The sequence below is a fragment of the Thermogemmatispora onikobensis genome, from assembly GCF_001748285.1.
Taxonomy (GTDB): domain Bacteria; phylum Chloroflexota; class Ktedonobacteria; order Ktedonobacterales; family Ktedonobacteraceae; genus Thermogemmatispora; species Thermogemmatispora onikobensis.
Genome location: NZ_BDGT01000003.1, coordinates 115343 through 165341 on the forward strand (window position 1 = coordinate 115343; position 49999 = coordinate 165341).

Genomic DNA, 49999 nt, shown 5'->3' on the forward strand with positions numbered 1-49999 from the left:
GCCAGGCGGCTCAACGCCGTCAGATAGGCCCGGCTCAGAGCCGCCTCTTCCATCTGCAACCACTCATCGAAGAGCGGGGCTCCATTGAGCGTAAAGCCCTGCAAGAGTCGCCCGCGGTACAGCTGTACTGCCTCCACCAGAGCCTGTCTGCTGCCCTCCAGCAAGAGCTGCCGGAAACGCCGCACGTCACAGACCAGCAGTGGCTCGGCCAGAGAGACATAAGGGCCATCAACCACCAGCGCCCCGGCCATGCCATACGATTGGAGGGTCCGACGAATGACATACAGATTGGAGCGCAGCGAATGGCGGGCATTATCTTCGGGCACCTCGCTCCATAACAAGGCTGCCAGGTGCTCGCGCGGCTGAGGGCCTTCAGAGGCCGCCAGATAGTAGAGGAGCGCCTGCGCCTTCTGATGATGCAACACCAACGGTAGACCGGCGATACGTACCTCGGGAACACCCAAAAGACGGAACACCAGCCGCTCGGAAGACATGCTCATAGCTGTGCACTGCTGCTTTTGGCTTGCAATGATCCCCTCGCAGCGTTGAGGAAAGTGATTATTTTTTTACTCTATCCCCATCCCCTCGCATTTGCAAGAGCATTCTTACGGTCCCTGCCTTCCTCCCTCCAGGTCCCGCAAGTACTTCTTCGTCTCCAGCTCAGCCGCTGTTCATCCTCACCAGCCCTGCTCCCTGTCACCTCCGAAACAACGGAGTCTTTACACAACTGGAAGAGACAACACCATATCTTTTTCCAAATCAACATCTCATCAGCACAACAGCAAACTACACTTGGAGTGAAAATGCAGGAACTCGCTACCGCGTTCGTCGTTTACCGAGAAGCTTCGTAACAGGATGCCTCTGGCATGTATAGCCCAGCCGCCAGGCATAATCAGCATAGCCACACAAGTCGGGAGGAGGTCACGCAGCAGAGACAAGAGGAGCACATAGCCAGGCAATCGGCTAGCGACACTCCATTATGCGAAAAAGAGAGCGTTGCCAGCATGGGGACACTGAAAGAGATGGCCTATCTCGTTCGCCAGGGACCTCTCCCACGCCTCTCTTCGCTGAGGTATATCCCTCTGCGCTACCGCGGCTGGCTGCCCCTGCCAGTGGCCAGACGCTACCAGTGTCTGGTGATCGGCCTCGCTCAGGGCGTGGTCACCGTGGCCCTGGCTCGCCCGGGCGATGCCGCTTTTTATGCCCTGCTCGAGGAGATCACCTCTTGTACCGTCTTCCCAGTGCTTGTTCCTCCTTCCTCACTGCGCCTGGCGATCAGGCGCCTTGAGCGCGATCAACGACGCCCGAGCCTTTCGCTACATCCCGCTTATTTTCTCCATCCTCGTCAGTTCAGCACTTTGTCGCTCCTTCCACTTCACTTTTAACGCCAGGCGATAGCCGGTGCGGCCTCTCGGCATCACCGCATTTCAACCCGCATAAGCATCAGGCAAAAACCGGTGGGTGCTATTGTGCTTCTTGAAAAGAGCTGGGCAGCCACCTCTCCTGGCGGCGGCAAGCACCCCACTTTTCAGCGCGCTCGCTATGGTAGCTGCCACCACGGCTCTTGCAGGAGGCTGGCTTTCTATGCGCATACCACTCGTGGACCTGCAGGCACAGTATCAGACAATCAAAGAGGAGGTCCGGGCTGCTCTGGATGAGGTCCTGGCCGACATGGAGCTATTCATTGGGCCGCGTACTCGCGCCTTCGAGGAGGCTTTTGCCGCTTACTGCGGCTGCCGCTATGGCATCGGCGTCTCATCGGGCACTGATGCCTTGACGCTGGCTCTGCGCGCCTGTGGCATTGGCCCCGGTGATGAGGTGATCACTGTGGCCAATACGTTTATCGCTACCATCGAGGCGATCGCACAGGTCGGGGCCAGGCCGGTCTTTGTGGACATCGACCCCCAAACGTACACGCTCGATCCCGCGCAGGTCAGTGCTGCGTTGACGCCTCGCACGCGCGCGCTGCTGCCCGTGCACCTCTATGGTCATCCCGCTGAAATGGAGCCGCTGCTGGCTATCGCGCGCCGCGCCGGGCTGCGAGTCATCGAGGATGCTTCACAGGCCCACGGGGCAACTTACCAGGGTCGCCGCGTCGGCAGCCTGGGCGATATTGGCTGTTTCAGTCTCTACTACAGTAAAAACCTGGGCGCCTATGGCGAGGCCGGTATCTGTGTCACCAACGACGCCGCACTGGCGGAGCGCCTGCGCATGCTGCGCGATCACGGCTCGCGCGTTCGCTATCACCATGAACTGGTGGGCTGGAATGCCCGCCTCGATGAGCTGCAGGCCGCCGTGCTGCTCACCAAGCTGCGCTATCTGGAACGTTGGAACGCAGCTCGCCAGTCTCACGCTCGCTTCTACAGCGAGCAGCTGCGCATGGCAGCGGCAGTCTTGCCGGTGACGAGGGCTTGGGCTACCCATGTCTATTGCTACTATGTGATCCAGGTTGAACAGCGCGATCAATTCCGTCACCTGCTGGAGCAGGCTGGCATCAGTACCGGCATCCACTATCCGATTCCTTTGCATCTGCAGCCGGCCTGCGCCTATCTCGGCTATCAACGTGGGGCCCTCCCCCAAACCGAGGCCTGCGCTGCTCGTATTGTCTCGCTGCCAATGTATCCCGAGCTCACGGAACAGCAGCTGACTTATGTGGTGGAGACAATCAACAAAAGCCTGACGCTGTGCACGCCTGTATCTGACCGCTAGGCACTAGGCTGTTTGGGCGGCCCCTGGCTAGGCTCAGAGGCGGTGAGCAGGTCAACCGCCCTCGGTCGGTCGCTCTGCCGGCCTCTGCCGGGCCTCCCTGCTATGTGGTGACCCAGGACGTTATGGGCCGCCAGATCGGGGAGTCAGACCGTTGCTTATCTGGGCCGCGAGCTGGTCCAGGCTGCCAGCTCGCGGACAGTCTCACCATCGTGCTGGCAAAGGTAATCCTGCCTGGCCCACCTGTCGACTGATCGTCATTGGCCAGAGCTATGGCTTATGGAATGGAAGAGGTAGACTGTTATGGAAACACTGCGCTTCGCCATCATCGGCTGGGGCTATTGGGGTCCCAGGCTGGCACGCAACCTTGAATCGCTTCCGTACGCAAGCGTTACCTTGATTGCCGATAGCAATCCCGCGTGCCAGTTCTCGCCCGCTCTGCGCCATCACCCTCGGGCCCGTTTTACCACCTCCGTTGAGGAGATCTATCGTTCCGACGTGGACGCCGTCGTCGTTGCTACTCCGGTGAGCACCCACTACGCTTTTGCCCGCGCCGCCCTCCAACACGACAAACATGTGCTGGTCGAGAAGCCGCTGACCGCGAGCGTGGCCGAGGCCGAGGAGCTGGTCAACCTGGCCCGGGAGCGACAGCGCATCTTGATGGTCGGCCATACCTTTGAGTACAGCCCAGCAGTCAACGAGCTGCGCAAGCTGATCCGCAATAATGACCTGGGTAGGATCTATTGCTTCGAGGCGATCCGTGTGAATCTGGGCCTCTTCCGCCAGGATACAAACGTCATCTGGGATCTCGCTCCTCACGATATCTCTATTTTGCTCTACCTGCTCAGTGAGAAGCCGGCGGAGGTGCGTGTGCAAGCCCATGCCCATATCCAACCGCGTATTCCAGATATTGCTCACCTCGATCTGACTTTCGCCAGCGGCATGACGGCCCATATTCATGTGAGCTGGCTCCATCCCTGCAAGATCCGCCGGGTCACTGTCATCGGCGACCAGCGCATGGCAGTCTATGACGATACAAACCCCGCTGAGATGCTGAAGATCTATAACAAAGGGGCCGATGTACACGCCGATCCAATCGTTTCCTACCGCAATGGCGAAATTACCATCCCTCACATCGACTGGGTCGAGCCGCTGCGCCTGGAGTGCGAGGACTTCGCCGAGGCAATCCGCACAGGGAAGCAACCGCGAGCGAATGGCCAGGTCGGACTAGAGGTCGTTCGCATTCTGGCAGCAGCTCAGCAGGAACTGGAACGCGAACACCAAACGCACCAGCCCCTGACAGCGGTCAGCCCGGCCAGCTAGGTCAGAGCAGTAGGGCAGAGCACTTGCCAGACTCTTTTGAACCAAGCGCACTGAATCAGGGAAGGAAGCACAGCTGCCATGAATCTGGTCGCCTTTTCTCTGCGCACGAAGGGCCCGCATAATTTTTTGCGCCGCCTATGGACGGTCTTCGCTCGCTTTGGCCTGACAGAACAGCGCACCGCCCACGCCTTGCAAGCCCTGGTGGCAACCCTGCGTCTGTACGGGGCGTATCCTACCTTCTTTATCCCTGCTGTGGTGCTGCGTCGCCACGTTCCCTTGCTGCGTCGGATCGCCGCCAGTGGCGCCGAAATCGGGATTCACGGCTACGTTCACAACGATTATCGCACCTTGACCCGCCAGGAGCAGGAGCGTCAGACCCAGCTGGCCATCACCATCTTCAGCCATAGCCAGATCTCCTTTGCCGGCTTTCGCAACCCTTACCTTGGCTGGACAGAAGAGGCACTGGAGATCTTCGCCTCGCTGGGCTTCACCTATGAAAGCAACGAGGCGGTCATTCACGATGTCATCGACCTGAAAACCCTCTCGCCCCTGCTGCGCAGTGGCTACGAGAAATCTCTGCACTTGTTTCAGGCCGTGCCCCCGAGCATCTATGACCTGCGCCCACACTGCGAGGGTGCACTGGTGCGCCTGCCCACCAGTATCCCCGATGATGAAATGCTCTTCGACCGCCTGCGCATCACTGATCCACAACGCATCGCCGCTCTCTGGTCCGAGATCATGGCACGCATCTACGCCCTGGGTGGTCTGTACGTACTCAATCTTCACCCAGAGCGTGGTTTGCTCTGCCAGGCCGCGCTCCGTGGCCTGCTCGACTACGCCACCAGCCAGCCGGAACCAGTCTGGATCGCCCGCCTGGAGGAGATTGCTCGCTGGTGGCGCGAGCGCTGCCACTTCCGCTTTGACTTCAATGCCGCCGGCCCCCAACGCTGGCAGGTCCGCCTGCTCAGTTCTCCACGTGCCCATGTCAAGACCCGGCAGCTCACAGTGCTCGCTCGCTCCAGCGCAGACACCAGCGAGCAACGGACCCCAGGAGGACTACAACAACAAGAGTGGCTTGTTGAGGCCGAACGCTGCCCCGCCATCGCCCTCTCGCCAGTGACTCCACCAGCGGTCATGGCCTTTCTCCAGGAGCAAGGCTACGCTGTGACTCGCGCCAGCCCCGAGGAGGGCACCAACTACAGCCTTTTTCTGGATTTGCCCGCCGGCCTGGGTGCATCCCCCAGGGAGCAGCGGGAGCAGCGCCGCCAGCTCGTCGCCCAGATCGAAGGGCTGTCGGCCCCTTTGCTCTCTTTTGCTCCCTGGCCCGCCCACTATCGCGCCGCCCTGGCCATCAGCAGCGATATCGATTCGGTTACAATCCAGGACTTCTTCCTCCGCATCGTCGAGGTCGCCCGCGCCAGCCGTCTCTCGCCAAATTAGGCCCGAGGCCCAGCCCACACCACAGGATAGCGCTGTGAAGGCCCCTGAAGCAGATTGAAGCAAAGGAGAAAGGGAGGAGAGAACAGAAGAGAACCAGGACCAGCGAGTCCGTTCAAAGACGCGCCAGAGCACAACAGGCGCGTCTTTCCTGGCCAGCGTTTCAGATGATCATTTGCCTAAACCCCCAGCCAACACTTTAGAAAGTGCTACATGCTGGTATCATCTGGTACTTCCGGTTCTTAAGTCAGCAAGAGTACTCACTAGCTACTTCATCTGTAAAAAATTTCGATCTACTACGTCCATACTTAGGGGGTTAACGAAATGGCACAAGCTAGAGCCACGAGGAAAAGGATGAGCGTATGCCGTCTCAAGATAGACAGCAGTTGCCTGCTTACAGGAGGACTCAGCGCGTAGTCATCGCTCATGAAGCTGATATCTTCTGCCGCGGGCTACACAGCCTGCTGGCAACCAGCGAGGGGTTCGAAGTGCTGGCGGAGGTGAATTCTTGCGCCGCTCTGCTAGCAACAGTAGCGACGACCGCCGTGGATACGGTTCTCATCGATTGCACGTTGGCCGATGGCGATTGCATCGAACTGACACGCCGCCTGAATGAAATGCCTTCCCCCCCTCATGTGGTTTTGCTCGCCTCCAACATCAACGAAGAATTGCTCCTGCGCGCCTTGCTCAACGGTGCCAGTGGCTACCTGACCAAGGATACCCCGGGCCACCAGGTGCTCGCCTGCCTGGAAGGACTGCGCAAGGGAGAGCTGGCCCTGGCCCCCCAGGTAGCTAGCGCGGCTATCCGCCTGCTGGTCTGGGAGTGCTACCGCCTGGCCGCTACCCTGTCTACGACAACCACCTCCACAGGCCCAGCCCTCACCTCAGAGCAGACTCAGGCCGACCAGCCTCATGGCCGCTTCGAGCAAGCTTCCACAGAATTCCACAGGCCAGCAGCCCGGCCTCATCTCACCGAGCAGGAGCAGAAGATTCTCCGCCTCCTGCGACTCGGCCTGAGCAATAAGCAGATCGCTGCCCGCCTCTCGATCTCTCCTTACACAGTAGGGAAGCATGTCCAGCATATTCTGCGGAAGCTTGGAGCCAGCAATCGCACTCAGGCTGCCTCTCATACTTCATTTGAGGGACCTCAAGTAAGGGATGAGCAGTAATTATTGACAAGTTCATGCTTTTCAGAATACTTCAATTGAGGAGTTGTAAACCTGCAGGTCATTGTGTTTTAATACTAGAGAGTTGAGCGTTCCCGAGAAGGCAAAATCTTCTACTATACGAAATCCGGTAGAGTATCGGCAGCTATGAGAATGGGGTATTTTGATGAAATTGCTTATTGTTGATGAAGACCGTGATCTTGTTGAAATGTTGACAGGCTGGTTAAAGACACTGGGGCATGAGGTGCGACGCGCGTACTCCGGTGAGCAGGCGCGTCGTGAGTGGGAAGAGCACAAACCAGACCTGGTGATTCTGGATACGGCACTCAAAGACACCGATGCTCTCGCCATGTGCCGCGAGATGCGTACGCGGCACGATGCCCTTGTGCTAGTCATCTCTCAAGAGCGGGACGTACACGATGAGGTTCAGTGTTTGGAGGGAGGTGCGGATGATTATCTGCGCAAGCCTTTCTTCCCGGCCCAGCTGCTGGCGCGCATCCGAGCTGTCAGTCGGCGAGGGCGTTCAACGCTACTCTTACGTCCTCCTGCTGTCATCACCGTTGGCCCTCTCTCCATCGACTCTCTCCACAACGAAGCCCGCATCTTTGGCAAAACGGTGCATCTCACACCCACCGAGAGTAAGCTACTGCATCTGCTAGGAGTCAATGCCAATAACGTCTGTACAGCGGGCCAGATTGTGGCCCATATCTGGGGTTTTGGGAACGACGGCGATGCCAGCCTGATCAAGGCCCATATCCACCATCTCCGGCAGAAAATCGAACCGGACCCGGCTAATCCGCGCTACATACTCACCGTACCGGGGGTGGGCTATACGCTGGTACGCCACCCTGAGAAGGCCGAGGCCACGGCTAGCACATCAGAGCATGCCCAGCGAGCCTCTGGCTGAGTGCCAGGCTCGTCTGACATGGGATGCTCGTCACTGCTGCCTCGCCCCGCCTTTCTTCCGGTCTCTCACCAGGCGGTCGAGCGTGCGATGACCCTCTGGGCCAACGAGCTCCGCGGCTCGTCGATCACAAACGCCGGGAGAGCACTCGCGTCATGACCACAAAGCCAGTCGGGAACGCTCAACACTAGTCGGGCAAATAGAGGAGCAGGACGGCGCAATGCCTCGCTCAATCTGTCTCCTGGCACCTCTGTTTGCCCTTCCCACCTGTCTTCACTTAGATCGCGGGTGACCGGCGCGCTGCGCCGCCGATGGATCAGCCTGCACTGAGTTGGCTATTGCGTCGCTTCCTGCTCGCCTATCCCAGATAACGATAGAGCAGCCCTCCGAGGGGACCGCTCACCTGGAGAGGCAGTAATCGCCAGCAGCTTGTCACGAGACGATAGCCACGGCTCTCCTCGGAGGTGCTGACCGGACCGGCCCGGTGCGGATAATAATAATAGGGCAGCGGCACTTTCTCCGCTCCCCAGCGGCGCTTAAACTCCATCAAACCCTGATTCGCACAGGCCGTGCGCCCAAGATCCAAGACCCTGAAGCCCTCTTTGCATGCCTGCTCAATCGCCTGCCACATCAACAGGTTATTGGGTGCCAGCTGCAGGTAGCGTTCGTGTGAAGCTCCATAGGCATAGCGCAGCGTTCCACTCGCCGCCAGGAAGATCATCCCAGCGATCGGCTGCCCCTCATACTCCGCCAACCATAGCTGTAACCGTCCGCTGGGCGCGAAAGTCTCCCACAGCTCCAGAAAGAAGCGTCGTGGCTGAGCGGGCAACCCGTGTTTCTTACAGCGTGTGCGCAGATGGAGCTGATAATAGCTCAGCATCTCGTCGCGGCGCTCTGCCAGCCGTACCTGGACTCCTAACTGGGCCGCTTTGCGCACTTGCCGCTGTACTGGCTTCCGCAACTGGGTCCACATCATTTGAGCATCCTGCGCGAGCGGGAGTAGCCAGCGCACGTAGAGATCGCTGGCCACAAAGCGGCTATCCGCCTGCAGCAACTCATTGGGGCCACAGCGCAGCTCCAGGCAGTCTGCTTTCTGCTCCGCGGCCAGCGCCAGAGCCTGATCGAGCAGGATCTGAGCATGCTCAGCACTGTCAGCCAGCAGCGGGCAGTAATCCGAAAAAGGGAAGGCCACTAACCGCCGACTCCCTGGACGGTTCTGCACGAGACAGAGTGGCAAAAAGCCGCAGAGTTGGCCAGCCTCATTGCGCAGTCCCAGCGGCAGCAGTTTATAACCATAGAGACGGCTGATCAACTCTAACCACTCTGGCATGAGATAGAAGGTCTCGCTGGCTTCCTGCGCCAGGGCTGGCGACCACGTCTGCGAAAGAGAGAGCGTTGCCTGCGTCATCATCACTGCTCCTAGCCCGTGCTAGCCTGGTAGCTATCTTTACCACCGCCCCTACTGCCACCAGTCAGTAAGAGGGCGAGCGTCCTGGCGCCAAGCATCCAGCCAGCAGCAGCAAGCCTGCGCGATGTATGAAGGTCATCGCCAGGCCTTGCTATCTGGCTAGAGACAGGAGCCAGGGGAGAGCGGCGTCCTTCCCAGAAGCTCCTCCTCGGAGAGGAGGGCCGCCAGACGCTCTTGGCAGCTCTCCCACGAATAGGCTTGCTCCACCAAGCACCTACCAGCCTCAGCCAGGGCCCGCCGGCGCCTGGTATCCTCGAAGAGCAAGACGACAGCGCTTACGAAGTCTTCAGGGGTGTCAGCGAGCAACAAATGGCGACCAGAGGCCACAGCCAGGCCCTCAGCTCCTAACGTCGTTGAGACGACTGCCTTACGCATTGCCAGCGCTTCTAGAATTTTGAGGCGCGTCCCGCTCCCGATGAGCAAGGGAACCACCACAACGCTGGCCCTGGCCAGATAAGGGCGTACATCGGGCACTGTACCAGTGACCGTTACCCCGGGCAGTCTGGCCAGGCGCTGTACCGAGCGAGGCGGATTGCGCCCTACAATCCACCACTCAGCCCCTGGCACTCGCTCGCGGATGAGCGGCCAACACTGGCGCGCAAAGGAGAGCACAGCCTGCTCATTGGGATAATAGTCCAGCGAGCCGGTGAAGACGATCCGTCGCCCTTCCTCCTCCTCACCCATACGGGCAGGGGCAAAGAACGAGAGATCCACGCCATTGGGGACAACTCCAACACGAGCCTGTGGGAGCAGCTCCTGTAAGAGCTGGCGCTCGCGCTCGCTCGCCACTAAGACAGTAGCCGCCCGCTTACAGCACGCCAGCTCGCGCGGTTTGACCAGGCGATACTCACGCCTGTTATACCACCTGCGCAACCAGCCCTTCTCAGCGAGATAGGTGCGATAGAGCAGCTCGTACTCAAGGTTGTGCTGCAGAATAAGCAGAGGCAGAGAGACAGGAAGATGCAGACCAGCAGCAGTAAGGGCGCCATCGACATAGATCGCCTGATAGTTATCCTTGGCCAGAGCGCGATCAAGCGCGGCCTGCAAACCAGGCGGGCAACGCTCAGCGATGGCGCTTGACTCTCCCCGCACCACGTTAAGCGCCTGCCTCCAGCGTCTCCAGCGTGAGGCCGGGGAGGGGACCAGGTCGACGCTCCACAACCGCTCTAATAGCGGCCCCAGGCTTGCCGCCTCTGGCGACTCCTCTCCACGGCTCAGCGCGATCAGCGAAACAGAATACTTGCTCGCCAGAGCCTCTAAGACATAGAAACTGCGCGCTCCCCCCCCCCAGGTTGGAGCGGGCATGTAAGGGATCACCGCCAATAGCTTCATCAAGGCACCTCTCTCGCTCGGCGTCGTCTACCAGCCCCATGGACAGAGACACTAGCTCCTCCGAGCAGATACTTCCTCCGGCCCGGTCGCCATTGCAGCCAAACGTCCGGAGAGCAGGCGCTCTGCATAGGACTCTCCGCAACCCCTTCATTGTTGTTGCTGCTTCACTAAAGGACCTGCCCAGTCAGTAAGCATAGCGCTTGCTGATCGCGGAACGGTTGACCTTCAGGTCAAGAATGTGTTCCTGTAGAGGCCAGCCAGTGCATATTCGCAATCGGGAGAGGGCCAGTGGCGACCTCTACCAATTCGCATAACCCTCCCCGCCACCACGACATTTTCTTTACCAGAAGAAACATCGCTTCCCAACGCACGAGCAGTACGCTGTTAGAGACACTAAGATCGCACTCGCCAGCGGGTCACCCATCAGGGCGACCTGCAACGATCAGCCGCGAGAGAGGGAGGGTGCTTGCGTGAGCAACGACACCACAGTCGTCATCGGCGCCGGACCATATGGGCTTTCGATCGGCGCTTACCTCAGGGGGCGCGACCAGCCCACCCTGGTCTTTGGCCGCACCATGGAGTTTTGGCAGCAAATGCCCACTGGCTTTCACCTGAAGTCGGTCTGGAGCGCTTCGACACTCTTCGACCCGGATGGCCGCTATAGCCTGGATGGCTATTGCGCCGCTACTGGCACGCCACGTCAGGAGCCGCTGCCGATCACGCTCTTTCTAAACTATTGCTGCTGGTTTCAGCGCCAGGCAGTTCCCGATGTAGACCCGACGTATATCACCAGGCTGGCCCGCGAGGGCGAAACATTCGCGATTGAGCTGGCAGATGGCCGCTCTCTGAAGGCGAGGCGCGTTGTGGTCGCCAGCGGGATCGCCCCATTCTGCTACGTGCCTGAGTTCGCTCGTCACCTGCCGCCCGAGCTAGCTTCCCATACGCAGGCCCATCGCGATTTCTCCAACTTTGCGAACCGCGAGGTAGTTGTGGTTGGACGCGGCCAGAGCGCCCTGGAGTGCGCTGCCCTGCTCCACGAGGCCGGCGCCAGCGTGGAGCTGATCGCTCGCGGCCCAGTGATTTGGATTAACCGCGCGCTTTACCACCGCACCGGTCCCGCCCGCCGCATCTTCTATCCCCCCAGCGATGTCGGACCCCCGGGTCTCAACTGGCTGGTCGCCTCGCCGTTGCTCTTCCGCCTCTTCCCGGAGAAGACACGCTATGCCCTCGACCGTCGCGCGGTCCGACCAGCTGGGGCAGAGTGGCTGCGCCCACGGGTAGAGGGCCATGTCCGTATCACAGATACGGCGGAGGTCGTGAAGGCCACTCCTCGCGGTGAGCGCCTGGAGCTGGCACTCAGTGACGGGAGTACACGCCTGGTCGACCACCTGTTCCTGGGGACTGGCTATCGCCCGAATATTCATAAGCTGACGTACCTTGATGAGGCCCTGCGGACGCAGATTCTGGCACGGGATGGCTATCCGGTGCTCAATGAGTGGTTTGAGTCGTCGGTCCCCCGCCTCCACTTCGCTGGTGCGCTGGCTAACCACAGCTTCGGGCCGATTTGCCGCTTCGTGGCCGGGGCGAAAATCCCCGCCCGCCAGATCTTGCGCTGCGTCCAGCGCGACCGCCGCTTCGTCTAGCCTCGGTTCAGTGTCTGTTCCTGAAGCTGGCCGGCGCGCTATTCTAGGTCGGTAGATACGCTGATGCCTGATAGAGCTGCTGAGAGGGGGGAGAAGAGGCTCCCCCCCGCCCTGATCCTGGGAAGCGATTTCAAAGCTCTGGGAGTTGCTCGCCGCTTGGGCCGCCGGGGCATCGCTTGCACGGTGCTCGATGCCGTACCGCGCTCAGCCTGGTTCTCACGCTATACGCGCCGGCGCATTCGCTGGTCCGGCTCTCTCGGCGATGAGGCGCTGTTGACGTTCTTGCTCTCATCCGGTCCCACTAGCAACCTGCAGGGCGCAGTCCTCTTCCCTATGCAGGATGAGGCTGTCGAGCTGATTAGCCGCCACCATACGAAGCTGGCTCGCCTTTATCGGCTCACAACTCCACCCTGGGAGGTGGCTCGCTGGGCCCTCGATAAACGCCTGACTTATCGCATGGCTCAGGAGCTGGAGGTCCCCGCCCCACGCACGTGGTACCCCACCGATGAGCAGGCCCTGCTAGACCTCGACCTCCAGTTTCCTGTGATCGTGAAGCCGGCCATCTCGGTCCATCTGCAATATACGTTGCGCCTGAAGGCCCTGGAAGCACGAAGCCACGCTGAGCTGCTAAGCGCCTATCGCCAGGCCCGCACAGTCCTGGAGGCCGATGAGATCTTGCTTCAGGAGCTTATCCCCGGTGGAGGCCAGCTTCAGTATTCGCTGGGCGCTTTCTGTGAGAACGGCCAGCTCCTCTATGCGTTGACCGCCCGCCGCCGCCGCCAATATCCAATCGATTATGGCCTTGGCTCTAGCTTCGTAGAGGCTGTCGAGGTCCCGGCCCTCTACCCTTTAGCCGAGAAGCTCCTCCGCTTCATGGGCGCAAGCGGCATGATCGAGGTCGAGTTTAAGCTCGATCCCCGCGATGGCCTCTACAAGCTGCTCGATATCAATCTGCGGCCTTGGGGCTGGCACTCGCTCTGCGTGGCCTGCGGCCTGGACCTGCCCTATCTGCAGTATTGCCAGGCCACCGGCCAGACCGCCCATCCCCCTGGCCCTGTTCGCTACGGCGTTCGCTGGCTGCGCCTCCTGACCGACCTGCCCGCCGGCCTCCAGGAGATACGTGCCGGCCTCACCAGCCCTCTCGCTTACCTCCGTTCACTGCTCGGCCCCACAACCTTCTCTGTCTTTTCTTTGACCGATCCTTTGCCCGCCATCGGCGATTTGCTCGTCGCCCTGCTGCGCCTCAGCCACCTCCAGGCTTCCCATCCCACCCCCATCTCCTCACCCCCCCCCACCAGCGCCCAAGAGACAGCTCCCCCAACACGCTAGCTCTTCCCCCCACCATCCTCTCCCCCTTCAATCTATCTGGTCTATACATCTTGACATATAAACCATGAATGGGTACACTCCATATGAGGAGAGGAGATCAACCGGCCTCTGGGGCCTGCCGGGATCTCCCTGTGGCAGGTAGCAGTCTGGCCTCGCTGTTCACAATCGACGCGAATCCACCCCAGGTGGAAGACAAGTACTGGGAGCTGTCGCTGAGACAGGGCCTGCGCACTGCGACACACATCCTCGGGCCACGCGCGGACAGAGGCCGTTCCTGACCTGCCTGAGTTCGAGAAGAAAGGAGGAGAGACTGGCGAAAGGGCTGCCCTGCTCGCCTCCAGACAGGCAGCCCACAGAGTCCTATCCAGATCAGCACGCGCGAGCCCAGCACGCGGTTGGTCGGCTGCCGCGTGTCTTTGCCAGGGTCCTCCCAGCCGAAACTGCTAGCAAGGAATGTTAGCAAGGAGAAACCATGAGACGACAGGAAAGACTCTTGCAGTTTGGAATAGCGGTGGCTCTACTCTGCTCGGGTCTGGCCGCTCTACTCTACTCTCACCCGCTCCAGGTACGGGGCGCTACGGTGATCACCACACCGACCAATGTCCACGTGGTTGCTACCGGGCCGCAATCGATCACCCTGTCCTGGTCGCCATCAACTGACAACTCCGGCACCGGTGATGTGCCGGCCTACTACGTCTACAATGGCAGCAACATCGTTGCCACCTCGATGGGGACGGCAGTGACTATTAGCTCGCTGCTACCCTCGACGAACTATACGTTCACTGTTCAGGCTTACGACAAGGACGGCAACACCTCAGCACCCAGCGCTCCGATTACGGCTTCCACTCAGGCAGCCAGTGCTCCAACTTACCAGAAAATCGCCTACTTTGATCAGTGGAGCATCTACGGCAATGCGTACTATCCCTCGACCGTTGATACATCAGGAGCCGCCTCACGCCTCACCACGATTATCTATGCTTTCGAGAACATCGACCCCACAAATCTGACCTGCTTCGAGGCGATCAAGGCGTCTGACTCTAGCAATGAGAGCAACCCCAACGCCGGGGACGGGGCAGGCGATGCTTTTGCAGACTATCAGAAGAGCTATAGCAGCACGAACTCCGTCGACGGCAGCTCGGACTCCTACAGTCAGCCGATTAAGGGCAACTTCAATCAGCTTCGCGAGCTGAAGGCCAAATATCCCAACTTGAAGATTTTGCTCTCCATCGGCGGCTGGACCTATTCGAAGTACTTCTCCGATGTGGCTGCAACGGCCTCCTCACGGCAGAAGTTCGTCAGCTCCTGCATCACTATGTTCATCAAGGGCAATCTGCCCACCGGCATCGGAGGCGACCCATCAGGTGGCCCTGCTGCCGCTGCTGGGATCTTCGACGGCTTCGATATTGACTGGGAGTACCCCGGTGTCCTGGGCCACGTCGGTAACCACTACGGCCCCCAGGATAAAGCCAACTTCACGCTCCTGCTCCAGGAGTTCCGTAGTGAGCTTGACGCCTACGGGGCAAGCATCGGTAAGCATTTTACACTGACAGCGGCTGTTCCTTCGGGACAGGATAAGATTATGCAGATCCAGACCGATCAGATCGGGAATTATCTGGATTACGCCGACGTCATGACCTACGATATGCATGGAGCCTGGGAAAGCAGCGGCCCTACGAATTTCCAGGACCCGCTTTATAACTCCTCGCAAGATCCTTCGGCTCCTATCCCTCCCGGTCAGGCCAAGTATAATATCGATACGTCCATTCAGGCCTGGACAAGCGGACTCTCGGCCTACAGTATTCCTGGCGGCTTCCCTGCCAGCAAGCTGGTGATGGGTTTTCCCTTCTACTACCGCGGCTGGACAGGCGTACCCGCCGGCAGCACACATGGTCTCTACCAGTCCGCTACCGGCGCTTCACCATCCTTCTCCTACAGCCAGACCCCAGGTATCGCTTTCTACAAGGAGCTGGCCGCCGCCGGTTTGACCAGCAACGCGAGCGTGAACTTCTTCGATCCGACTACTCAGGCCTCCTGGATCTACGACGGCACCAATTTCTACACGGGCGACACGCCGCAGTCGATTGCCGCGAAAACGACCTATATTAAAAACAAGGGCCTGGCCGGCGCCATGATGTTCTCCCTGGAGGACGAGGACGCAGCCGATACGCTGCTAAATGCCATCGTTACTGGTCTGGGAGGCAGCCCGAACCCTGGTCCGACACCAACGCCCACACCAACGCCGACCGCGACCGCGACTCCCAGGCCGACCAGTACCCCCATACCAACGCCTACACCTACCGCGGCGCCGACAGCTACTCCCACTCCTAGCCCAACCCCAACTTCTCCCCCGTCTGGCTCTAATCTGGTTGCGAATCCTGGCTTCGAGAGCGGCTCACTGGCACCCTGGACCTGTGACACGGGCGATACGGTCGTTTCCTCACCTGTCCATAGTGGCTCTTACGCTCTGCGACTGGCTCCAACCAGTTCGACGACAGGCCAGTGCACTCAGACTATCAGCGTTCAGCCTAACCATACATATACGCTGAGCGCTTACGTCAATGGTCCCTATGCCTACCTGGGCATCAGCGGAGGAGCGAGCAACTGGACCAGCAGCAGCAGCTATACGCTGCTTTCCGTTTCCTTCACTACGGGCGCCTCAACAACCGCTGTCACGATCTATGTACATGGTTGGTACTTGCAGGGGAACGTCTACGTAGACGACGTCTCGCTTCACTAGCCCCTTGTCCAAGGCTAGCAGCAGTGGGGGAGCGAGAAGGCGCAGCAGGGCCTCAGCCAGGTCTAAGCCTGTCACTCTCCTCCCCCACCCTGACCTTGCCAGGCCGCCTGGTCAAAATCCACAGTAAGCAAAGGAGCGAGGATATGACATCTCTAAGAGCTTTCCGCAAAAGCAGACCACCAACACCAACACGGCGAGCCTGGCTGCTCGTCGCTGCCGCCTTTCTGGTGGCCTGCCTGGCCGCGGCAGCCTTCAGCTTCCAGCATCAGCAGAGGCCAGCCCAAGCTGCCACATCGCCAGGGCCAGCCTGGTATAACGCAGCCCCTTACGTCATGCCCCTCGCGAATAACCCGCCATCTCTGAGCACGGTGATGGCCGCGACCGGTGCCCGCGTCTTCACACTGGCTTTCATTGTCGCAGACAATGGCTGTACTCCCGCCTGGGAGGCCGATAGCGGTCTGATCGATGTCGCCGCCGATAGCCAGGCCGGCCCGATGATCAACGCCGTGCGAGCAGCCGGCGGCGATGTCGTCGTCTCTTTTGGTGGCTATAATGGCACGAAGCTAGGCCAGGTCTGTGGCACTCCCCAGGCTACCGCCGCCGCGGAGCAGGCAGTCATTACCAAGTATAGTCTACGCGCCATCGACCTGGACCTGGAGGAGCCTGAGTACGAGAATGCCGCTGCCATTAATAACGAGCTGGGGGCCGCCCAGATTTTGCAGGCCAACAACCCTGGCCTCATGATCACCGTTACCTTGCCAGGCACTACCTCGGGTACCGGCTACTTTGGGCAGCAGCTCCTTAACACCGCACGGAGCCTCGGCTACAGGCCCAGCAGCTACTCCATCATGCCCTTTGATGGCGGCTTCAACGGCGCCAGCAGCCAAATCAGCGCCCTGCAGAGTTTTCACACCATTCTCATGAACACCTTTGGCTGGGATAGCGCAACCGCCTATGCCTATGAGGGGATCTCCTCGATGAATGGGCGCACCGATAGCGGGGAATACTTCTATCAGTCCGATTTCCAGACTGTACTTAGCTTCGTCAAAAGCAATCACCTGGCGCGCTTTACTTTCTGGTCGGTGAACCGCGATCGACAGTGTACCCCGCCAGATAACAACGGGAACCTCTCGGCCACCTGCAGTAGCGTGCCGCAGAACGACTGGGATTTTACCCGCATCGTCACGCAATTCGCCCAGACGACTGCGGCGACCCCTACAGCAGCCCCTTCGTCAACACCACCCCCCACCGCCACCACTGTCCCGACGCTCACTCCCTCACCAACGCCCACTTCACCAGCCAGCAGCAACTGCACCGGTATTGCTCCCTGGAGTCCTACCACGGCTTATACTGGAGGCAGCAAAGTTACCTATAACGGCTATCTCTGGCAGGCGAAATGGTGGACATATAACGACGTGCCGGGCGGGCCGGCAGGTGTCTGGGTCCAGCTGGGTCGCTGCTAGGAGACGAGCGAGCCTTGACCGCCACCTCCTCCAATCCACCAGATCAAAGAGAAGCGTCCAGGCTCCCCTCTACTCCTGAAACCGACTGGCGGAGATCTTTCACCATCCGCCAGTCGGTTTATTGATAGAGCTGGTGGTAATCAGCCTGCAAGGCCGCACGCCAGAAGCGTTCCACATGCGTTCCCTGCTTCGAGCTAATCTGACCACTATAACATTCGATGCTTCGATAGAGTGTTGCGGCAGAGCCAAAGTTTATGCGCACCTGCGATGCATAGAGGCTGGCAGCCTGTTGACGCAAAGCCAGTGTATCCGAGATCTCCACCAGCTGAGGCTGCATGCTGATCCCCACCTCCCGCAGGCGCTTTTTGAGCGCAGAGCGATGCAGGACATAGGGGAAATCTTCGTAGAAGACTACATTGGCCCCATATACCAGAAGCCGGAAGGCAGCAGCGGAAACCACGCGGTGATCCACATGGCCCCCGATACCCAAGGGCGCATACCAGTGGAGCGAGGGGAGGCGACGATGGAGAGCCAGACAAAGGTGAAGTAGGTCCTCAACAATCCAGGCATCGACCTGACGCATACGCCCGCCGATAGCCCGCTTCCAGCGATAGAGGGCCGGCGAACCACGATAGATGGCGTCGAGATAATCTAACCAGAGGCAATCAGCCCGCAGCGAGGAGCAGGCTTGCTGGTCTTCCCGGCGGCGAAGCTCTACCAGGCTAAATGCTTCGTGTTGACTGCTCATCGTGCGCTGGATGCGTCGAGCAACGGAGCTTAGCTTTAAATCAGGACCAGGAAGGCCAGCGAATACAGTTACAATCAGCGAACCTTCCCTTTGGAGTGTTTGTAAGGCAATGGTTCCACCACAAGAATAGACAGCATCATCAAAGTGTGGCGAGAGATAGACATGCTGATATTCAGGACCAACGTCGTCCATAGCAGAGACAAGCAACCCTAAACTCCTTTCAGCTCACGACCAAGCAGCTCCTGAGCCAGTTGGCACGGCGAGGGAAGGAAAGGAACCGAGCCAGATCGATCCAATCCCTTGCCGTCAGCTTCACAGGGCGCTACCCAAACAGAGGATGAAAATGTGCTAGAGAATAGGAGGGATTGCGCAGCTGGCGCTCTCCAACCACGCGCGCAGGCACACCACCCACAATAGCGTAGGGAGGAACATCGTGGGTCACGACCGCCCCAGCCATCACAACAGCCCCTTCGCCGATGGTCACGCCCGCCAGAACTGTCGCCCGCGCCCCCAAGAAGGCGTAGTTACCAATCACAATTGGCTTGTAGATATCCTTGTGCTCTGGATCGTTGATATCATGCGAACCCGTGATCAGCCAGACCCCCGGTGAGAGACTGACATTTTCGCCGATCACCAGCCCCCCCGTTACATATAGCAAACAGTCATAGTTAATAACAGAGCCTTTGCCAATAACAACGCGACGCCCTCGACCACGCAGACCCGCCATCTGAACACGGACGCCAGAGAGGATCGTCACCTGGGGACCAATCTCCCATCCCAGAATCGTGCGATACCAGGCATAGCGCAGGGTATAAGAAGGAATATAGTTGATCCATCGGTTGGTGAGATATTTGATCAACTCACGGACGGCATCTCTCATATGAGCACCTCCGGCAGCGCAGCCAGGGACGCAATCGCCCCCACGGACCAGGAGCAGCACATCACCAGCAGTCTTCGGGTACTCTGGAGCAGGCTCAGGCTCCTCGACAGCTATGCAGCAGATTATGACTACCTGCTCTGCCCACCACCTGACCCAGGCCGATCAGCAACTCAGGCCCCAGATGTCTCTCTGGCAGTAAGCCGCGCTAGTCAGGTGTGCAGCCCCTGCCAATCGGCTTACTCCTGGTCTATTCGGGTTATAGCACGTCTTTGTAGTGACAGGATTGCGAACCTGGTAAAGAACGGGTCTTTTTCCTAGAGGAGGGTAGACGAACAGTACCCGGGCCTTTATCAGTTCTCACCTCAGTTCATTGGTAGCGCGATGTGCACATCGAACCCCCGGCGGAAACGACATCTTCACATACATGAATACCACTTTATCATCGAACCAGTAGTACCCTTGTAGCAGACCATACATCAGCAGAAAAAACGAGAGGTTACCTGATGCTACGCGAAGCGAAGGAGGTTTGATCTTGTGGGGCGTGTACTTGAAGCCATCTTCCGCCGGCCCCTGCAGCTCATCTTGCTGCTCGTAATCTTTCCGGCCCTGGCAATCGCCGTTGTGCTGATTCTTCCTCCATCGTACGAAACCACGGCCTCGTTGTGGGCCCTGCGACGCTATGAGGTCATCGGAGCCACCGGGCCGGAGACCAATCTCCAGGCAACACCAGCAGAGACCCAAGCTACGGCTCTGAGCGAGCTGCTGCAAAGCCGCACCTTCGCTTTAAAGGTGGCTTCTCAAACACAGCTCGCCTCGACACTCGACACGCGCACGCGCTCCGATCCGCTCCTGCGTGACGATGCTCTCTTTACGGAAATCTCTAAGCATGTGCTCGTGCGCGCAGTGGGCTATAACCTATTCACTATTACCTATGAGAATAAGAGCGCGCAAATTGCCCAACAGGTAGTAAACTCTGTCATCGAGAACTACAGTCAACAAAGCCAGCAGTTCAGTATTGCAGAAGCACAGTATCTGCTCCAAAATTATCAGGGCCAGCTCGTGAAGGCCCAGCAGGACGCCGCCAACGCCGCGGCTGCCGAGGCCCGCTATCTTACCAATCACCCTGATCTGGCTCATCAGGTGCTGACTTCTGGCCCCGATTACGCCGCTACGCTGGACCCCGCCTACGGCCTGCTCCATAGTCAGACCAAGCAGGCCCAGGCTACGGTGGAAAACTTGCAGTCGCTTATCGCCAGCCTGAATCAGGAGATTAGTTCTCAGGGCACTGGCACCAACAGCCTTTTTAAGGTCATCGATTCCCCAAGCGTGGGCACACAGCAGGTCTCACGCATGAAGTCGCTCCTGATCGGTGGCGCGATTGGTCTGGTGGCTGCACTCGTCAGCTGCTCTGCCTTGGTGATCATTCAGGTTCGCCGCAACCGCGCGGTCTATACGCCTCTCGATCTGCAGAAGATCACAACGCTCCCGGTGCTGGCTCAGCTTCCGCGCCTGGGGAAGGAGGGTATTGCGGCCTTGCTCCCTTCAGCCGCTTCTGGCGAGCTGCTACCCGGCAGGGATGGTATTCCTAACTAGCTGAGGAGAGGAGAGGATAGCGCTTATGGCAGAACATGATCGACTCAATAAGAATAAAATGAAGCAGAATACTGGCGCCCACGACCCGGAAAACGATACGGTTAAGTTGCCAGCTCTCCGCTCGCAGTCGACCGCTGCCGCCCTGGCTTCGTCAAGACCAACAGAAGAACAGGCCCCAGACACCCCACATGAGCCTGAGCCTGAGCTGGCGGCAAAAGAGACTCCTAAAGAAGAGGCCAAGAAGCAGAGTGAGGCGCTTAGCAAGGTCAAGGTTCCAGAAACACCGGTGCCAGGCAGGTCCGAAAAGACGGAGCCGGAACAGCGAGAGACTTCTCTCAAGAGCCAAAAGACGCGCGAGTTGCTCAATGCTCAGGCCCTGCGCGAGCGCTGCCGCCAGTTGTGCGCCGCGACTTTCTTCCGAGAGCACTCGACAATTCGTAGCCTCGGCTTCACAAGCGCTACCGCCGGCGAGGGCAAGACGCTCCTGGCTCTGGCAACCGCTACGGTGTTGGCTAGCGACAGCGGGCAACCTGTGACACTGCTGGAATGTACCTGGGAGCGCCCTCGCCTGCAGGAGTTGTTCAACCTGCCACGTCGACAGGGTTTAGCGGAATGGCTGCGCGGCGAGTGCAGCGAGGAGGCAATCCGCTACCAGGTGTCGCCCGAGCTGACGGTTATCCCCGCCGGCAATGCCGCAGGCCAGGCTATGAAGTTGATCCATCAGCTCGCTGAACGCCAGCTTCTCGCCCGCTTGCCCGCCTCCCAGGGGCTGTTCATCCTCGATCTGCCCCCGCTGGTGACATCGGGCTACGGCGCTCTGGCTGCAGGCCTGGCCGATTCGCTGATCCTGGTAGTGCATGCCGGCGTGACTTCCGAGGTGTTGGTCAGCGAGGCCTGCGCTCAGCTGAGGGACCTCCCTGTCCAGGGGATCTTGCTGAATCAGATCGAGAGCCATATTCCACGCTGGATACGCCAGCTGCTGTGAGCTCGCCTTTAGAAGAATACCTGGCCTATGAAAACGATCGTGATCTTGCTCGGCTTTTTCCTGACGCTGAGCCTCTTTATCAGGAAATATAACGCTACAACGCGGCTGATCATGCTGCTGGCCGTCGCTCTGCTGATCGCTTATAGCACGTTCTTCTGATCAGCTCAGCAAAGCATAGGTGCAGTAGATCTGGCTTTGTTGTCGCAGTTTGCACAACAGATAGTGAAAGACTATGCCTTCTTTACCAGAGTCACCGCCACGGTCGAGACAGCTCTATCGAGCTTACCCTGATGAACCGGTATCCCAGCCGCGCGAGAGCAGCATCCTTCCTTTCTGGATCGCTCTCATGTTGGGCTTGACCGTCCTTCCTCTGCTGATGCTGGCCGGCTCCTCCCTCGGCTTCAGCATCCTCGTGGCCTTGCTCTCCGCCTGCACCGCCGGCTTGCTGATTATACGCTGGCCTGTCACTGGCCTCTTCCTCTGCCTGGCTTGCGTTCTGCTCATCGAGCAGAATCCTTTGCAGTTCCATATCGGCACCGATCAGCTGAATATCTTTTACTGGCCACCTAACATGGCCGGGATGATCGAACGCCCCATCGGTTTTTTGATGCTGTTTACCCTCTTTATGAGCATCTGCCACCGCCTGGCGAAGCGCCGTCCAGGCCTGGAGGGTGGCCCTCTCTTCTGGCCTTTCATGGCGTTTCTCCTCTGTGTGGCAATCGGCGTTCTTCACGGCCTGGCAACCGGCGGCGATCTGAAAATCACTGTTCTGGAGGTGCGACCGCTCTGGTATCTATTCCTTTCTTACTTACTGGCCTACAACTTGATTTCCCAGGTGCGCCACGTCCGCCTCTTCCTGTGGTTTGCTATCCTGGGAGCCGCCGTTAAGGGCCTGCAAGGTTGCTATATCTATCTCTTCGTGCTGCACGGCGATCTGACGAATCAGAACGAGATTATGTCACACGAGGAGTCTTTTTTCTTCGTCTCAATTTTACTACTCATCATCCTCTTCTGTTTGCTGTATCGCTACCGTCCACAGTTGTATGCAGCTTTGGCCGTGCTCCCGGTAGTGCTGATTGCGCTGATCGCTAATAAGCGACGCGCTGACTATATCGCCTTGATCGTGGGTGTGCTTGTAGCCTGGGCCTTTGTGTTCTACTTGAAGCCGCAGCTGCGCAAGCCTCTGCTAGCAGGACTGCTGCTCTGCGCTGCCCTGGGCATTGGCTACGTCCTCGCTTTCGCTCATGGAACGGGCAGCCTTGCGGAGCCTGCCCGAGCGATTGTCTCGGTCATTGACCCTTCGGCTTCAGATACTCGCGATCAGGCATCAAACGCTTATCGCAACGCCGAAAATTATGATCTGAAGTATACGGTAGAGCAGAATCCTCTGTTAGGGCTGGGATTTGGGAAGCAGTTTTTGCAACCCGAGCCACTGCCAGTCCTGGCTAGCGATGATCCCGAGTTCGGCGGCAATCCTTATTTGTATGTGCCACACAATACAATCTATTGGATCTGGATGCGCCTCGGACCCGCTGGCTATGTGGCTCTCTGGTTCTTGCTGGGTTCGCTGATTGTGCGCGGCGGTCTGATCGCTCGCCAGCTCCACGATCCCTATCTGCGTCTGATTGCCGTCTATGTGATAGCAATCACCTTCATGGAAGTCATGGTGGCCTACGCGGACTACCAGCTTTTCTTCTATCGCAATGTGATCTATCTGGGTTTGCTGGCTGGTTTGTTGATGCGCTTGCCAGCCCTGGAACAAAGGCGCTCCGAGCAGGAGACGTCTCAGAAGAGTAGCTCCACCACACCACAGGTCCAACCGGTTTTGAGCGAGGTCGGCCTATGACGCTTACGACGTTCTTTGCTGGGCTGCTCCCCTTGCTTTCCTGGGCCCTCCTCCTGGCAGAGCTGGCACTGGCTCTGCCTATTGGCTATCTGACAGTGGTCACAGCAGCCGCCCTGCTGACTCGTCTGCCAAGCCAGGCTACTGCCTCAGCCCCACCATCCAGCACCACCGAGCCACTGCGCTTTGTGGTGCTGATTCCTGCCCACAACGAGGAGTCGGTCATCGAAACACTCCTGGCAAGCTTGCAACAGCTTGCGTATCCGCGCAGTCACTACCAGGTCTATGTGATCGCCGATAATTGCACTGATGATACAGCAAGCCTGGTCCGCTCTACCGGTTGGGCCAGCGTCTATGAGCGCTGTGATCTTCAGCGACGCGGCAAGGGCTACGCCTTGAATTGGGCTTTGACGCGGCTGGCCGAGGATGGTGTGAGCTACGACGCCTGTGTGTTCCTGGATGCCGATGCCGTGGTCGAGCCTTCTTTTTTGCAGGCCCTGGAGCAGGCTCTACGGGCAGGTCTGGCTCGCGGCGAGGATCTGCAGGCTCTGCAGGCCAGGAATACGGTGCTCAATGCTTCGGCCTCGCCGGGAACAGCTCTGCGCTGGCTGGCCCTCTCTTTGATGAATCACGTTCGCCCCCTGGGACGGACCAGATTGGGCGCTTCGTCGACTCTGACAGGCAATGGCATGTGCCTGACCCGCGCTCTGCTGGAGCGCTACCCCTGGGAGGCTTTTTCACGCGGCGAGGATTATGAGTACTATTTGCACCTCGTGGAACAGGGAATTTATGTCCGCTACGTGCCCGAAGCGATCGTCCGTTCTCAGATGCCGCTTCGCTTTGCTCAGATGCGCTCGCAAGATCTGCGCTGGGAGGCCGCTGAAGCAAATACGTCCGCTCTCAAACGTGCTTCGCGCTTGCTGCGGGCAGGATTGCAGGCCGGCGATTGGCGCCGTAGCGATTGGCGCCGTGGCGATTGGCGCCGGCTGGAGGCAGTGGCCGAGCTGCTTACACCTCCGCTCTCTGTACTGCTGGCCGGGACCACGCTGGTGCTCCTGGCCAGTTTGCTACTTCGCTGGCCTCCTGCTATGGTGTTAGCCCTGCTCTTGCTGCTGGGATTGAGTGTCTATGTGCTTTCCCCTCTGGCTCTGTTAGATCCGCCTAAAGGGATCTATCGGGCTTTCTTCTTCGCGCCCGTATTCGTCCTCTGGAAACTCTGGGTCTATCTCGTGCTTCGTCAGAGCCAGAGACAACAAAGAGATTGGCTGAGAACCGATCGCACGCCCGCCTGAATTGTGGTTCGGTCTGAAAGGGGATATTGGGAATGCCGTCGCTACGCATTGTTCACATTAGCTACGACTGGTATCGCTTTGACCCTCTGGTACGTCGCCTGGCTGAGGCCGCCCGCGCCAGAGGGCACCTGGTTGATGTCATTTGTCTGCGTCATGGCTCGGAGCCTTCGTATGAAGAATGCAACGGCGTCTCGGTCTACCGCGTCCCTCTGGATCGGGGCTTCGGCCAGCCATTGCCGCTGACGGTGCTCGGCTGGCTCAGATTCCTGCTGCTCGCCGCCTGGACAGTGACACGGCTCCACTTCCGCAAGCGCTATGATGTGATTCAAGTGCATAACATGCCGGACTTCCTGGTCTTCGCTGCGCTCATTCCACGCCTTTTTGGAGCACGTGTGATCTTGGAGGTACAGGACGCCTCGCCAGAACTGATGGCTGTCAAGACTCGCGGGCGCCTGCGCTCTTTGGCCCGAGGACTGGCAGCTTTGCAGGAGCGCATCTCGACTTTGTTCGCTGACCATGTGATCACGGTGGGCTGGCCTTTCGAGGAGCTGCTGCTCAGGCGCGGGGTCCCCCGCCACAAGCTGTCTGTTATCCTCAACAGTCCAGACCCGCGCTATTTCCCTCCCTCACGGCGCGCTCGCGTGCCTTCCACCGAGGAAGACGGCGATTTCATCCTGATGTATCATGGTACGATGGCGGAGCGGCATGGCCTTGATGTGGCTTTACGCGCCCTGGCCCTGGCTCTGCCCGCCGCCCCACGCCTCCGCCTCGATCTTTTGGGACGCGGGGAGCAGATCCCTTTTCTCCACACGCTGGCCGAGGAATTGGGAATCAGTGAGCGCGTTACCTTCAGAGAGACTTGCACGGTAGAAGAGGTGGCTCACTTTATCGCCCACGGGGATGTGGGCATTATCCCCTACCGCTGCGATGGGTTCATGGACCTCCTCTTGCCCACTAAAGCCTATGAGTTCGCCTGGCTGCATCGTCCAATTATCGCCACAGATACCAAAGCGATCCGCTCAATGTTCCGTCCCGAGTCGGTTGTGCTCTGCGAGCCGGAGAATCCGCTCAGCCTGGCAGCAGCTATTGTCGATCTCTATCACCATCCCGAGAAGCGCTTCCAGCTCGTTGAGAACGCCGCCAGAGACTTTGAGCCGTTCCGCTGGGAGCTGATGAGCGAACGCTACAACGAGTTGCTGGAGAGAATCTGTGACCGCCATCGCTCCCCACACTCTGTCTCCCTCTCCAAGGAGATCAGCAGGCAGCATCTGCACTAGCTTTTGCGCAGGCCTTGGCGCAGCTACCAGACCCCTCCGAGAGGGTCTCTCCGACGAACAGCCTGCCGGCAAGACGGCAAGGGAAGAGAGAGGCCCGCAATAACGCAACTCATCTCTCAGACTTGCCTCTACTCGCTGGCCAGCCAGGCCAGCAGGAGGCACAAGATAATACCCTTTGGCTATAAGAATAACAATAAGGGGAGGGGCATCCTTGCCCCTGGGATGGAAGAGACGAAGACCTAGAAAAAAGAGGTCGGTAGGTAGTAGTCTAGCAAGAGGGCGAGTCAGAGGCTCAGGCGCCGCCACGACCGCTCAGCATCACCAGCGGAGTCAAAGCGATGAGCCTGAGATCTTCCCAGATCGATTGGCGCTGCAGATAAGCAATGTCCATTTCTACCATCGTCTTAAAATCGACCTTGCTGCGTCCATAGACTTGCCAGTAGCCGGTCAGCCCAGGCTTGCCTGCCAGGCGCAGCCAATCCCGTTCACTATACTGCTCCACCTCATAAGGCAGGGGAGGGCGTGGTCCGACGAGCGACATCTCTCCGCGCAGCACATTAAAGAACTGAGGTAACTCATCGAGGCTGGTACGGCGGAGCAGACGACCGATTCTTGTAATGCGCGGATCGTCGTTCAACTTGTAAGGATTGGCGGCCTGCTGGCCACTGCTGAGTCGGTCACCATTCATATAACGCCTGATAGCCTCGCGATGCAGATAATCATCGCTGTTTGCATACATTGAGCGGAACTTCAGCAAGATAAATTCCTTGCCGTTCCATCCCAAGCGCTTTTGGCGGAAGAAGACAGGACCAGCAGAATCGAGCCGGATCAGAATGGCTATCACCCCCATCACTGCCAGGAGCAAGGGCAACAAGACCAGGGTAACCACTACATCGACCAGTCGTTTGAGACGCAGGTAGCCGGGGTCAACAGGAATCTGCAAGCGAGGCTCCGAGAGAACCGCCATAGAGCATCCTCCCTCCACAGAGCATAGAAACAGTGTGTGGATAGTTGTCGTCACATACTGGCCCACGTTCTGTTTAAGAGGATAGCGCTCTGAGGTAGAGAACGGGTGCAGGCGCCCATAAAGATATGGATAAAGAAAGCTCTGACTGGGGCCGGGATGGTACACAATGGTTGAGTCGTCCTTGCAGGGCCCCTGTCGAGGCTGGCCTGGCGCCGCGCTCACCGGCCCCTACACAGAGAAGACCAAGCACCAGTCGCCGGAGGCAACCTCACAGGCAAGACTCAGGCTTCGCCAACCTCTATCTCCAGACAGCCTTCTTGCTCAGGCCAGTGTGCAGCCGTACCCAGCAGGGTACAGAGGCAGAGCGCCGTGGTGACAATTTCCTCGCGACCAGAGCCGTGAGGGTGCCAGGCTTGAAAGGCCCAGATCACTCCACTCTGTCGGACAGAGCTGCAGGCGTCTAAGCTGAGATCGTCGCGCTCGTGCGGATTAACGGCGTAATCGTCGACAAAGTCACCACAACTAGAGAGCACAGGGTGTCCTCGATAGATCAAGAACGCTCTCCAGGCGAGCATCTTTGATTAGGGATGGAAGCTTGATGATCCCAAAGTTGTCGCCTCGGCCTGATCCCCTTGCACTATCTGAGGCGGAGGGAGATTTTTGGCTTCCTGGCGCCGAATGATCAGCCCTCCAACGAGCACACAGAGACCATAGCAAAGTCCCATCATAAACCAGGGGAAGCGGAAGTTGATCAGATAAAGAGGAATGAACAGGTTGCTTCCGACAAAAGCTCCGATCAGGCCAACGGTGCTGTAGAGGCCCTGAATACGCGCGCGCACGTGGTTCCCAGAGAAGGCCGCCAGATGCGCATCAACGGCTGGCTGGATAAAGGCATAAACGATCCCATGCACAGCGAAGAGCAGCAAGGCCACCAGAGCCTGGCTCAGTACCCCATAGCAGAAGTAGAGCGGTACCTGGACCAGACCAAAGATTAAGATTAAGGTGGAACGCCGCCGGCGATCGGCTACTCTCCCCCCAAGAGGAGAGAAAACCGTGTTCGGCACCGCCCAGGCGGTGTATGTTAGGCCGATCAGGGCCACAGAAGCCTGCAAGTGATCGTGCATCCAGATTGGCGTCAGGGTGAGGTCAAAACCCAAATAGAGATAGTCGCCAAAAGCAATCAGGTAGGCAGCGAGCAGCGGCCAGGTAAACAACTCTTTGAAGACGCTGCTGAGAGCGGGCTGCTTCGCATTGCGGGAGTGAGTCCCCGGTCTGTTCCGAATGAGCAGTACAACGAGAACGATGCCTACCAGACGTATGACGATTGCCCCTATAAAGGCCCAGCTGTAGCCCAAGGCAGCCATCAATCCCCCAAGCGCCGGCCCGAGTAGAAAGCTGGCATTGAAAAAGGCGTTAAAAACTCCAAACGCTTCACCCTGCTGCTCAACAGGCACGGCATCAATAAGCAAAGCCCGCGCCGCCGGCAAGAGGGAGGCCGCCGCCATGCCTTCCAGGAAGCGCAGAACGATAAAGAGGAGTGGATCGGAAGCCGGCAGGTAGAGCGCCGAGAGCAACGCCTGCGCCGCCATGCCGATGAGGATCACTTGCTTGCGTCCCCAGCGATCGGCCAGCCAACCTAATGGGTAACCGAAGAGAAAGTCAGAGACCAGATAAGCAGAGGCCATCGCTCCGATGATCGGCAATGAGGCCCCATGCGCCTGGGCATAAAGGACACGTACCGGGTTGATCATCGCCGTGCCTATATAGGCCCCAAGCACAGAAAAAGAGATGGCCAGCAGGGTTCGGTTGCGAAAGCCAGGACTGTCGAGAACTGACTTGACGAGACGCTGAAGGGCAAAAGCTGGACGATATCGTTTGTTTGCAGTCATAGGTGTAATAGTGATGGACCCTCTTCCTGCGCTCACCAACAGCGCAGCGTAAAGGGCAGCCGTTGTATTCTATCTCTCCTCTTCCTCAAAGGCAAGAGAAGGAAGATCTACCCGCTTCTCTCCTGACTATCCCGGCTACTCACTCACTCCTCTGCTCCCACTTTATCCCTTTGGTCAGCTCCTCTTCTGCCCCCCCTACAGCCACCTGAGTGCCCGTGGGTACCGTACAATGATGTATTCCTGATACTACACTCTACACCAGTAGTGCCCTTCCCCTTGACGCCAATGTTAGGCCATGCTAATATCTGAGTTGCTTACTCTGAATTGGGATCGTCCCTTGCGCCGCCGCAAGGGAAGCGCGGCTCTCCCCTAGAGGTGGTGAGTGGCTGGTGAAGGTAGCTCTCCCCTCTCCACTATAGGGCGACTCCCAGGTAGCTCGCTCTTGGTCTCTATTTCGAGCAAAGGACAAGATAGATGAGCAATTTCCGCTTTGGCATCGAACATGAGGTGGCTTTTCTCGACCACAATGGACGCTTTGTGGATTTCGTTTCAACTTCCTACAGCCAGCTTCAGGCTGTGATCGATGAGCTGCCGCTCTATCCCGCCGATGAACAGCAGCTGCGCATCGGCGATGCCGGTATCCGTCTTAAGCGCTGGTACCTTGAAGCGCTAGAGCGCCTCAGCCCTCAAGGCGAGTGGCTGACCTGCCTTCCCAAGGGGATAGAAATCAGGACGACCATTCATCCTGACATCCAGGGTGCTATCCATGAGCTAGAGGAGAGCTTCACCCTGCTTTGCCAGGTAGCTGCTCGTCACGGCTTCACCCCCGTCTTGACGAGCTATAACCCCTACCAGACTTGCCTCATTCTCGATCCCCCCCTCAATGCCTATGAGTGGCGCTTGCTTGATCGCTCGCCAGAAGATCGCACTGCTCTGAGCACCTTCCTGACCTATGGTCCCGATCTTAGTTTGTCATGCTCCAGCTGGTCGACAGAGCTGTTGATCGATCGGGGGCGCAAACTGACTTATTATAGTCCTTATATTGTACCTTTTAGCTTCAGTTCCCCTTTTTACGAGGGCAAGCTCTGGGAAGGTCTCTCGGTGCGCACCTTTCTCCGAACCGGTCAGCGCCCGGCAGCCCTGGTCTTCATTGCAGATGAAACTCAGCTGCTCTATAGCAGCCCCTCGCTGACGAAGCTGGCGCGTATTCCGGCAGAGATAGGGAGGCTGGAGTTTAAAGCCTGCGATAGCTGCGCAGATTTCTCGCTCTATGCCGCCCTGCTGGCTCTCCTTCAGGGCCTGACCCTCGATGATACCTTGCCCGGACGGGCCACCGTGCCCGACGCTCATCTCCATCAGCGTGCAGCCCTGCGCGGATTTGAGGACGAGGAGATCTTTGCGGGAGCGCAGCAGCTCCTGACCGCTGCCGCCCAAGCTTTGGAGAAGGAGGAGAGTCGCCCGTTGCTGGAACCGCTCTTCACACTTCTTGAGCGGCGTCAGACACCTGCTCACCAGATGATCACACGCTACCGCCAGACGGGGAGCTTGAAGGAGGCCCTGCGCTTCCCCTACCTGGCTTCACAGGGAGCAGCCTGCGAAACCAGGCAGGGCAACACAGGGATGCCATGAAGCCCGCTGAGGGCAGTGGATCTAGGTACGATTGTGACTATGGGCGGCAATGAAGTCGCGCACGCGCTGCCAGGCATCGGCACAGGCTTCAGCATATTCGCTGTAGCGGCGGTCAAAGAAGCTATGGGGAGCTCCTTCATAGATATGGATCTGGTGCTCAAGACTGCGCCGGCGCAGTTTTTCCTCTAGCTCGTGAACCTGGCTGACAGGTATACCCTGATCAGCCCCGCCAAAGAGACCGAGCAGTGGATACGCCAGTTGATCGGCCCGCTCCAGAGCTGTACCATTGCCTGCAATAGGTCGGCTCAGCCCCGCATAAAAGGCCACCAGGCCGGCAAAGCCGAAGGAGCGATCGCAGCCCGAGAGGATCGTTAAGCTGCCACCCATGCAGAAGCCAACGGGGTAGGTCGCTCCTTCGGCGCTGGCATGGCTACGCAGGTAGTCAAGAGCTGCCCTCACATCCAGAAAAAAGTTCTCTAGTTTGAGTTGCTGGACATGGGGCCAGAATTCAAAAGAATCGTCACGCGCTGTTAATCCGGCAGTTCTCCCAAAATAGTCGAGCGCGATGGCGGCGATTCCTATGTCAGCAAAGCGCAGGGCTAGCTCTTTGTAGAATTGATGCAGGCCACGGACGTCAGGATAGATGATTACCTGCGCTCCCGTGGGGGCCGCAGGACGGGCAAAGTAGGCGGCAAAGCGGTTGCCATCTGCGGCAGTGAGAACCAGGTCTTCTCCCTGGGCTTGCCCATCCGCACCGTCTGGCACGGGTGGACGGGCATTGTCGTCGTAGCACATGGCTTGAGTAGCCTCCCTTGCTAATCTCTATTTCCTTGTCTTCCCTGATGATAGCGCATCGGGCAAGATTTGCAATGGGTCTTCAACCAGGCAAAGTGCGAGCAAACAATGGCTCTTGCCCCACTGAGCCAGGTGGGGCTGACGGCCTCCACTCATCCTGGCTGGTCGGCGCCATTCCGTACGGCCAGACCGACCCGGCCCCGCCCGGCAGCGCGAGGGGCCTCTCGATCTGGCCGCCTCTCCGGCAGCAAGGCCCCCAGAATGATCAGGAATAGACAGGCGATGAGGACGGGAAGAAAGGCAAGGGCCGGCAGTCCGAAATGATCCCACAGGGCTCCGCCAATGAGTGGCCCGATGAAGGCCACTGCATAGGTGAGCGAGAGGGTCATGCCGGTCAGCCGGGCAACTTCACCAGGCGAGGCCAGCAAGGCGGGCAGCGCTACCCCGAGGGTGAAGACGAGGGCCGAGCCAGCACCAATGAGGGCCGCCCAGAAGACTCCCAGCCCGACAGGCGAGAGGAGCCAACCAATCAGCGAGACCGCACAAACTACGCCCGCCCCAATAAAGGGCCAGCGCCTCCCCGCCAGCCGCTGGGCAAAGAGGGTGACCACCAGACTCGATGGCAGTTGGGCAGTGTTGAAAACGCCTAGCACCAGGGGAGTGGCGGCTGCTCGCTGGAGAGCCGTGTTATAGGGGGCAATCCAGGCATTCATGCCGAAATAGATCAGGCTTCCTCCGCCAAGTAAGATGCCCAGATGCCAGGCGTTGACACGCCGCCCTTGCTTTGCTCTTGCAGGACGAGCCTCTCCTTCCTGCAGTGACGGCGGGGCCGCTTCTAGCTGGGGCCCCTCCGGCAGCTCCCGACGCTGGCCGGTCTCTGCACGTGGCGCGAGTAGAAGCCAGCCTACCAGCAGGACGAGCGCCGGCACCCCCCAGAAAATAAAGGTGGCTCGCCAGTTGCCAGGACCAAAGAAGCGCTGCATGAGGGGAACAGTCAGTCCAGCAGCCAGCGCCTCCCCAATGATTAGACCATCGCTAAAGAGGGCCGTTACGAGACCAACAGAGCGCGGGAACCAGTGACGCGCCAGGGGCGGGACGGCTGTCTGAGCAAGCACAATGCCGAGACAGAGCAATAGAGTAAAGCAAAAGAGCGTCACCGCCGACGGCCACAAGGCCCGCAGGATCGCCCCTATACCCAGCAGAAGCAGACCAATGGCGACGCAGGCCCGCTCTCCGAGACGCTCGACGACTAGACCAAGCGACCAGGCGCTCACACCAAGAGTCAGCGGCGGGAGCGCTGTCAACAGGCCCACTTCGAAATAAGAGAGCGCCAGATCATGCTGTACCAGCGGTAGCACTGGAGGGACTCCCAGAATGATGGATCGGAGATTAAACCCAACCAGGGTCAGTAGGCCGCAACAGAGAATCATGCGCCAGTTGGAGATGGAACGGATCTCTGCATCAGCTGATACCTGTTTCAATGCTCTGCTCCAGAGATGAGGTTTGAGGGGAAAAGGAGATGAAACGTGCTTCCATCGTGAGCGGCTGCCCTCTCATTATAGGTCGCCTGTCCCCCGGATCGCAAACCTTGTTTTTTGACAAAGGATGCTACCCTACTGGAGTCAACAGCGACTGAGCGCGAGGCCACTAGCCGAAGAGAGGGTAGGAGGCCGCTGAGTCCAGCCGAGCGAAAGATCGTTTCTCTGCTCTCCTTATCTTACTGGGCATACGTACAAGAGCATAAAATAAGGGGCGCGGGGGACAGCAACGCAGTGGTGGGGAACAAAACGACCATCACCGAGCCTTCGACGAGCAGGCCATCTTGTCTTGACACTGTCTATCGGCTCTTTCCTCGTATAAACCAGGAGAGCAGAAAGGGAAAAAGGCTGAGTATGAATAGCCTGACGCTCAAAAGAGCGGCTTTTCGCTTCGTGTTACTGATCGGTATTTTGAGCTTCTTTGCGGACTTCACTTATGAAGGGGCCAGGGGCATTCTCGGTCCTTATCTGGCACTGCTCGGGGCTGGAGCCGCCTTGATTGGGGCCGTAACCGGGCTGGGTGAGCTACTTGGCTACGGTCTGCGCCTCGTCTCTGGTCCTCTGAGCGATCGTACTGGCAAATACTGGCCGGTGACAATTGTGGGCTATGTGGTACAGATGGCCTCGGTTCCTCTGCTAGCTGTAGCGGGTAGCTGGCCATTGGCCGCTTTATTGATCATTCTCGAACGGGCCGGTAAGGCGATCCGTAATCCACCGCGAGACGTCATGCTCTCACAGGCCGCCCACGAGATGGGCTATGGCTGGGCCTTTGGTTTTCACGAGGCCCTCGATCAGTTTGGGGCCTTGCTGGGACCACTCGCAGTGGCTGCGGTACTGGCCTGGCAGGGGAACTACCGCCTGGCCTTTGCCTCGCTGGCAATCAGTGCAGCGCTGACCCTGCTACTCCTCTTGCTGGCGCGTCTGCTCTACCCCCGCCCTCACGAGCTGGCACCCGCCGCTCCGGTGGCCGCCCGCCAAGAGCTGTCGGCTACGTACTGGATCTATCTGGTCGGGGCTGTTCTGGTAGCGGCTGGCTTCGCCGATTTCCCTTTGATTGCCTATCATTTCACCCGCGCCTCCAGTGTCCCCTCCACCCTGGTTCCGGTCTTCTATGCCATTGCGATGGGAAGCAGTGGCATAGGCTCACTGCTGTGTGGACGGCTCTTCGATCGTCTGGGGATGGGCATTCTGATTCCTTTGACAGCGCTGGCAGCTCTGTTTGCCCCCCTGGTGTTCCTGGGGGGCTTCTGGCTGGCACTGCTCGGCGTGGTCCTCTGGGGTCTCGGCATGGGCGTGCACGAGTCGCTTATTCCCGCCGCGGTGGCCCTGATGGTTCCTGGCCACCGCCGGGCTTCTGCTTACGGTATCTTCACCGCAGGCTATGGTATCTGCTGGTTCCTGGGCAGCGCCCTGATCGGCCTGCTCTACAGCCTGGCGTTACCGCTCGCTATCATCTTTTGCTTGCTGGCTGAGCTGCTGGCCATTCCCTTTTTCGTGATCGCCAGTCGCCAGCTGCAGCAAATCTCCCGCAAAGCCTGAAACCTTCGCAGGTGCTACTGCTTACCCAACTGGTGTTCACCCCTCCACCAGCTCAGACGAGTAGCGGCTAGAGGTCATCATCAAGCCTGGCCTCTAGCCCTTCGGCCTGCCAGCGCTTGAGATCAAGAGGAAGGCCGGCGATGAGGAAATAGGCCCGCGCAGCGGCTCTAGCCAGGCGCTGATTGACCAGACCCAGGAGGTCACGATAGCCTCGTCCCAGGGGGGAGAACGGCACAATGCCTAATCCTACTTCGTTAGAGACCACGATGAGCTGCTGATCAAGGCGCAGAGCGCGCGCTGCCTGCAGAAGCCGCTCAACTTCCCCAAGCACATGAGCCTCCAGCTCGGGGCTGACCGGGGCAATCTCTGATTCCGCTCGCCCCTGGGACAGCAAGAGGTTGCTGAGCCAAAGTGTCAGACAATCCAGCAGCAGCACATCAGCAACACTGGCAGCTTGCTGAATAGCCCAGCCCAGCCGCAGCGGCTCTTCAAAGGTATACCAGTCTCCAGGACGCTCGGCCCGATGCCGACGAATTCGCTCCACCATCTCCTGATCGCTCGCCGTTGCTGTGGCAATAAAAGCAACAGACCGCTTGCTGGTTGCCGCCAGACGTAGAGCGAAGCGGCTCTTGCCGCTGCGCGCCCCTCCCAAGATAAATGTCAGCTGGGCGATGATGGCTTCAGCTTCAGTATGTTCTCTGTTCACGTGAAACGCACTCCTTATCTTCATCTAAAGGGAAACATGCATCAGGAGGAAGAGGAGCAAGGCACATACTTCGCAGATTTCGCCAAAGGCCCCACAAATGTCGCCCGTGAGGCCACCGAGCGAACGGGTCACGGCCAGGCCCAGGCCAAGGATGAGAAGATTGCTCAGTAACCAGACAAAGAGACCGATGAGGTGAGCGAAGAGGAGGGCAATGAGTACAGAGCCGAGGCCAGCCAGGAGGAGACGACGCAGGGTCACTGCCTGATGGAAAGCAGCCCCCAGCCCATCGGGACGCGCCGCCGGGAAGAGGCCGCCAGCCAGCACCATTGCCCAACGCCCAAGGGTCGGCGCAACCAGGAGAGCCGCCAGCAAACTCCAGAAGGGGAGACTGGCCAGAATAGCGAAACGCAGCAACAATAGCGCAAAAGCACCCAACACACCAAAACTACCAACACGGCTATCATGCATGATTTCCAGACGGCGCTCGCGTCCAATGCCCCCAAAGAGACCATCGCAACTGTCCATGACTCCATCGAGGTGTAGGCCCCCCGTGAGCATGATCTCGGCCACGACCAGCAGCGCCGCCAGCACGAGGGCGGGAACGTGAGGGGCGAATAAGGTTGCGAGCAAGCAGAGAATGGCTCCGACGATCAGGCCGACAAGAGGGTAATAAACGCTCCCCACGATCAACGTGGCACGTTCCTCTTTGGTCCCCGCTAATAGGCGCCGTCCCGGTAACGGCAAGATGGTAAGGAAGAGAACTGCCGCGACAAGCTCAGCATATTGATTGCGGCAGAAACGACCCAGCCGGGTCCACGGTCGCCAGATGGCTTGCAAAGCCAGGCCGGATCGCGAATTATTGGAGTGTGTGTGCATACCATTGCCTCTCTTCGCTTGCAGACAGCATTGGCTAACCACAGGCTTAATTCAGCGGGTCAAGCATGGATAAGCAGCTAAACGATTAACGCTGGCTTTTACCAGTTTACCGCTCCCTGTCTGACCTATTATAATAGAAATTGTTCAATCTATTTGACCAGCGCAGCGATGCATTGCAGAGATGGACAGGCAGTGAAGCGAAGCAAAGGAGACAGCGCCCAGGCCAGGTGTTGCCGTTGGCGGGCAGCCCTGGAAGGGGAGGTCAGGCAAGGACAGGCTGACCGTGCTGTGCGACTAGGTTATCGCCTGGTCCATCTCGCGCTCTCCGCGTCCGCCTCGGGCCAGGCGCAGCGCCAGTCATCTTGTTACGCCGGTGCTGACAGCTCCAGCGCCACCCGGAGAACCCAACGATGGGGGAGAAGCCATGACTCGCCTTTTCAGCTACCTCCACCTCCCGCGGCGCTATCTTGCGCACACGGGACACGACTCGTCCTTTCAGTCCCGGAGCAGCGCAGTGCGCTCGCCGTTGCCGACTGCCCTTCTCTCGCTACTTCTCGCTCTCTTCTGCTCGCCAGGATTGCTGGCCTGTGGTGGGACCGCGAGCAGTAGCAACACCTTGCTCTTTGGGGCTCCGCTTTCGCTCACGGGGTCCACTGCGACCGAAGGCCATCTTACTCTGGAAGGCTACCAGCTTTGGGTGAAAGAGGTCAATGCCCACGGCGGCATTAAAGTGGGGAACACCACCTACCAGGTCGCGCTCAAGTACTATGATGATGGCAGCAGTCCCACCCGGAGCGCTCAACTCACGCAGCAATTAATTACCGCTGATAAGGTCAATTTCCTCCTTGGCCCCTATGGCACATCGGCCACCCTGCAGGATGAAGCTATCGCTGAACGCTACAAGATCCCCATGGTCGAAGCCAACGGCGCCGCCAAAGCGATTTTCTCTCGTGGCTTCCACTACATTTTCGGCGTGCTCAGCCCGGCTTCCGAATACGCCAAGGTCATGTTGGAAGCAGCCCTGAGCCTGCCCAATCCGCCGAAGACGGTGGCGATTATTTCGGCCAATGACTCCTTCTCTGAGGAGGTGGCCACCGCCGCCCGCGACTTCGCCCGCAGTCAGGGCATAGAGGTCGTGTACTACCAGACCTATCCATCAGGGGCTACCGACCTGACAGGAGTACTGACGGCCTTGAAAACTTCAGCCCACGGCGGTGTCCCCGACATGCTGCTTGGCTCGGGCCATGAAAGTGAAGCCGTAACGACCATGAAGGAATGCAAGCAGCTCAATATCAATGCCAAACTCTATGCCTTCACGGTTGGTCCCGCTACCCCTGACTTCATCACTTCGCTCGGACCCGACGCGAACTACGTCCTGGGGTCTTCACAGTGGACCCCCCAGGAGCACTACCAGGGCATCGACTTCTTTGGGACTCCGGCCAACTATGAGCGGATCTACAAGCAGACCTTCGGCCATGAACCCTCCTATCAGTCTGCCGAGTCCACCGCCGCTGGCCTGGCCTTCCAGTACGCGATCCAGAATGCTGGTTCAATCGACCCTCAGAAGGTACGCGATGCCCTGGCCCGGCTCAATATTATGACCTTCTATGGTGTCATTCGTTTCGATGCCACCGGAGCCAATACGTTTAAGCCGATGGCTACTATCCAGATCCAGAATGGCCAGGTGGCGACCGTCTACCCGAAGGAGGTCGCTAACGCGCAGCTGCTCTATCCAACTCCTCCTTTTTCTCAGCGCTAGCGTTCCTCACGAGTTCGCTGAGCAAGAGTGAGAACGAGAAAGGAGAACGCTGCCCCGGGTCCGCCACTACCAGTCAATGAGGGGCAGAGCGATGCTGGCTTTAGCTGTCGGAAGCCTGCCTGTGCGCAGGCTTCCCTTTCATAGAGAGGTATCTGCGATGCTGATTGTGCAGGTAATTGTGAACTGGCTGCTGTTGGGCAGTCTCTACGCCGCGGTAGCCCTGGGCTTTTCGCTGGTGTGGGGGATCATGAATATCGTCAATCTCGCCCACGGCGCTTTCATCCTGGTCGGGGCCTATACTGCCTACTGGGCCTTTACGCAGCTGCACATCGATCCGTTTCTCGGCCTCCCTTTGACCATGCTGCTGCTCTTCTGCCTGGGCTGGGTCGTGCAATATGTGGCGATTAATCGCGTTATTCGTGCACCTTTTCTGATGACGTTCCTGCTCACTTTCGGCCTCGATCTGCTCATTGCCGACGTGGTCCAGCTCTTGTTTACCAGTGACCGGCGCTCGATTAATACCGCGTACAGTGGCTTTGGCCTGACGCTGGGGGCTCTGCACATTCCTTTTGATCGTCTGCTAGCCGCTCTGATCGCCGTGCTCCTGACAGCCGCCCTGAGCCTCTTTCTACAACGTACTCGCACGGGGAACGCTATTCTGGCCACCGGTATGGATCGCGACGCAGCACGCCTGATGGGCATCCGCATTGACCGCATCTACGCCCTCACCTTTGGCCTTGGGGCGGCTCTGGCCGGTGCGGCAGGGGCTATGCTGGTTGAGCTGTATCCCTTTGACCCGTCACAAGGGGGCGTTTTCACGCTGCGAGCCTTCGTCATTGTCGTGCTCGGGGGCTTGGGAACCCCCTGGGGCGCCCTCGCTGGTGGGCTGGTCTTTGGCCTGGCCGAAACGGTTGTTCCTTTGCTCCCAGGCATCGGCCCCGGCTATGATGACGCCATTGCCTTCGCCCTGATGGTCTTGGTGCTGATCATCCGTCCGCGCGGTATTCTGGGCAAGGCCTTCTACGCTTGAACGACGATGACGGTGAGCTAAAGGCAAGAAGGAGAGACACGATGTCTGGACCGAGGCGTAAGCCTTCAACGTCGCCCACTACTACTACCTCTGAGCCGACAGCAGAGCAGCAGCCAGCCCAGCCAAGGCCAGGCACTCGCTGGCTCTGGTCGCTGCTGACGGGCTTGATGATCCTGGCTCTGGCGGCCCTGATTCCGCTGAGCGGCGACGCCGCTACACTCCATACCTGGACCTTGATTTTGATGTTCGCCGCCCTTGCTCAAAGTTGGAATTTCCTGGGCGGCTTCACCGGCTATGCCTCTTTTGGGAACGTTTTCTTTTTCGGCGTCGGCGCCTATAGCACCGGCTTGCTGGTGCTGGCTGGTCAGCCATTCTGGCTCGGGCTAGTGGCCGGAGCCGTGATCGCCGGTTTGCTGGCCTTTCTGCTTGGTTTACCCGTTCTGCGCCTGCGGGGACACTATTTCGCTATCGCGACACTAGGGATCGCCGAAGCTACGCGCGAACTCGTCGCCATTCGCAACCTTGGTGGCAGCGGCGGCGAGGTTGAGCTGCCTCTGCCAGCCCTCTCCGATGCCGCTTTTTACTTCCTTTTTTGGTTGCTGGCTCTGGCATGTTTCCTGCTGACTGCCTATCTGGCGCGTAGCAAACCCGGCTATGCGCTGATCGCCATTCGCGAGAGCGAAGAGACCGCTGAGGCAATGGGAATTCCGACTTACTGGTATAAGATAGGGGCCTTTGTGCTCAGCGCTGTGCCCACAGCCCTCGCTGGCGGCCTCTACGCCTACTGGTCGACCGGCTTTGACCCGCCGACAGTCTTTGATGTCGGCATTTCGGTGGAGATGGTCCTCTTGACCGTGCTCGGTGGAGCAGGGACGCTGCTCGGTCCCCTCATCAGCGCCATTCTGTTCGAGCTACTCTCGTTCCAGTTTCAAATCAGTGGCTCGGCGTTCCACAACTCGCTGTTGGGCCTGACGATTGCGATTGTCACCATATTCATTCCCCAGGGCCTGGTGGGCCTCGTGCAGGAATTTTTCCGCCCGCTGGCCCCTGGGGTAAGCCGCCGGCAGTTGCTGGTAGAAGGAGTGCGACGTGTCCGACGTGTTATCGCCGCCAACGGTGTCTGAGCCAGCAGGCACAGGAAGACAGCAGGAGCCGCAGCCATTGCTAGAGCTGCGGGGCGTGAGCAAGTTCTTCGACGGACTCCCCGCCGTCAAGCAGCTCGACTTTGCCGTCCGGCGCGGCGAGATTGTAGGCATTATCGGCCCCAACGGCGCCGGCAAGACTACCATGATCGGCCTGATCAGCGGCTCACTGCCCTTGAGCAGCGGACAGATTCGTTACCGCAGCCAGGATATCAGTCGCCTGCCTCCTCACCGACGGGCCTCTTTAGGCATTGCCCGCACCTTTCAGGTAACTCAGCCGTTCAAGGGCCTGAGCGTACACGAAAACGTGATGATCGGCGCCCTCTTCGGACGACGTGGTCTCAAACAGATAGCAGCGCGCGAGGTTGCGGAGACGGTGCTGGAGCGCGTCGGCCTGGCGGCCAAGGCCCATTTCCGGGCGGATCAGCTCACGGTCGCCGATCGCAAGCGGTTGGAGCTGGCCCGCGCTCTGGCACTGGAGCCAGAGCTGCTGCTGCTCGACGAGGTGATGGCCGGCCTGACGCCTACCGAGGTGGAACAAGCGATCACGCTGATTCGAGCCATCCACGCTAGCGGGGTAACTGTGCTGGTCATTGAGCATGTGATGCAGGCAATCATGGGGCTGTCGCAGCGCATCATGGTCTTGCATCAGGGCAGCAAGATCGCTGAGGGCCCCCCAGAACAGGTCTTGACAGATCAGCGCGTCATCGAAGCCTACCTGGGTGAGCGCTACGCGCGCACGCAGCAGGCTCGTCTGGGTACAGCACGCCCGGTCCCCCAAAGGGATGAGAAGGAGGAGTAGGGATGCAGCTACCGGAGCCACGTTCAGGATCGGGCGCTTCGAGCGCCCACATGGAACCCACTTCCCGACAGGGCGCAGCGGCTCCCCATTTAGACCCGGAGCTCCGTCAGGCACTGCTGGAAGTAGAGCACCTGGAGAGCGGTTACGATGAAACGCGCGTGTTGTGGGATGTTTCACTGGAAGTGCACCGCGGCGAACTGGTGGCCCTGGTCGGCGCCAATGGCGCAGGAAAGTCGACCTTGCTGGCCACCCTCTCGGGCCTCTTACCAGCCTGGGCAGGCCACATTCGCTTCGCCGGATATGATGTTACCCACCGACGAGCCGAGGAGATCGTCCGGCTGGGCCTGAGCCACGTCCCCCAGGGCCGGCGCCTCTTCAGTGCACTGACCGTGGAGGAAAACCTCTTGCTCGGGGCCTATACCAGGCGCGCTGGCTCACAGCAGGCCATCAAACAGGAGCTGGAGGAAGTCTATACGCTTCTGCCAAAGCTCCGCGAGCGCCGCCGCCAGTTGGCTGGCTCGCTCTCGGGCGGCGAGCAACAGATGTGCGCTATTGGCCGCGGCTTAATGAGCCACCCTGAGCTGTTGCTGATCGATGAGCTTTCACTGGGCCTGGCTCCCCAGGTTGTGGATGATCTGCTCAGCGCGCTCGATGCCATCCATCGCGAGAAGGGACTGAGCCTTCTGTTGGTCGAACAGGACGTGCAGATTGCTCTGGAGCGAGCTGACCGCGCTTATGTCCTTGAAAACGGCCATATTGTCCTTGAAGGAACAGGCAGCGAGCTGCTGCAAAACGAGCGCGTGCGCACCGCCTACCTGGGAGCCTGAGCGCCAGACGAGCTCGCTTCTGTCGCTCCCTCAGCGCGCCCACCTTCGGGCAGTGACGCCGGCGTAGCCTTGCCCTCTTGACATGAAAGCGGTTTCATATTATGCTTACGTAGAAAGCGATGAAACCGCTTTCATCCTGAAGGCCATGAGAGGGGGGCAATGGAAGGTGTTGAAGAGAGAGAAGAGGATAAACCTGGGAATGCAGCAGGGAGGGAGCAGGCAGTATGAAGCCAAAGGTGACGATTGAGGATATTGCTCGGCTGGCAGGTGTATCGAAGGCCACAGTTTCGCGGGTGCTCAACGAGCGCAGCAATGTGAAGGCAGAGACACGCGAGCGAGTGCTGCGTGTCATGCACGAACAAGGTTTCGTACCCAGCCTGGCAGCTGCGGGGCTGGCCGGAGGAAGGAGCCGACTGGTAGGAGTGTTGGCTCCGCCTTTGACACAGCCGACCGTTCCTGAGATCCTGCGCGGCGTGGCCGAAGCGATCGAGCACACCGACTATGAGATTGTCCTCTACAGTACGAATGCTGGCCAGAGTCCAACGACGATTGTCAACCGCATTTTGGCGCTGGGGCTGACCTCCTGCCTGCTAGTCATTCAACCAGGACCGCTGACCCCGCGCCTGCTGCAGCTCGCCTCTCAGGGCTTGCCGGTGGTTGTGATCGACGACCAGGGACCTTCGCCGGAGCTACCGTCGGTCGGCATTGACAACTGCGTCAGTGCCTATCAGGCCACTCTGCACCTGATCCGCCTCGGCTACCGGCGCATCGCTCACCTGCAAGGTCCCACCGAATTTCGCTGCGCGCAGGAGCGCTACCAGGGCTATCGCCAGGCCCTCGATGACGCCGGTCTTCCTTTTGATCCGGCCCTGGTCTTCAACGGCACCTTCGAGACGAGCAGTGGACGAACCTGCGCTGCAGCTCTGGCTGCGCTACCACCTGCGGAGCGTCCCGAGGCTCTCTTCATCGCCAATGATCAGATGGCCTTCGGTTTCTTGAGTGCCGCTGAGGCCCTGGGCCTGCGCATTCCCCAGGATCTTGCTGTCGTTGGCTTCGACGATATTCCCCTCTCGGCGCATGTGAGGCCAACATTGACGACCATCAAGCAGCCATTCTATGAGATGGGGCGTAACGCTGTCGAGCTGCTGCTCTCGCTGCTGCATGGGCAGTCATGGCAGCCCACCACTGGCACGGAGGGTGGATATCAGCCTCCCATCCGCATCCAGCTTCCCACTCGCCTGGTGATTCGCGAGTCGTGCGGAGCATTGACTTTGCATCGTCGACAGGAACAAGAACATTCTTTGAGCGATGAATGAGCGAGTGCGCGAGTGCAGTCCGAGCGACAGCCAGGCCAGGTTTCTACAGGGATATGACCGGTATTACCTGCCATCCTGGTGAGACTGATCCTGTTGTCCTTCTCAAACGATGAGAGGTTGATGATACCTCTCAGAGAGAGAGGAGTACCACCGCAGTGAGGCGTTAGCGCTGTTCCAGCTGGCCATAAGCAAGCAGACATTCCTGAGCACGTGAGAGAGCGAGTGAGCGAGCAAGCGACGAGAAGGCAATGATGGCTCTCCGGTGCTTCTCTCTCTCACCTGCTTATTACCCCTTCAGCTTAGTAGGGATGCTTCTTCTCGCCTGGAAAGCAGACATGGACGTGAGTTTGACAGGCAGGGATGCCGCAGGGGTAATCGCCATCACTCACCGATGGGGCGACTGCACTTGCGGTCGCCCCATCTTTATTCAAACTTTGTCTGCTTACCTTGCGTCGCCGGAGCCAGGGGGAAGTATCAGCTAGCCTCGCTCAGCCTGGGCCTGTGCACGGGCGAGCCGAGTTTTCAGGCAATATACTCTGATAGAGAATTGAACGATCTCTATCTGTTCGACATTCTATCAGCAGCATCGGGGGAGACAGAGACAACACCTATGGCAGCCACAGCGATACAGCCGGTCGCAGCCCGGCCCGAACTATACTATTCCGGCAAGCGGCTCCTCGCCGCTCCATCTGAACAAGGAGGATTAATGGGTCAACCAGCGCGTACAGCTCCTGCTATCCAGCACCATCCAGAGGCTCTGGAGGTCAGCGCCAGTTTTCCGCCCGATTTCTTATGGGGAGTGGCCACGTCAGCTTATCAGATTGAGGGTGCGGCCTATGAGGATGGACGCGGTCCTTCTATCTGGGACGCTTTCTCAGGGACCCCTGGCAAGACCTACCAGGGCGACACCGGTGATATCGCCGCCGACCATTATCACCGTATGGAGGAGGATGTCGCTCTGATGGCCCGTCTGGGCATCGGGGCCTACCGCTTCTCGATCTCCTGGCCGCGGGTGCTCCCCCAGGGCAAAGGTTCAGTCAACAGCCGTGGTCTTGATTTCTATGAGCGCCTTGTTGATTGCTTGCTCGCTCACGAGATCACGCCGCTGATTACACTGTTCCACTGGGACCTGCCCCTGGCGCTCCAGGGAGATGGTGGCTGGCTTAACCGCGAGACGGCTCTGGCCTTTGCCGACTATGCAGAGATTGTGGCCCGTCGCCTGGGCGACCGCGTACGCTGGTGGGCAACGCTCAATGAACCCTGGTGCAGCGCCTATCTTGGTCATGGTTCTGGCGAGCACGCCCCGGGCCTGCGCGACCTCCAGGCTGCTATTATCGCCGGTCACCATCTGCTGCTGGCCCATGCTCTGGCCTTGCCACGTCTGCGCACCCATACTCGCAGCGACGCACAACTGGGCATTGTTTTGAACTTCACCCCCGTCTATCCAGCCGATGAGCGGCCCGAGACCCAGGAAAGTGCGCAGCAGGCCGATGTCTTCCATAACCGCTGGTTCATCGAGCCTCTCTACTGCGCCCGCTATCCTGAAGCGCTCTTCTCGGCTTTGCAGGTCCAACCTCCAAGAATGGAGCCAACTGATCTGGAGCTGATTGCCGCGCCCACGGATTTCCTGGGAGTCAATTACTACACCCGCCTGCTGGTACGCGCTAACGCTCCGGCTAACGGCGAGCCGATCTCTGCTCGTCTGGCCCATGAAGCGCTGGCCTCAGTCCCCGGTTCCTGCTATACGGAAATGGGCTGGGAGGTCTATCCTTCCGGTCTAAAGGATCTGCTGCTGCGTCTTCAACGGGATTATCAACCAAAGGCAATGGTGGTAACCGAGAATGGGGCTGCTTTTCACGATGAATGGGATGGCAACGAGCATATCCACGATGGTTGTCGGGTTGCCTACCTGAGCCAACATATCCAGGCCCTGGGCGAAGCCCTGGCCACAGGGGCCGCTGTCCGCGGCTACTTTGTCTGGTCGCTGTTGGATAACTTTGAGTGGGCTTTCGGCTACAGCAAGCGCTTCGGCATCGTCTATGTGGACTACCCCACTCAGCGGCGCATTGTCAAGGATAGCGGCTACTGGTACGCTTCCTTCATCGCCGCTCGCCGCTCGCACTCCTGAATAAAAGGGCAAGGCATACGCTGAGCTGAGCCAGAGCAGGCGGAGAAAGAGTCGGTCGCTTCGCTCTGGCTCACCACAAGACCTGATCTGCCCTCTGGCCAGCCCCCACTCCTTCACCATCTCGCAGTGCAGCGTATGGCCCCCCCGCTGATCTAGCACAGACGCGCACCAGGCTCAGAGAGCCGTAAGTATACAACCAGGCCGAACGGTTTTAAGAGACAACATGAGGAGAGAGCAACCTTTTGTTCTCGCTTGCCATTGCCTTTTCTCCACGGTCAGATTAGAATGAAAAAGTAGCTCTCCCAGGCAGAAAAGCGGATATACCAACCACAGGGATCTGCCGTCCGCCCTGGCCAGTTGGGAAGCGAGAAAGTCCGAGGCTGACCGACAGGAAGCACTTGTGAGGCCAGGCGCTCTGTCGAGGGAGGGCCTATCTCACTTGCTTTTACCAATCTGCACCGGCCCCTGGGGGCTGCCACGAAAGAGAGGGAGGAAGACCAACAGGGTCCCTGGCTGCGGCGCGCGTTGAGCCAGACAAGAGAGACATGGTGCTCGCGCTCCGGTCTGGTAGCGCCACGACAGCTGATGCTAGTGCCTGCAGGGGGTCAGGCTAGGTGGCGCGTTGGTTTCTCGTGTTTGAAATTTGGGGAGGGCGCGGCCTTCATCTCTGCCGCGTAAAAAGTGCGATGAAAAGATGCTGTCCCAGCTGTGGTCGTGAGAATGATACGGCAAGTAGTTTCTGCGCCTTTTGCGGCAGTACCCTGGCAGAGGCGTACACCGATCTGACTGAGCTGCTGCCACGAGAAGAGCAGGCAGGCTATGTGAATGCCCGGCTTCCACTCGCCTCGGATCTGCCCAATCCCTTGGACGAGCGGCAGTACAGGTCTTTGACACCCCTGCTTGCTTCACCAGAGATTGCAGTCCCCTCCTATTCATTGGAAGGGGCGGCCTTTGATCCTTATGCACAGGGAGCGAGAGCACAGAAGCCAGGACCGTATCCTCTCTCCGGGGCCCTGTCTGTCTCTCTCTCACCAGAGCAGCAGCAACGGCGCCGGGGCTGGGGGGAGAGTGTGATCAGCACCTTGCTCTACCTGTGGGGAGCCTTTTTCGCTTTTTTCGGCGTGGGCGGCCTCTCCTTATCGATGCCCTCGATAGTGATGGGCAGCCTCATACTGGGAGTCGGCGCCTGTGAGCTGGTGGTTCTCCCCCTCGTATTGCTCCTTCATCGCTATCCCCATCTGCGTCTGGGTAAACGTCTGTTGGCCGAGGGCCTGACCCTGCTCATCGGCATCCCGCTTGTGCTCCTGGCTGCAGTCTTGAATGGCATTGCTGAATCCCTGGCTTACTATGCTCTGGGCATGGTTTGTCTCCTCTACGGGGTGGTGACAATGGTGCTGGCCTTCTGGTGAGAAAAGCCCTTGCGACCTGGCCGGTGGACAGGTACCAGGCTCGGGCCACGCTGGCGATCGACCGCTCAACGGCACGGCTCCACTGGCCCACCCAACTGCTGCCCACCCTTGCCAGGCGGTCCCTTGCCATGCCTTGCCTACATGCTGAAGATGTGATATAGATTTCCTGCATTAGAAATTTCAGAATCGGGATATGAGCGCATGGATGAACCGATACAGGCACTGGCCCCGCGCGTCAGCGATTGCTTGAAGGTCATCTACACTATGCAGGAGCGCGGCCAAAAAGTCTCAACCTCGGCGGTGAGCGAGCGTCTGGGGGTCAGCGACGCTACCGTGACCTTGCTCTTTAAAGAGTTTGCCAAGGCCGGCTGGGTCCAGCATACTCCTTACCGCGGCGTTTGCCTGACCCCGCTGGGAGAGCGCAAGGCGAAGGAGGTCATTCGCCATCACCGGCTGCTGGAACTGTATCTGGCACGCGAACTGGGCTATAGCTGGGACAAAGTGCATGAGGAGGCCGATCGCTTGGAGCACGTGATCTCGGAAGAGTTTGAGGAGCGGCTCGACGCCCTCCTCGGCTACCCGACCGTTGATCCCCACGGGGACCCCATTCCCAGTAAGGAAGGGGTCATTGCTCAACGCCCAGGCCAGCCCTTATTGCAGGTGCCTGAAGGGCAAACAGCCCGTATTCTGCGCGTCAATGATCAAGACGCAGCCAAGCTGCGCTATCTGGGACAGATGGGCCTGTATCCAGAAGTGCAAGTGCGCGTGATTGAACGGGTCCCCTTCGGTGGGCCGCTGCGCATCCTCGTCGGCGAGGAGAGCCAGGCCGTTGAGCACCTGCTGAGCGCCGAACTGGCGGAACAGATCACGGTGAGCCTTCAGGAAGACGAGGACGATTCAACAGACTGCCTCCAGCCCAGCCTCTCATCTTGAATAAGGTAGCAGCCAGGCCGGGGCGCTGGCTAGCCGTCAGCCATGACGTTGCCGTCACAGGCTTGTGGCGCGCACCAGCAGCAGCGGTACGCTCACGCGCCCTACTAGGCGTGGGGCTACACTGCCACTCAGCAGCGCATCTAGCCCAGCCCGAGCGTGGCTGGCCAGAACAACCAGATCTATCTCCTGGCGCTCAAGCAGCTTGACAACCTCCAGCACGGTCTCGCCTCGCAAGACTTCCCCTTGAGCCTTGACTCCCTGCTTCTGACACTCCTCGACAACCTGCTGTAAATAGGAGCGTGCCCCCTGTTCAGCCAGGTCAAGGACGGCGTGCATAGTGGCAGGCAACATGGTACCTGAGACCGCCGCCTCTCCCACTAAGGTTGTGAGCGTCGGGATCACAAAGACCAGGCATAGCCCGGCTTCAAAAGCGCGCGCCAGAGCAGTGGCCGCCGGCAACGCCGGCTCGTGTTCCGGGGTCCCATCGAGAGGCACTAGAATGCGTCTTAGCTTGAAGGACGGCGCGCTCCCATCTTTGCGCGGCTGGACTAGCCAGATAGGGCAAGAACCTCGCTGCAGCACCTGCTGGGCAATGCTGCCGAAGAGAAGATCACGTACACCTCCATTGCCATGTGTACACATGACCACGAGGTCGCTCTCTAACTCCTCCACATGCTCCACAATGCCCCGCGCAACGCTCTGTTCCCGATTCTCGTGAACATGCACAGCAACCGCCAGATCTTCCAAGCGCAGACGCGCAGCTACCTCTTCAAGGTAGATCTCAGCCTCAGCACGGTCGCGTAGATGTCGTTCACCATGTACCTGAGACGGCGGATGTTGCTCCAGAATATGCAGGAGCACGATCTCACCTTGATAGCGCTGGGCCAGGGCCGCTGCACTCGGAAGCACAGCCTCGGCCAGGCGCGAGCCATCTAAGGGAACGAGGAGTCTTAGCCTGCCACTCTTCCCCGCAAAGACTTTCTCACACTCGCTCCCCAGGTCAGGCCCAGACTCTCGCGCAACACGCTCCCCAGCTCCTCGCTTGATAGCCTGCTGCTGACCGCGATCGCTTTCTCCTTGCTCACAAGCAGGCAACATTTTACCAGCCTCCTGTAAAGACCTGATACAAGAGAAAGACATTGAGAGCTATAATCAGACCGGCAACCAACCAGGCCAGAATGGTCGTCAGTCGGCTGTTGACTAATATCCCCATGATATCATGGCGCTGCGTAAAGAGGATCAGAGGCACGAGAGCAAAAGGGATGCCAAAGCTGAGCACCACTTGGCTGATGACCAGGGTTCTCGTCGGTTCCAGGCCAAGCATGATCACGAGCAGAGATGGCAGCATGGTCACGAGACGCCGCAACCAGACGGGGATCTGGCGATGGAGAAAGCCTTGCATAATGACCTGGCCCGACATCGTGCCTACGGTCGAGGATGAGAGCCCCGAAATGAGGAGGGAAATAGCAAAAACCCAACTGGCGGCACTCCCGAGCAGAGGCTGCAGGGTACGATAAGCCTCTTCAAGAGTGCCAACCTGGCGCAGTCCAGCCTGAAAAAAGGTGCCAGCAGCCATAATGAGCATGGCCGCATTGACAAAACCAGCAATGCCCATCGCGATCAGAACATCGAGTAGCTCATAGCGGAAGAGGCGCTTGAGACGCACAGGGTCACGGACAACGATCCGCCCCTGGGTGAGGGCCGAATGCAGATAGATGACATGGGGCATGACGGTAGCCCCCAGGATGCCCGAGGCCAGAAGAATGCTCTCGGGACCGGCAAATTGCGGCACAAGGGCATGATAGGCAATGGTCCCCCAGGCAGGCCGCACCAGGATGGTCTCGATGACGTAACAAAGCGCAATGATGCCCACTAGCGCACTAATGACCGCCTCCAAGGGGCGAAATCCGTAGCGTTCTAGTCCTAAGATCAGGAAGGTGACGATGGCTGTCAGAAGGCCGCCGAGTAAAAGGGGGATGTGAAAGAGGAGCTGAAAACCTACGGCGGCTCCGAGAAATTCAGCAAGATCGGTGGCCATCGCCACGATTTCAGCCAGGAGCCACATGGCCCATACAACAGGACGCGGGAAATAGGTGCGACACATCTCGGGCAGATTCAGCCCGGTGGCAATTCCTAGCTTGGCAGAGAGGGCCTGAATGAGCATGGCCATCAGGTTACTGGCCACGATCACCCACAGTAGCAGGTAGCCGAAGCTGGCCCCTCCCTGAATATTGGTCGAGAAGTTGCCTGGGTCAATATAGGCTACGCTGGCAATGAAGGCCGGCCCCAAAAAAGGAAGAACCCGACGCAGAAGACCACGCCTGGTGTGGCCACTCAGCACTTCGTTGGCCGCCCTCACTGTCCCCCGGCTCTCTTCCCCTCCGTTGACTGCGATTTTCGAGGACTCTGACCGCATAAACATCCGCTCCTATGACGTTCTCTTGATGGGAAGATGGCGTTGACTACCTCGCAGACATGACTGACTGACTGACTGACTGACTGACTGACTGACTGACTGACTGACTGACTGACTGACTGACTGACTGACTGACTGACTGACTGACTGACTGACTGACTGACTGACTGAC

The 49999-nt window shown here is 59.0% G+C and carries 41 protein-coding genes (1 of these 41 only partly in view); 27 read left to right on the forward strand and 14 right to left on the reverse strand.

The features are described 5' to 3' along the window. Nucleotides 1-500 carry the 5' portion of an ATP-binding protein gene (locus tag BGC09_RS02500; protein ID WP_069801756.1) on the reverse strand. The gene continues 2875 nt to the left of window position 1, outside the view, so the window shows 500 of its 3375 coding nt (coding positions 1-500); the start codon lies at nt 498-500; its stop codon lies off the left edge, out of view. 504 nt (nt 501-1004) lie between these two features. Here BGC09_RS02500 and BGC09_RS02505 point away from each other — a divergent pair. The 6 genes from BGC09_RS02505 (at nt 1005) to BGC09_RS02530 (ending at nt 7539) form a co-directional block, all read left to right on the forward strand. Continuing rightward, a complete protein-coding gene (locus BGC09_RS02505; protein ID WP_069801758.1) occupies nt 1005-1385 on the forward strand; it encodes a GspE/PulE/PilB domain-containing protein in 381 nt (126 codons plus the stop codon). Nucleotides 1386-1584: 199 nt separating this feature from the next. Continuing rightward, entirely contained in the window at nt 1585-2709 is a 1125-nt protein-coding gene (locus tag BGC09_RS02510; RefSeq protein ID WP_069801760.1) for a DegT/DnrJ/EryC1/StrS family aminotransferase, read from the forward strand. A 300-nt stretch (nt 2710-3009) separates the two neighbouring features. Continuing rightward, on the forward strand, nt 3010-4029 hold the full coding sequence (locus BGC09_RS02515; RefSeq protein WP_069801762.1) for a Gfo/Idh/MocA family protein: 1020 nt from the start codon (nt 3010-3012) through the stop codon (nt 4027-4029). A 78-nt stretch (nt 4030-4107) separates the two neighbouring features. Further along, nucleotides 4108-5469 carry a polysaccharide deacetylase family protein gene (locus BGC09_RS02520; protein WP_069801764.1) on the forward strand — a complete coding sequence of 454 codons (1362 nt, stop codon included), beginning with the start codon at nt 4108-4110 and terminating at the stop codon, nt 5467-5469. A gap of 359 nt (nt 5470-5828) precedes the next feature. Further along, complete coding sequence (locus BGC09_RS02525) at nt 5829-6635, forward strand: LuxR C-terminal-related transcriptional regulator (RefSeq protein ID WP_069801766.1); 807 nt, start codon at nt 5829-5831, stop codon at nt 6633-6635. A gap of 163 nt (nt 6636-6798) precedes the next feature. Beyond that, nucleotides 6799-7539, forward strand: coding sequence for a response regulator transcription factor (locus tag BGC09_RS02530; protein WP_084657860.1), 741 nt, complete (start codon nt 6799-6801; stop codon nt 7537-7539). Between the two features lie 355 nt (nt 7540-7894). Here BGC09_RS02530 and BGC09_RS02535 read toward each other — a convergent pair whose 3' ends face one another. Together BGC09_RS02535 and BGC09_RS02540 are read right to left on the reverse strand one after the other, a co-directional pair. After that, nucleotides 7895-8947, reverse strand: coding sequence for a lipid II:glycine glycyltransferase FemX (locus tag BGC09_RS02535; RefSeq protein WP_084657861.1), 1053 nt, complete (start codon nt 8945-8947; stop codon nt 7895-7897). A 156-nt stretch (nt 8948-9103) separates the two neighbouring features. After that, nucleotides 9104-10336 carry a glycosyltransferase gene (locus BGC09_RS02540; protein WP_069801772.1) on the reverse strand — a complete coding sequence of 411 codons (1233 nt, stop codon included), beginning with the start codon at nt 10334-10336 and terminating at the stop codon, nt 9104-9106. 470 nt (nt 10337-10806) lie between these two features. On the opposite strand from BGC09_RS02540, the gene BGC09_RS02545 reads away from it, so the two are divergent. From BGC09_RS02545 to BGC09_RS02560, 4 genes are all read left to right on the forward strand, one after another. Beyond that, nucleotides 10807-11979, forward strand: a complete 1173-nt coding sequence (locus BGC09_RS02545; protein WP_069801774.1) for an FAD-dependent oxidoreductase — start codon at nt 10807-10809, stop codon at nt 11977-11979. Nucleotides 11980-12042: 63 nt separating this feature from the next. Continuing rightward, nucleotides 12043-13308, forward strand: a complete 1266-nt coding sequence (locus BGC09_RS02550; protein ID WP_069801776.1) for a carboxylate--amine ligase — start codon at nt 12043-12045, stop codon at nt 13306-13308. Nucleotides 13309-13780: 472 nt separating this feature from the next. Next, nucleotides 13781-16045, forward strand: a complete 2265-nt coding sequence (locus tag BGC09_RS02555; protein ID WP_069801778.1) for a glycosyl hydrolase family 18 protein — start codon at nt 13781-13783, stop codon at nt 16043-16045. A 143-nt stretch (nt 16046-16188) separates the two neighbouring features. Next, nucleotides 16189-17508, forward strand: coding sequence for a chitinase (locus BGC09_RS02560; RefSeq protein ID WP_069801780.1), 1320 nt, complete (start codon nt 16189-16191; stop codon nt 17506-17508). A 118-nt stretch (nt 17509-17626) separates the two neighbouring features. Here the strand turns inward: BGC09_RS02560 and BGC09_RS02565 are convergent, their stop codons facing one another. Then, nucleotides 17627-18463 (reverse strand): PIG-L deacetylase family protein, encoded by an 837-nt coding sequence (locus BGC09_RS02565; RefSeq protein WP_141727601.1) that lies wholly within the window; start codon nt 18461-18463, stop codon nt 17627-17629. 115 nt (nt 18464-18578) lie between these two features. Further along, complete coding sequence (locus BGC09_RS02570; RefSeq protein ID WP_069801784.1) at nt 18579-19136, reverse strand: acyltransferase; 558 nt, start codon at nt 19134-19136, stop codon at nt 18579-18581. Nucleotides 19137-19670: 534 nt separating this feature from the next. Here BGC09_RS02570 and BGC09_RS02575 point away from each other — a divergent pair. From BGC09_RS02575 to BGC09_RS02595, 6 genes are all read left to right on the forward strand, one after another. After that, the gene (locus BGC09_RS02575) at nt 19671-20729 is read left to right on the forward strand and encodes a GumC domain-containing protein (RefSeq protein WP_069801786.1); all 1059 of its coding nucleotides are present in this window, start codon (nt 19671-19673) and stop codon (nt 20727-20729) included. A 25-nt stretch (nt 20730-20754) separates the two neighbouring features. Beyond that, nucleotides 20755-21714 carry a hypothetical protein gene (locus tag BGC09_RS02580; protein ID WP_069801788.1) on the forward strand — a complete coding sequence of 320 codons (960 nt, stop codon included), beginning with the start codon at nt 20755-20757 and terminating at the stop codon, nt 21712-21714. Between the two features lie 27 nt (nt 21715-21741). After that, nucleotides 21742-21873: a hypothetical protein gene (locus BGC09_RS23340; RefSeq protein WP_275935486.1), complete on the forward strand. Its 132-nt coding sequence runs from the start codon at nt 21742-21744 to the stop codon at nt 21871-21873. Nucleotides 21874-22060: 187 nt separating this feature from the next. Further along, the gene (locus tag BGC09_RS02585; RefSeq protein ID WP_069801790.1) at nt 22061-23560 is read left to right on the forward strand and encodes an O-antigen ligase family protein; all 1500 of its coding nucleotides are present in this window, start codon (nt 22061-22063) and stop codon (nt 23558-23560) included. After that, a complete protein-coding gene (locus tag BGC09_RS02590) occupies nt 23557-24849 on the forward strand; it encodes a glycosyltransferase family 2 protein (protein WP_069801792.1) in 1293 nt (430 codons plus the stop codon). The genes BGC09_RS02585 and BGC09_RS02590 overlap by 4 nt, the downstream gene beginning before the upstream one ends. Nucleotides 24850-24881: 32 nt before the next feature. Beyond that, nucleotides 24882-26126, forward strand: coding sequence for a glycosyltransferase family 4 protein (locus BGC09_RS02595; RefSeq protein WP_069801794.1), 1245 nt, complete (start codon nt 24882-24884; stop codon nt 26124-26126). Nucleotides 26127-26418: 292 nt separating this feature from the next. Here the strand turns inward: BGC09_RS02595 and BGC09_RS02600 are convergent, their stop codons facing one another. The 3 genes from BGC09_RS02600 to BGC09_RS02610 all read right to left on the reverse strand — a co-directional run bounded on the left by BGC09_RS02600 (nt 26419) and on the right by BGC09_RS02610 (nt 28982). Then, nucleotides 26419-27093 (reverse strand): sugar transferase, encoded by a 675-nt coding sequence (locus BGC09_RS02600; RefSeq protein ID WP_069801796.1) that lies wholly within the window; start codon nt 27091-27093, stop codon nt 26419-26421. Nucleotides 27094-27374: 281 nt separating this feature from the next. After that, nucleotides 27375-27647 (reverse strand): hypothetical protein, encoded by a 273-nt coding sequence (locus BGC09_RS02605; protein ID WP_069801798.1) that lies wholly within the window; start codon nt 27645-27647, stop codon nt 27375-27377. 27 nt (nt 27648-27674) lie between these two features. Next, complete coding sequence (locus tag BGC09_RS02610) at nt 27675-28982, reverse strand: MFS transporter (protein WP_069801800.1); 1308 nt, start codon at nt 28980-28982, stop codon at nt 27675-27677. A 474-nt stretch (nt 28983-29456) separates the two neighbouring features. On the opposite strand from BGC09_RS02610, the gene BGC09_RS02615 reads away from it, so the two are divergent. Further along, a complete protein-coding gene (locus BGC09_RS02615) occupies nt 29457-30611 on the forward strand; it encodes a glutamate--cysteine ligase family protein (RefSeq protein WP_069801802.1) in 1155 nt (384 codons plus the stop codon). A 21-nt stretch (nt 30612-30632) separates the two neighbouring features. Here BGC09_RS02615 and BGC09_RS02620 read toward each other — a convergent pair whose 3' ends face one another. Together BGC09_RS02620 and BGC09_RS02625 are read right to left on the reverse strand one after the other, a co-directional pair. Then, complete coding sequence (locus BGC09_RS02620; RefSeq protein WP_069801803.1) at nt 30633-31406, reverse strand: dienelactone hydrolase family protein; 774 nt, start codon at nt 31404-31406, stop codon at nt 30633-30635. Nucleotides 31407-31558: 152 nt separating this feature from the next. Continuing rightward, complete coding sequence (locus BGC09_RS02625) at nt 31559-32887, reverse strand: MFS transporter (RefSeq protein ID WP_069801805.1); 1329 nt, start codon at nt 32885-32887, stop codon at nt 31559-31561. A 411-nt stretch (nt 32888-33298) separates the two neighbouring features. On the opposite strand from BGC09_RS02625, the gene BGC09_RS02630 reads away from it, so the two are divergent. Beyond that, entirely contained in the window at nt 33299-34483 is a 1185-nt protein-coding gene (locus BGC09_RS02630) for an MFS transporter (protein ID WP_069801807.1), read from the forward strand. 67 nt (nt 34484-34550) lie between these two features. Here the strand turns inward: BGC09_RS02630 and cobU are convergent, their stop codons facing one another. Together cobU and cobS are read right to left on the reverse strand one after the other, a co-directional pair. Further along, the gene (gene cobU, locus BGC09_RS02635; RefSeq protein WP_245688566.1) at nt 34551-35189 is read right to left on the reverse strand and encodes a bifunctional adenosylcobinamide kinase/adenosylcobinamide-phosphate guanylyltransferase; all 639 of its coding nucleotides are present in this window, start codon (nt 35187-35189) and stop codon (nt 34551-34553) included. Between the two features lie 24 nt (nt 35190-35213). After that, entirely contained in the window at nt 35214-36065 is an 852-nt protein-coding gene (gene cobS / locus BGC09_RS02640) for an adenosylcobinamide-GDP ribazoletransferase (protein ID WP_084657864.1), read from the reverse strand. A 424-nt stretch (nt 36066-36489) separates the two neighbouring features. Here cobS and BGC09_RS02645 point away from each other — a divergent pair, with 424 nt between their 5' ends. The 9 genes from BGC09_RS02645 to BGC09_RS02685 all read left to right on the forward strand — a co-directional run bounded on the left by BGC09_RS02645 (nt 36490) and on the right by BGC09_RS02685 (nt 47411). Beyond that, a complete protein-coding gene (locus BGC09_RS02645) occupies nt 36490-37824 on the forward strand; it encodes an amino acid ABC transporter substrate-binding protein (protein WP_084657865.1) in 1335 nt (444 codons plus the stop codon). Nucleotides 37825-37981: 157 nt separating this feature from the next. Continuing rightward, nucleotides 37982-38854 (forward strand): branched-chain amino acid ABC transporter permease, encoded by an 873-nt coding sequence (locus BGC09_RS02650; protein ID WP_069801853.1) that lies wholly within the window; start codon nt 37982-37984, stop codon nt 38852-38854. Between the two features lie 41 nt (nt 38855-38895). Continuing rightward, a complete protein-coding gene (locus BGC09_RS02655) occupies nt 38896-39978 on the forward strand; it encodes a branched-chain amino acid ABC transporter permease (protein WP_069801809.1) in 1083 nt (360 codons plus the stop codon). 37 nt (nt 39979-40015) lie between these two features. Continuing rightward, complete coding sequence (locus BGC09_RS02660; RefSeq protein WP_084657872.1) at nt 40016-40798, forward strand: ABC transporter ATP-binding protein; 783 nt, start codon at nt 40016-40018, stop codon at nt 40796-40798. Between the two features lie 2 nt (nt 40799-40800). Further along, nucleotides 40801-41625 carry an ABC transporter ATP-binding protein gene (locus BGC09_RS02665; protein WP_218103938.1) on the forward strand — a complete coding sequence of 275 codons (825 nt, stop codon included), beginning with the start codon at nt 40801-40803 and terminating at the stop codon, nt 41623-41625. Nucleotides 41626-41849: 224 nt separating this feature from the next. Further along, nucleotides 41850-42941, forward strand: coding sequence for a LacI family DNA-binding transcriptional regulator (locus BGC09_RS02670; protein WP_069801813.1), 1092 nt, complete (start codon nt 41850-41852; stop codon nt 42939-42941). A gap of 706 nt (nt 42942-43647) precedes the next feature. Next, nucleotides 43648-45069, forward strand: coding sequence for a GH1 family beta-glucosidase (locus tag BGC09_RS02675; RefSeq protein WP_084657866.1), 1422 nt, complete (start codon nt 43648-43650; stop codon nt 45067-45069). Between the two features lie 686 nt (nt 45070-45755). Continuing rightward, nucleotides 45756-46478, forward strand: a complete 723-nt coding sequence (locus BGC09_RS02680) for a zinc ribbon domain-containing protein (RefSeq protein ID WP_069801815.1) — start codon at nt 45756-45758, stop codon at nt 46476-46478. Nucleotides 46479-46679: 201 nt separating this feature from the next. Continuing rightward, nucleotides 46680-47411, forward strand: a complete 732-nt coding sequence (locus tag BGC09_RS02685) for a metal-dependent transcriptional regulator (RefSeq protein WP_069801817.1) — start codon at nt 46680-46682, stop codon at nt 47409-47411. 54 nt (nt 47412-47465) lie between these two features. Here the strand turns inward: BGC09_RS02685 and BGC09_RS02690 are convergent, their stop codons facing one another. Next, a complete protein-coding gene (locus tag BGC09_RS02690) occupies nt 47466-48509 on the reverse strand; it encodes a universal stress protein (protein WP_069801819.1) in 1044 nt (347 codons plus the stop codon). A gap of 1 nt (nt 48510) precedes the next feature. Further along, a complete protein-coding gene (locus BGC09_RS02695; protein WP_084657874.1) occupies nt 48511-49827 on the reverse strand; it encodes an Nramp family divalent metal transporter in 1317 nt (438 codons plus the stop codon). Between the last annotated feature and the right edge of the window lie 172 nt (nt 49828-49999).

What these genes read in the sequence shown, in the direction of transcription:
- BGC09_RS02505 (WP_069801758.1), top strand. Translation starts at nt 1,005, where the DNA reads ATGGGGACACTGAAAGAGATGGCCTATCTCGTTCGCCAGGGACCTCTC.
- BGC09_RS02510 (WP_069801760.1), top strand. Translation starts at nt 1,585, where the DNA reads ATGCGCATACCACTCGTGGACCTGCAGGCACAGTATCAGACAATCAAA.
- BGC09_RS02515 (WP_069801762.1), top strand. Translation starts at nt 3,010, where the DNA reads ATGGAAACACTGCGCTTCGCCATCATCGGCTGGGGCTATTGGGGTCCC.
- BGC09_RS02520 (WP_069801764.1), top strand. Translation starts at nt 4,108, where the DNA reads ATGAATCTGGTCGCCTTTTCTCTGCGCACGAAGGGCCCGCATAATTTT.
- BGC09_RS02525 (WP_069801766.1), top strand. Translation starts at nt 5,829, where the DNA reads ATGCCGTCTCAAGATAGACAGCAGTTGCCTGCTTACAGGAGGACTCAG.
- BGC09_RS02530 (WP_084657860.1), top strand. Translation starts at nt 6,799, where the DNA reads ATGAAATTGCTTATTGTTGATGAAGACCGTGATCTTGTTGAAATGTTG.
- BGC09_RS02535 (WP_084657861.1), bottom strand. Translation starts at nt 8,947, where the DNA reads ATGATGACGCAGGCAACGCTCTCTCTTTCGCAGACGTGGTCGCCAGCC.
- BGC09_RS02540 (WP_069801772.1), bottom strand. Translation starts at nt 10,336, where the DNA reads ATGAAGCTATTGGCGGTGATCCCTTACATGCCCGCTCCAACCTGGGGG.
- BGC09_RS02550 (WP_069801776.1), top strand. Translation starts at nt 12,043, where the DNA reads ATGCCTGATAGAGCTGCTGAGAGGGGGGAGAAGAGGCTCCCCCCCGCC.
- BGC09_RS02555 (WP_069801778.1), top strand. Translation starts at nt 13,781, where the DNA reads ATGAGACGACAGGAAAGACTCTTGCAGTTTGGAATAGCGGTGGCTCTA.
- BGC09_RS02560 (WP_069801780.1), top strand. Translation starts at nt 16,189, where the DNA reads ATGACATCTCTAAGAGCTTTCCGCAAAAGCAGACCACCAACACCAACA.
- BGC09_RS02570 (WP_069801784.1), bottom strand. Translation starts at nt 19,136, where the DNA reads ATGAGAGATGCCGTCCGTGAGTTGATCAAATATCTCACCAACCGATGG.
- BGC09_RS02580 (WP_069801788.1), top strand. Translation starts at nt 20,755, where the DNA reads ATGGCAGAACATGATCGACTCAATAAGAATAAAATGAAGCAGAATACT.
- BGC09_RS23340 (WP_275935486.1), top strand. Translation starts at nt 21,742, where the DNA reads ATGAAAACGATCGTGATCTTGCTCGGCTTTTTCCTGACGCTGAGCCTC.
- BGC09_RS02585 (WP_069801790.1), top strand. Translation starts at nt 22,061, where the DNA reads ATGTTGGGCTTGACCGTCCTTCCTCTGCTGATGCTGGCCGGCTCCTCC.
- BGC09_RS02590 (WP_069801792.1), top strand. Translation starts at nt 23,557, where the DNA reads ATGACGCTTACGACGTTCTTTGCTGGGCTGCTCCCCTTGCTTTCCTGG.
- BGC09_RS02595 (WP_069801794.1), top strand. Translation starts at nt 24,882, where the DNA reads ATGCCGTCGCTACGCATTGTTCACATTAGCTACGACTGGTATCGCTTT.
- BGC09_RS02600 (WP_069801796.1), bottom strand. Translation starts at nt 27,093, where the DNA reads ATGGCGGTTCTCTCGGAGCCTCGCTTGCAGATTCCTGTTGACCCCGGC.
- BGC09_RS02610 (WP_069801800.1), bottom strand. Translation starts at nt 28,982, where the DNA reads ATGACTGCAAACAAACGATATCGTCCAGCTTTTGCCCTTCAGCGTCTC.
- BGC09_RS02615 (WP_069801802.1), top strand. Translation starts at nt 29,457, where the DNA reads ATGAGCAATTTCCGCTTTGGCATCGAACATGAGGTGGCTTTTCTCGAC.
- BGC09_RS02620 (WP_069801803.1), bottom strand. Translation starts at nt 31,406, where the DNA reads ATGTGCTACGACGACAATGCCCGTCCACCCGTGCCAGACGGTGCGGAT.
- BGC09_RS02630 (WP_069801807.1), top strand. Translation starts at nt 33,299, where the DNA reads ATGAATAGCCTGACGCTCAAAAGAGCGGCTTTTCGCTTCGTGTTACTG.
- cobS (WP_084657864.1), bottom strand. Translation starts at nt 36,065, where the DNA reads ATGCACACACACTCCAATAATTCGCGATCCGGCCTGGCTTTGCAAGCC.
- BGC09_RS02645 (WP_084657865.1), top strand. Translation starts at nt 36,490, where the DNA reads ATGACTCGCCTTTTCAGCTACCTCCACCTCCCGCGGCGCTATCTTGCG.
- BGC09_RS02650 (WP_069801853.1), top strand. Translation starts at nt 37,982, where the DNA reads ATGCTGATTGTGCAGGTAATTGTGAACTGGCTGCTGTTGGGCAGTCTC.
- BGC09_RS02655 (WP_069801809.1), top strand. Translation starts at nt 38,896, where the DNA reads ATGTCTGGACCGAGGCGTAAGCCTTCAACGTCGCCCACTACTACTACC.
- BGC09_RS02665 (WP_218103938.1), top strand. Translation starts at nt 40,801, where the DNA reads ATGCAGCTACCGGAGCCACGTTCAGGATCGGGCGCTTCGAGCGCCCAC.
- BGC09_RS02670 (WP_069801813.1), top strand. Translation starts at nt 41,850, where the DNA reads ATGAAGCCAAAGGTGACGATTGAGGATATTGCTCGGCTGGCAGGTGTA.
- BGC09_RS02675 (WP_084657866.1), top strand. Translation starts at nt 43,648, where the DNA reads ATGGGTCAACCAGCGCGTACAGCTCCTGCTATCCAGCACCATCCAGAG.
- BGC09_RS02680 (WP_069801815.1), top strand. Translation starts at nt 45,756, where the DNA reads ATGAAAAGATGCTGTCCCAGCTGTGGTCGTGAGAATGATACGGCAAGT.
- BGC09_RS02685 (WP_069801817.1), top strand. Translation starts at nt 46,680, where the DNA reads ATGGATGAACCGATACAGGCACTGGCCCCGCGCGTCAGCGATTGCTTG.
- BGC09_RS02690 (WP_069801819.1), bottom strand. Translation starts at nt 48,509, where the DNA reads ATGTTGCCTGCTTGTGAGCAAGGAGAAAGCGATCGCGGTCAGCAGCAG.
- BGC09_RS02695 (WP_084657874.1), bottom strand. Translation starts at nt 49,827, where the DNA reads ATGCGGTCAGAGTCCTCGAAAATCGCAGTCAACGGAGGGGAAGAGAGC.